Origin of the sequence: Catellatospora methionotrophica (assembly GCF_011297335.1) — a bacterium.
Lineage (GTDB): Bacteria > Actinomycetota > Actinomycetes > Mycobacteriales > Micromonosporaceae > Catellatospora > Catellatospora methionotrophica.
On record NZ_JAAOTJ010000011.1, the window covers coordinates 165,959 to 216,325 of the forward strand.

A 50,367-nucleotide genomic window follows, 5' to 3' on the forward strand; every position below is an offset into this window, starting at 1 on the left:
GTGCGCCGGGTCCGACAGCGTGTCACCGGTCGTGGTCTGCTTGAGACCCTGCACGGCGATGATGTCGCCCGCGAACGCCTGGGGGCGCTCCTCGCGCTTGTTGGCGTGCATCTGGTAGATCTTCCCGACCCGCTCCTTGCGGTCCTTGGTCGAGTTGATCACCGCGGTGCCCGAGTCGAGCGTGCCCGAGTAGACGCGCACGTAGGTCAGCTTGCCCAGGTGCTTGTCCGTCTGGATCTTGAAGGCCAGGCCGGAGAACGGCTCGGTCGAGTCGGCGTGCCGGGCGACCGGGGTCTCCCCGTCCATCAGCGTGCCGTCGATCGCCGGCACGTCCAGCGGCGACGGCAGGAAGTCGATGACCGCGTCCAGCATCGGCTGCACGCCCTTGTTCTTGAAGGCGGAACCGCAGACGACCGGGTTCAGCTTGTCGGCGATCGTGGCGCGACGGATCGCGGCCTTCAGCACGTCGACGCTGAACTCGGCACCCTCGAGGTAGCCCTCCATGATCGAGTCGTCGGCCTCGGCGAGGGTCTCGAGCAGCTTGACGCGCCACTCGTTGGCCTGCTCGACGAGGTTCTCCGGGATCTCCTCGATCGCGTAGTCCTCACCCTTCTGGGTCTCGCCGCGCCAGGTCAGCGCGCGCATGCCCAGCAGGTCCACGACACCGATGTGGTCGCCCTCGAGACCGATCGGGATCTGCAGCACCAGCGGGGTGGCGTTGAGACGGGTGATCATCATGTCTACGCAGCGGAAGAAGTCCGCACCGGTCCGGTCCAGCTTGTTGACGAAGCACATACGCGGCACGTTGTACTTGTCAGCCTGGCGCCAGACGTTCTCGGTCTGCGGCTCCACACCGGCGACACCGTCGTACACGGCGACGGCGCCGTCGAGCACGCGCAGCGAACGCTCCACCTCGACGGTGAAGTCGACGTGGCCGGGCGTGTCGATGATCTGGATCGTGTGGCCCTTCCACTCACACTTGGTAGCAGCGGAGGTGATGGTGATACCACGCTCCTGCTCCTGCTCCATCCAGTCCATGACGGCAGCGCCCTCGTGAACCTCACCGATCTTGTGCGTGATACCGGTGTAGAACAGGATCCGCTCGGTGGTGGTGGTCTTACCGGCGTCGATGTGCGCCATGATGCCGATGTTGCGAGTTGTGGCGAGGGCGGCGTCTACGGCGGCCACTTCACGATCCTTTCGGAGTGGGACTCGGTCCCGGAAAGTCAAGGTTGTGGAGCCGGAACCGACGGATCGGCCCGGCTCCACGTTGTTCACCAGCGGTAGTGCGCGAAGGCCTTGTTGGACTCGGCCATCTTGTGCGTGTCCTCGCGACGCTTGACAGCGGCGCCCAGACCGTTGCTGGCGTCGAGCAGCTCGTTCATGAGGCGCTCGATCATCGTCTTCTCGCGGCGGGCGCGGGAGTACGTCACCAGCCAGCGCAGGCCCAGCGTGGTCGCGCGGACCGGGCGGACCTCCACCGGCACCTGGTAGGTCGCGCCACCGACACGGCGGCTGCGGACCTCGAGGGTCGGCTTGACGTTGTCCATGGCGCGCTTGAGCGTCACGACGGGGTCGGTGCCGGTCTTCTCCCGGCAGCCCTCGAGCGCGCCGTACACGACACGCTCGGCCAGCTGGCGCTTGCCGGCCAGCAGGATCTTGTTGACCAGCTGGGTGACCAGCGGCGAGTTGTACACCGGGTCTGCGGCCAGCGGCCGACGCGGAGCGGGGCCCTTACGAGGCATTACTTCTTCCCTTCCTTGACCAGCTTCGCGCCGTAGCGGCTACGTGCCTGCTTGCGGTTACGCACACCCTGGGTGTCGAGCGAACCGCGAATGATCTTGTAGCGCACGCCGGGCAGGTCCTTAACACGGCCGCCGCGGACGAGCACGATCGAGTGCTCCTGCAGGTTGTGACCGACACCCGGGATGTACGCGGTGACCTCGATCTGGCTGCTCAGCTTGACGCGAGCGACCTTCCGCAGTGCCGAGTTCGGCTTCTTGGGCGTCGTGGTGTACACACGCGTGCACACACCGCGCCGCTGGGGGCTCCCCTTCAGCGCCGGCGTCTTGGTCTTGCTCGTCTTCGCCTGGCGGCCCTTGCGGACCAGCTGCTGGATTGTGGGCACCGGTGTTCTCCGCTCCCTTTTGCTTTCTCTCCGCGGCTTCCCGCCGCGGAAACTTATGTGTGGCCGTGGCCGCGAATGCGGCCCGAACTGCTGCGATCAGCGCTGTCTCGGAGTGATCCGCGACAAGCGCCGACCCCCGCGGTCGGGCGTGTCGTCCGGCGCACGGGCCCGGCGGCTCGATTTCCCGAGCTGTCGGAGTCTGTCGTTGTCGTGGTGCTACGGGCCGCCCGACCGGTGGTCGGACTCTCCCGCGTCGGCGCACGCACGAGGGGCCCGGGCAAGCCCGGGCACGAGGGGAAAGAGTACCGAACCGATGGCCCACTGGTCAAAACGGGGTGACCCGACCCCTCGTCGATGCGAGGCAACCAGTCGTTCCGAGCGACCAGCCCGCCGTCAGTGCGAACTCCGCCAGCCAGTCTACCTCTTCGATTCCCGAGCCCCGAACGGGATACCGCACCGTGAGGTAGCTCGCACCGCCCAGCCACCCCGGCCACGGCTCGCCGCCAGCCCATGATCGCTGTTTCCGGTCATGATCTGGCGCTGTACCGCAGTTTCTGACCACAAACGGCGATCTCCAACCGGACGACACCGGCCGGGGCGGCTACCACACCGGCCGGGCCAGGGGCTCCGGGCACCGTGACGGGCTGCGGTGCCGGGGTGGGAGCGCGGCGGGCTGGGTTGTACGGCTCAGCCGGCGCTGAGGGCGATGGCGGTGATCAGGCCTCCCACGGCCAGCAGCAGGCCCACCGCGCCGCACACCAGGCCGGTGATGGCGACCCCGCGCCCGGTCAGGTTGCCCGCGGCCAACCGGATCTGGCGCATCCCGAGCCAGCCGAGCAGCACGCCCGCCGCCCCCAGCAGGATCGACAGCACCGCGAACGCCCCGGCGACCAGACCACCCCAGCCCTTCTCCGACCCGACCAGCCCGAAGCACCACACCGCCAGCGACACCAGGATTGAGCCGACGCCCACCACCAGCGCGCTGGCCGCGACGCCGGAAGCCGTCTTCGGCGCACCCAGCACCGCCAGCGCGTACGGCGTCCCCGGCACGATCTCCACGCGCACCGGCGGCGGATAGTTCACCGGTCGCGGCCCGGCGGGCTGCACGAGCTGCGGCTTCGCAGCCACCTGCGGCCACTGCGGCACCGGCGGCTGCTGAGCCGCCTGCGGCAGCGGCTGCTGACCGGACTGCGGCCACTGCGGCACTGCGGGTTGCTGACCTGGCTGCGGCACCGGCGGCTGATGCTGGCCGGGCTGGGCCCACTGCGGCACTGCGGGTTGCTGGCCAGGCTGCGGCACAGGCGGCTGCTGCTGGCCGGGCTGCGGCCACTGCGGCGCGGCAGGCTGCTGGCCGGGCTGTGCCCACTGCGGCGAGCCAGGCTGCTGGCCTGCCTCGGGCCACTGCGGTACGGGCGGCTGCGGCGTCGACGGCTGCGGCGCGGGCGGCTGCTCGCCCGTGGGCGGCACGGACGGCCATTGCGGCGCCGGAGACTGCGGATACGTCACGCCGCCGATCCTGCCACGTCCCGCCCACTGCCCGCCGACCAAGCCGCCCGCGCCCCGTCCCGGCGGCGGTGGACCTCAGTCGACGGTGGGCGGGAAGTCCTGGCTGCCGAAGTGCACGCCGCGCAGGAACAGCCACACGGTCAGCGTGAGCAGGCTCAGCCCGGCCATGCCCAGGGCCAGCCAGGCCAGCCGCTCCGCCCAGCGCACCCGGCCCGCACCGGTGCGCCAGCCTTGGCCGTCGCGCAGCTCCGTACGGGCCGCACGGGCCAGCGCCAGCGCGATGGTGGCGGGCACGATCCCGCCGACCGCCAGCCCCGTCACCGCGGCCAGCAGGCCGAGCCCGAACGCGGCGGTGGCCTTGGTGTCGGCGACCGGCTCGGGATCGGCCGGATCCCGGGTGGCTGCACATACGAAAGCGGCGTCCCCCATGCCGTGTAAACGACAGGGAGGACGCCGCGATCACTTCAAGCGATTACCGGTACGACCCGAAGTCGAAGTCGTCCAGCGGCACCGCGACACCCGACGCCGGGCCGAAGCCGTAGTCGGTCTCGCCGTACGAGGTCATCGAGTAGACCTTGGCCTTCGCCTCCTCGGTCGGCTCCACCCGGACGTTGCGGTACTTGCTGATGCCGGTACCCGCCGGGATGAGCTTGCCGATGATGACGTTCTCCTTGAGACCGATGAGCGAGTCACTGCGCGCGTTGATGGCCGCGTCGGTGAGCACCCGGGTGGTCTCCTGGAAGGAGGCCGCCGAGAGCCACGACTCGGTCGCCAGCGACGCCTTGGTGATACCCATCAGCACCGGACGGCCGGCCGCGGGCTCGCCGCCCTCGGAGACCAGGCGGCGGTTCTCGCCCTCGAACTGCGCACGGTCGACCAGCACACCCGGCAGGAACTCGGTCGCGCCGGAGTCGATGATCGTCACGCGCTTGAGCATCTGGCGGATGATGATCTCGATGTGCTTGTCGTGGATCATCACACCCTGCGAGCGGTAGACCTCCTGGACCTCATTGGTCAGGTGGACCTGGACCGCGCGGGGGCCCATGATGCGCAGCAGCTCGTGCGGGTCGATGGTGCCCTCGGTGAGCTTCTCGCCGACCTCCACGTGCGAGCCGTCGTGCACCCGCAGCTTCACCCGGTTCGAGATCTTGTCGTGGACGATCTCCTCGCTGCCGTCGTCCGGCACGATGATGATCTTCTTCGACCGGTCGCCCGCCTCGATCCGGATGCGTCCCGGAGTGTCCGCGATCGGCGCCTTGCCCTTGGGCACACGCGCCTCGAAGATCTCCTGGACACGGGGCAGACCCTGGGTGATGTCCTCACCCGAGGCCGCACCACCGGTGTGGAAGGTACGCATCGTCAGCTGCGTGCCCGGCTCACCGATCGACTGGGCCGCGATGATGCCGACGGCCTCGCCGACGTCCACCAGCTTGCCCGTCGGCAGCGAACGGCCGTAGCAGGCCGCGCAGACGCCGAGCTTGGACTCGCAGGTGAGCACGGACCGCACCCGTACGCCCTCGATGCCGGCCTTGACCAGCTTGTCGACGACGATCGAGTTGAGGTCGGTGCCGCGCGCCGCGACGAGGTTGCCGGACGGGTCCGACATGTCCTCGGCCAGGGTGCGGGCGTGCGCGCCGGTCTCGGCGTGCTCGTGCACCGACAGCACACCGTCGTGGCGCGCCCCGATCTGCATCGGGATCGCCCGGTCGGTGCCGCAGTCGTCCTCACGGATGATCACGTCCTGCGACACGTCCACCAGACGACGGGTCAGGTAACCCGAGTCGGCGGTACGCAGCGCGGTGTCGGCCAGGCCCTTGCGGGCGCCGTGCGTGGAGATGAAGTACTCCAGCACGCTCAGGCCCTCGCGGTACGAGGACTTGATCGGCCGCGGGATGATCTCACCCTTCGGGTTGGCCACCAGGCCACGGATCGCCGCGATCTGGCGCAGCTGCAGCATGTTGCCTCGAGCGCCCGAGTGGATCATGCGCCACAGCGGGTTCTCCAGCGGCAGAGCGGTCTCGAGTTCCTTGGCCACCTCGTTGGTCGCCTTGGTCCAGAGCTCGATCAGCTCGCCGCGGCGCTCCTCGGCGGTCATCAGACCACGCTGGTACTGCTTGTCGAAGCGCTCGGCCTCCTTCTCGTACCGCTCAAGGATCTGGCCCTTGCGCGGCGGCGAGATGACGTCCTCCATGCCGATGGTGACGCCGGACCAGGTGGCCCAGTGGAAGCCGGCCTCCTTGAGCGCGTCCAGCGTCGCCGCCAGGGCGACCTTCGGGTAACGCTCGGCCAGGTCGTTCACGATGCCCGAGAGCTGGCCCTTGCGGACCTCGTGGTTGACGAAGCGGTAGCCCACCGGGAGGGTCTCGTTGAAGAGGACCCGGCCCAGCGTGGTGTCCAGGATGACCTGCTCGTTCGGCTCCCAGCCCTCGGGCGCCTCCCAGACCGGCCCGGCCGGGCCGTTGTCCACGGAGGTGATGCCCTGCAGGCGGATCCGCACCGGCGCCTGCAGGTGCAGCTCGCCGTTGTCGAAGGCCATCATCGCCTCGGCCTCGGAGCTGAACACGCGACCCTCGCCCAGCATGCCGGGACGGGTGTGGGTCAGGTGGTACAGCCCGATGATCATGTCCTGGGTGGGCATGGTCACCGGCTTGCCGTCGGCCGGCTTGAGGATGTTGTTGCTGGACAGCATCAGGATGCGCGCCTCGGCCTGGGCCTCGGCGGACAGCGGCACGTGCACGGCCATCTGGTCACCGTCGAAGTCCGCGTTGAAGGCGGTGCAGACGAGCGGGTGGATCTGGATGGCCTTGCCCTCGACCAGCTGCGGCTCGAACGCCTGGATGCCCAGACGGTGCAGGGTGGGCGCACGGTTGAGCAGCACCGGGTGTTCGGTGATGACCTCTTCCAGCACGTCCCACACGACCGGGCGCTGACGCTCGACCATGCGCTTGGCCGACTTGATGTTCTGGGCGTGGTTCAGGTCGACCAGCCGCTTCATCACGAACGGCTTGAACAGCTCCAGCGCCATCTGCTTGGGCAGACCGCACTGGTGCAGCTTCAGCCGCGGACCGACGACGATGACCGAACGGCCCGAGTAGTCCACGCGCTTGCCGAGCAGGTTCTGGCGGAACCGGCCCTGCTTGCCCTTGAGCATGTCGGACAGCGACTTGAGCGGGCGGTTGCCCGGACCCGTCACCGGCCGGCCACGGCGGCCGTTGTCGAACAGCGCGTCGACGGCCTCCTGCAGCATCCGCTTCTCGTTGTTCACGATGATCTCGGGCGCGCCGAGGTCGATCAGACGCTTGAGGCGGTTGTTGCGGTTGATGACGCGGCGGTACAGGTCGTTCAGGTCGGACGTGGCGAAGCGGCCACCGTCGAGCTGCACCATCGGGCGCAGGTCCGGCGGGATGACCGGGACGCAGTCCAGCACCATGCCCAGCGGCGAGTTGCCGGTGGCCAGGAACGCGGCCACGACCTTGAGCCGCTTGAGCGCGCGCAGCTTGCGCTGGCCCTTGCCCGAGCGGATCGTCTCGCGCAGGAACTCGGCCTCGGCCTCGAGGTCCATGTTCTGCACGAGGGCCTTGATGGCCTCGGCGCCCATGCCGCCGGTGAAGTACTCACCGAAACGGTCACGCAGCTCGCGGTAGAGCAGCTCGTCGGTGACCAGCTGCTTGGAGTCGAGCTTGCGGAACGTGTCCAGCACCTCGTCCAGGCGGTCGATCTCGCGCTGCGCCTTGTCGCGGATCTGGCGCATCTCGCGCTCGCCAGCCTCCTTGACCTTGCGGCGCACGTCGGCCTTGGCGCCCTCGGCCTCCAGCTCGGCCAGGTCGGACTCGAGCTTGACGGCCCGCTTCTCGATCTCGGCGTCACGGGCGTTCTCGGCCTGGCGCTTCTCGGCGAAGATCTCGTTCTCGATGGTGGTCATGTCGCGGTGACGCGCCTCGGCGTCCACGCTCGTGATCACGTACGAGGCGAAGTAAATGATCTTCTCAAGGTCCTTCGGGGCGAGGTCCAGCAGGTAACCCAGCCGGCTCGGCACACCCTTGAAGTACCAGATGTGGGTGACCGCGGCGGCGAGCTCGATGTGGCCCATCCGCTCACGGCGCACCTTGGAACGGGTCACCTCGACGCCGCAGCGCTCACAGACGATGCCCTTGAACCGGACCCGCTTGTACTTGCCGCAGTAGCACTCCCAGTCCCGCTGCGGGCCGAAGATCTTCTCGCAGAAGAGTCCGTCCTTCTCGGGCTTCAGAGTGCGGTAGTTGATCGTCTCGGGCTTCTTGACCTCGCCGTGCGACCAGCGCCGGATGTCTTCAGCACCTGCCAGGCCGATCCGAAGCTCATCGAAGAAGTTAACGTCGAGCACGTTGTATGTCCCTCTTTGCTCGTGTCTTCATCAGTGTCAGTTGATGGCGGAGGCGTCCTCCACACGCCGGAGCGCGCGGAGGACGCCTTTTACATCAGACTTCCTCGACGCTGCTCGGCTCCCGCCGGGACAGATCGATACCGAGCTCCTCCGCCGCCCGGAACACCTCGTCGTCGGTCTCGCGCATCTCCAGGGCCACACCGTCGCTGGACAGCACCTCGACGTTCAGGCACAGCGACTGCAGTTCCTTGAGCAGCACCTTGAACGACTCGGGAATGCCCGGCTCGGGGATGTTCTCGCCCTTGACGATGGCCTCGTAGACCTTCACACGACCCAGCACGTCGTCGGACTTGATGGTGAGCAGCTCCTGCAGCGCGTAAGCCGCGCCGTAGGCCTGCATCGCCCAGCACTCCATCTCGCCGAACCGCTGGCCACCGAACTGCGCCTTACCACCCAGCGGCTGCTGCGTGATCATCGAGTACGGGCCGGTCGACCGAGCGTGGATCTTGTCGTCGACCAGGTGGTTCAGTTTCAGGATGTACATGTAGCCGACCGAGATCGGGTCCGGCAGCGGCTCACCCGAGCGGCCATCGAACAGCCTCGCCTTGCCCGACTCGCCGATCAGCTGGGTGCCGTCGCGGTTGGGCAGGGTGCTGCCGAGTAGACCGGCGATCTCGTCGTCGTGCGCGCCGTCGAAGACCGGGGTGGCCACGTTGGTGTTGGCCTCGGCCTCGTGCGCGCCGATCGAGCGCAGTGCCTTCTTCCACTCGGCGTCGTCGCCCGAGACCTTCCAGCCGGTCTTGGCGACCCAGCCCAGGTGGACCTCGAGAACCTGGCCGATGTTCATTCGACCGGGCACGCCCAGCGGGTTGAGCACGATGTCGACCGGGGTGCCGTCCTCGAGGAACGGCATGTCCTCGACCGGAAGGATCTTGGAGATGACACCCTTGTTGCCGTGGCGGCCGGCGAGCTTGTCGCCGTCCTGGATCTTGCGCTTCTGGGCGACGTACACCCGGACCAGCTCGTTGACGCCCGGGGGCAGCTCGTCGCCGTCCTCGCGGGAGAACGTGCGCACACCGATGACCGTGCCGGTCTCGCCGTGCGGCACCTTCAGCGAGGTGTCGCGGACCTCGCGCGCCTTCTCACCGAAGATCGCGCGGAGCAGCCGCTCCTCCGGGGTCAGCTCGGTCTCGCCCTTGGGCGTGACCTTGCCGACCAGGATGTCGCCCGGCACGACCTCGGCGCCGATCCGGATGATGCCCCGCTCGTCCAGGTCCGCCAGCATCTCTTCGCTGACGTTCGGGATGTCGCGGGTGATCTCCTCCGGGCCCAGCTTGGTGTCGCGGGCGTCGACCTCGTGCTCCTCGATGTGAATCGAGGTGAGCACGTCCTCCTGCACCAGACGCTGGGACAGGATGATCGCGTCCTCGTAGTTGTGGCCCTCCCACGGCATGAAGGCGACCAGCAGGTTGCGGCCGAGCGCCATCTCACCGTTGTCGGTACACGGGCCGTCGGCGATGACCTGACCGGCCTCGACGCGGGCACCCTCCGGGACCACCGGCTTCTGGTTCACACACGAGCCCGAGTTGGACCGGCGGAACTTGTGCAGCAGGTAGGTCCGGCGGAAGCCGTCGTCCTGGTGCACGGTGATGTAGTCCGCGCACAGGTCCTCGACCACGCCGCCGACCTCGGCCACGACCACGTCGCCGGCGTCGGTCGCGGCACGGTACTCCATACCCGTGCCGACCAGCGGGGCCTCGGCCTTGACCAGCGGCACCGCCTGACGCTGCATGTTCGCGCCCATCAGCGCTCGGTTGGCGTCGTCGTGCTCGAGGAACGGGATCATCGCGGTGGCGACGGACACCATCTGCCGCGGCGACACGTCCATGTAGTCGACCTGTGCCGGCGGCACGTAGTCGACCTCACCGCCCTTACGGCGGACCAGGACGCGGTCCTCGGCGAAGGAGCCGTCACCCATCAGCACGGCGTTCGCCTGCGCCTTGATGTAACGGTCTTCCTCGTCCGCGGTCAGGTAGTCGATCTGGTCGGTGACCCGGCCCTCGACGACCTTGCGGTACGGCGTCTCGACGAAACCGAACGGGTTGACCCGCGCGAACGTCGACAGCGCGCCGATCAGGCCGATGTTCGGGCCTTCCGGCGTCTCGATCGGGCACATCCGGCCGTAGTGCGACGGGTGCACGTCACGGACCTCGAAGCCGGCGCGGTCACGCGACAGACCACCCGGGCCGAGCGCCGACAGGCGGCGACGGTGGGTCAGACCCGCGAGCGGGTTGGTCTGGTCCATGAACTGCGACAGCTGCGACGTGCCGAAGAACTCCTTGATCGCGGCCACCACGGGGCGGATGTTGATCAGGGTCTGCGGCGTGATCGCCTCGACGTCCTGCGTCGTCATGCGCTCGCGCACGACGCGCTCCATGCGGGAGAGACCGACCCGAACCTGGTTCTGGATCAGCTCGCCGACGGTGCGCAGACGACGGTTGCCGAAGTGGTCGATGTCGTCGGCCTCGTAGCCGTCCTCACCCGCGTGCAGGCGGGCCAGGTACTCCACGGTGGCGACGATGTCGTCCTCGGTCAGCGTTCCCGTCGTGATCGGGATCTCGAGCTCGAGCTTCTTGTTGAACTTGTAACGACCGACCTTGGCGACGTCGTACCGCTTCGGGTTGAAGAAGAGGTTGTCGAGCAGGGTCTGGGCGTTCTCGCGCGTCGGCGGCTCGCCAGGGCGCAGCTTGCGGTAGATGTCGAGAAGGGCCTCGTCCTGACCGGCGATGTGGTCCTTCTCGAGGGTGGTCATCAGCAACTCGGACCACGCGAAACGCTCGCGGATCTGGTCGTTGGTCCAACCGATCGCCTTCAGCAGGACCGTGACGGCCTGCCGGCGCTTGCGGTCGATACGCACGCCGACCGTGTCGCGCTTGTCGATGTCGAACTCCAGCCAGGCACCCCGGCTGGGGATGACCTTGACGCTGGACAGATCGCGGTCGGAGGTCTTGTCCGGCTCCTTGGAGAAGTACACGCCAGGAGAGCGGACGAGCTGACTGACGACGATGCGCTCGGTGCCGTTGATGATGAAGGTGCCCTTCGGCGTCATCATCGGGAAGTCACCCATGAACACGGTCTGGCTCTTGATCTCGCCAGTCGAGTTGTTGGTGAACTCCGCGGTCACGAACAGCGGCGCGCAGTAGGTGAGGTCCTTCTCCTTGCACTCCTCGATGGAGGCCTTGACCTCGTCGAAGCGCGGGTCGGAGAAGCTGAGCGACATGGTGCCGGAGAAGTCCTCGATCGGGCTGATCTCTTCGAGGATCTCCGCGAGTCCCGAGCGGGCGTCTGCGAGAGCCGACGAACGGGACTGCCAGGACTCATTGCCGACAAGCCAGTCAAAAGACTCGGTTTGGATAGCGAGCAGATTGGGTACTTCGAGGTGTTCGGTGATCCTGCCGAAGGAGATCCGGCGGGGAGCGAACGCGCTCGACGATCGACTGGTCTTCGCAGGGCGGGAGGCTGCCAAGATACGTCCTTCCGAGGACCGGTGGTGCAACGGCCGTTACGCGAGCAACCCGACAACCCCTGGTCCAGAGCCGACGTCAAAAGACATCCGGCATTCCGGGCAGGGGGAAAGTCGAAGGGCAGCGCAAACTAGCACTGTAGCAGAAGCACGGACCGCTGTCGAGTCCCCACGGCAGGCTTCCGCAGAACGTGCCCTGGACCACCTTCAGATCGGTGTCCACCACGCTCTGTACCCCGCCCGCTACGCACTCGGAAGGTCGTACTGAAGAAAGACTGCCTGGCGTCGTCGTTCACGTCAAGACCCGGCGACGTCTTCCAGTGTCCAACACTGCGTCAAGTTCGTATCACTGCGCGTTTGCGCAGTACAAACAAGGGGCGGACATCACGTGGATGCCCGCCCCTCGATGCGGTCACGCTCTTGGCGTAAAGCCCGGCGTGACCTCAGATCACTTGAGGGTGACCTTGGCGCCCTCGGCCTCGAGCTTGGCCTTGGCCTTCTCCGCGGTCTCCTTGTTGGCCTTCTCGATGATGGCCTTCGGCGCGGCCTCGACCACGTCCTTGGCCTCCTTCAGGCCCAGGCCGGTCAGCTCACGCACGACCTTGATGACCTGGATCTTCTTGCCACCGTCGGACTCGAGGACGACGTCGAACTCGTCCTGCTCCTCGACCTCGACCGCGGCGGCACCCGGGCCGGCCGGGCCGGCGACGGCGACCGGCGCGGCGGCCTTCACGTCGAAGGTGGTCTCGAACTCCTTCACGAACTCGGAGAGCTCGATCAGGGTCATCTCCTTGAAGGCCTCGAGGAGCTCGGTGCTGCTCAGCTTCGCCATGTCAGGCGTCCTTTCGTAACGGGTCTACATGCCGCGGCAGGGCGCCGCGAGCTGGATGGTTCGGATGACGTCGACGCCGTCAGGCGTCGGCGCCCTCCTTCTCGCGCTTGTCCTGCAGAGCGGCGACCGTGCGAACGGCCTGCGCCAGCGGGGCCTGGAAGAGCGCCGCGGCGTTGCTCATGCTTGCCTTCATGGCGCCGGCCAGCTTGGCCAGCAGCACCTCGCGGGACTCGAGGTCGGCGAGCTTGGCGACCTCGGCCGCCGTGATCGCCTTGCCCTCGAAGACGCCGCCCTTGATGACGAGCAGCGGGTTCGCCTTCGCGAACTCCTTGAGGCCCTTCGCGGCTTCGACGACATCGCCGGAGACGAAGGCGAGCGCGGTAGGACCGGTGAACAGAGCGTCGAGACCGGTCAGACCGGCGTCGGTCGCGGCGCGCTTGGCAAGCGTGTTCTTGGCAACGGTGTACTCGGCACCGCCCAGCGAACGACGCAGCTCGGTCAGCTGCTTCACGGTCAGGCCGCGGTACTCGGTGAGCACCGTGGCGTTCGACTCGCGGAAGCGCTCGGTGAGCTCCGCAACACTGCCGGCCTTGTCGGCACGGATCTTGTCCGCCATGTCCCCTCCTCTCTCGTACTCCAGGCTGGTCTCGCGGGACCCGGCGTTCGAAAGGAGCGGACAAACAAAACGCCCCGGCGCAGGGCGCACGGGGCTTTGCACGGCACGAGGCCGGTCAGGCTCACCGTTCTTCCCTGCGCGGGCCGCCCGTGGTCCGCTCGTTGCCGAGCGACGGGGCCTTCGATCCTGCTCCGGGAGTGATCCGGATCAGATGACCAGCGGTCTTTGGGTGGAACTGTTGACAGGAACGATACGTGACCTGGTGGACGCCCGCCAAATCGGGGGTGGTGTGACCTGTCTTGTATCAATCGATTGACACAAGACACAGCGATGTCGTTCACTTGTATCAGTTGCTTGATACAACGGGGAGGTAAATCATGAACGGAGCCGCCTACCTGCGGTCGGCAGGTGTCGTACTGGGCACCTCGGTCGCCTTCACCGCCGCCAACAGCACGCTGGTCCCCCTCGCCACACCCCTGTTCGCCGCCTTCGTGCTGGCCGGGGTGGCCGTCAGCGAGCTGATGTCGCCCCGGCCCTCCCGCTCCGGCCGGCCGACGGCACAGCTCACCGCCCGCGACATCGACACCTACCTGCCGCCCGGCGCGCGCCGGCAGCTGCGCTGGCTGAGCCTCGCGGTGCTGGTAGCACTGCCCGCCGTCGCGGTGCTGATCGCCGACAGCCCGATCGACCCCATCGGGCAGTTCGACGCCGCCGGAGGGCTGCTGCGCCTGGCGCCCACGGCGGTGGTGCTCGCCTGCTGGGGCCTGCTCGCCCGGCACCTGCAGCGCAGGATCACCGACGCCGGGCACGCCGGGCTGGATCCGCAGCATCTCGCCGCGGACGAGGCCTGGCGGCGGCGCGCGGCACGCCTGGTGCACGGCACCACCGGGGTCCTGCTCGCCGGAACCCTCAGCGGCGCGATGTTCTTCTACGGTCAGCGGCACTGGATGGTGTTCCTCGGCGGCTGGGGCTGGTGGATGCTCGGCGTCGTCGCGCTGGCCATGGCCTCGTTCCTGGTCTTCGCGCACTACCTGCACCTGCTGATCCACCCCGGTCCATCCGGTGAGGTGACCGCCGCCGCGCCGCGCGAACCCGCCGAGGCTCTGGCGTGAACCCCACGATCACCATCCGGCCGGGCCCCGTGCCGCCCTACGAACAGATCCGGGCCCAGATCGAGATTCTGATCAACGGCGGGCTGCTGGAGGCGGGACACCGCCTGCCGCCGATCCGGCAGCTCGCTGCGGATCTCGGCTTGGCCCCCGGCACGGTGGCTCGGGCGTACCAGGAACTGGAGGCGGCCGGGCTGGTGACGACTCGGCGCGCGGCAGGCACGGTGGTGGCCGCGCGAACCTCTGATGTGGCGACGGACCGACGGGGGCCGTTGGCACAGGCGGCGAACGGCTTCACCACCACCGCTCTCACGCTCGGCGCCGACCTCGACGAGGCATTGGCCGCAATCCGCGCCGCCTGGCCTCGCCCCTGACAAGGCTCGGAGCTATGGGCCCCCGGTACTCAGGTCCGGGTCCGGGTCCAGGTCCGGGTCCAGGTCCGGGTCCAGGTCCGGGTCCAGGTCCGGGTGGGGGTCCGGGTCAGGCGCTCGTCCGGCGCTCGGGATGATCGCTGTTTGAGGTCAGAAAGTGAGGTCGGACCACAGTTTCTGACCGTAAACAGCGATCATCGCCAACCGCGAGGTTAAGAAGGGCCCCTTCATCCACCTATGGCGATGGGAAGGTGCCCTCCCTTCGGCAAGGGCGGAGCGGCGCGAGAGGAACGGCAGACGCGGGACGCCCGGGCGGGTGGAAGGCGGGGAAGGCGGAAGGCCCCGCTCGCGGTGCGAGGCGGGGCCTTCCGGGTGGAGTACGGGGCGGATCAGGCCTCGTTGTTCTCCTGGATGTTGCGGGTCACGTTGGGGTCGACCGGGATGCCCGGGCCCATCGTGGTGGTCACGAAGACCTTCTTCAGGTACTTGCCCTTGGACGCCGACGGCTTGGACCGCAGCACCTCCTCCAGCACCGCGGCGTAGTTGTCCACCAGCTGCTCAGCGGTGAACGACGACTTGCCGATGATCAGGTGCAGGTTCGAGTGCTTGTCCACGCGGAAGGTGATCTTTCCGCCCTTGATGTCGGAGACCGCCTTGGCGATGTCCATGGTGACCGTGCCGGTCTTCGGGTTCGGCATGAGGCCGCGCGGGCCCAGGATCCGCGCGATCCGACCGATCTTGGCCATCTGGTCCGGCGTCGCGATCGCGGCGTCGAAGTCCAGCCAGCCTTCCTGAATGCGAGCCACCAGCTCGTCGGTCCCGACGGCGTCGGCGCCGGCGGCGGTCGCCTCGGCGGCCTTCTCGCCGGAGGCGAAGACGATGACGCGGGCGGTCTTACCGGTGCCGTGCGGCAGGTTGACCACGCCGCGAACCATCTGGTCCGCCTTGCGCGGGTCGACGCCGAGGCGCATCGCGACCTCGACCGTGGCGTCGAACTTGACCTTGGTGGTGTCCTTCGCCAGTTTGATGGCCTCGACGGGGGTGTACAGCTTGTCCCGGTCGACCTTCTCAGCGGCAGTGTTGTAGCTCTTGCCGTGCTTCATTTCTCAGATCTCCTGTGGTTGTGTCGAGCCCTTCCGGGCCCTCCCACGAAACATCGAACCGTCAGGCGGCGGACGCCGCGTACGGCGTTCAGTCCTTGACGACGATGCCCATCGACCGGGCGGTGCCGGCGATGATGCGCTCGGCCATGTCCAGGTCGTTGGCGTTCAGGTCGGACATCTTCTTCTCGGCGATCTCGCGCACCTGGGCGCGGGTAACCGAACCGACCTTGGTGGTGTGCGGCACGCCGGAGCCCTTGGGCACACCGGCAGCCTTGATCAGGAGTCGGGCGGCCGGCGGCGTCTTCAGCAGGAACGTGAACGAGCGGTCCTCGTACACGCTGATCTGCGCCGGGACGATGTCACCGCGCTGCGACTCGGTCTGGGCGTTGTACTGCTTGCAGAACTCCATGATGTTCACGCCGTGCTGACCCAGCGCGGGACCCACCGGCGGAGCCGGGGTGGCCTGGCCGGCCTTCAGCTGCAGCGTGAACGTCTTGACGAGTTTCTTCTTCGGAGGCATGTCTACTTCCTGGGACTTGTCGACCCGCCGTCTCGGCGGATCAGGGTGGTTTACACCGGACCGGCCGGTGCTTTCGCGCGCACGGTCAGCGCGCGGCACAGGCCGGACGTTCTAGGTTAGCGCATACTCGTACGCGCCTATTCAGCGAGGTGGGACCTTCACACCCGAGGTGAGCTGCGACGCGGCGAAAACGCCGCGCGGCGGGGCCCCGAGGGGCGCCCGCCGCGTGATCGCGTACACAACTAGATCTTGGCGACCTGGTTGAAGTTCAGCTCGACCGGGGTCTCCCGGCCGAAGATCGACACCAGCACCTTGAGCTTCTGCTGGTCGGCGTTGATCTCGGAGATCGTGGCCGGCAGCGAGGCGAACGCGCCGTCGGTGACGGTGACCGAGTCGCCGACCTCGAAGTCCAGCACCCGGATCTCGGCCTTGGCCTTGGACTTGCCGGTGCCGGGCGCCTCCACGGCGGGCAGCAGCCACTTGAGCACCTCGTCGAGGCTCAGCGGCGCCGGGCGGTCGGCCCGGTCCGTCGCGCCGACGAAGCCGGTCACCCCCGGGGTGTTGCGCACGCACGAGTATGACTCGGGCGTGAGGTCCATGCGGACCAGCAGGTAACCGGGGAAGACCTTGCTCTGCACCTGGGTGCGCTTGCCGTTCTTGACCTCGACCTCTTCACGGGTCGGCACCTCGACCTGGAAGATGAACTCCTCCATGTCGAGGCTCGTGATCCGGGTCTCGAGGTTGGTCTTGACCTTGTTCTCGTAACCGGCGTAGGAGTGCACGACGTACCAGTCGCCGGGCGCGAACCGCAGCTTCTGGCGCAGCTCCGCGGCCGGGTCGAACTCGTCGTCAGCGGGTGCCGTCTCAAGCTCCGGCTCGTCCGTCACCGCGACCGCGGAGGTCACCTCGGTGTCTTCCGTCTGGGCCGTCTCGTCGTACTCAGGCACGTAGCCGCTCACTTCCGTAGTTTGTGTTACTTCGCTTCGCCGAAGACGAACAGCACGCCCCGGGCGTAGGCGAGATCCAGCAGCGTCACGATGGCCATCATGAACGTCACGAAGATCAGGACCACCGCGGTGTACGTCAGCAGTTCGTTGCGCGTCGGCCAGATGACCTTACGCAGCTCGGCGACGATCTCACGGACAAACCGTCCGATACGCCCGAAGAAGCCGACCTTCTCGGCCTTCTCCGTGCTCTTGACCGCGCGGGAGCCCTTGCCGTCAGTCACCTTGCGGGACTTGGTCGCGGTGCCACCGCCGGAGACGCCGGACTCGTCGTCGTCCTGGGTGTCGTCGTCGACAGCGTCGTCGAACACGTCGTCAACGTGCTCGGGCGCGGCGTCCTCGCCACGTCGGTTGCTCTCGGCCACTTCGCCCTACTTCCATCTCGCGGGGTGGTGTCAGAACCGTGCAGGGACACGATCCCGTGTGCCCGACGCAGTCGCACGAAGAGCACCTGTCCAACGGGCCCGCCCCCACGCTGTGGGGCCGATACGGGCCATACGACCATGGTCCACCAGCCGAGGTCGTCCCGGAAGACAACCGGTGGGCCGATTCCATGATCGCCCACCGCGGGCCGGTAGGCCAGAGCCAGCAGGGGCGACAGGACTCGAACCTGCAACCTGCGGTTTTGGAGACCGCTGCGCTGCCAATTGCGCCACACCCCTGTGCGGGAAGAGCACCCCGACGTAGGCCGAAAGCCACCGTCGGAGTTCACTACCCCACGGCCGACCAGTGTACGGGTAGACAGGCGAGTGGGCCAACTGGCACTCCCTATTTTCTCTCGCCACCGGCCGACCGCCCAGCCGAACAGTCCTCAGATCTGCTTGACCACGACCCTGGCCTGGGCCAACACCTTCTCGCCCGCGCAGGTCGCGGTGAGGTCGAAGGTCACCAGATCGTCCTCGGACACGCTCTTGATCACCGCGGTGAACGCGACCTCGGTGCCCTCGTCGGTGTCGGGCACCGGCACCGGGCGGGTGAACCGGACCCCGATGTCGAGCACCGCGTCGGCGGAGCCGACCCAGCCGGTGACCGCCCGGCCCGCCAGCGCCATGGTGTACATGCCGTGCGCGATCACGCCCGGCAGGCCCACGCCGACGGCGGTGCGCTCGCTCCAGTGGATCGGATTGAGGTCGCCCGACGCGCCCGCGTAGCGAACCAGGTCGGCCCGGGTCACCCGGAACGTCTGCACGGGCAGCTGCTGCCCCTTGGCGAACGCCATCTCACTCACCATGCCCTCGGACGACGAGTTTGCACACCACGGTCACCACGGGCTCGCCGGCCGGTGTGGCCAGCTCCGCGCGGGTGGTCAGGAAGTCGTGGCCGCCACGGTGCGTGATGTCGTCGATGCTGCTGACGACGACCAGCTCGTCCCCGGCGACGATCGGGCGCCGGTACGAGAACCGCTGGTCGCCGTGGACCACGCGGGTGTAGTCCATGCCCAGTTCCGGGTCGGTGACGATCTGCTCCATGGCGGCGAAGCTCAGGATGATCGGAAAGGTGGGCGGGGCCACCACGTCGCGGTAGCCGGCCTTCTGCGCGGCCTGCACGTCGTGGTACAGGGCGTCGTCGGCGCCGATCGCGGTGGCGAACTCCCTGATCTTCTCGCGGCCCACCTGGTAGGGCTCGGTCGGCGGATAGGTCCGACCGGTGAATGACTGGTCCAGCGGCATACCCGTGAACCTATGCCAACAGGGGGCGGCCCTGATGGGCCGCCCCCTGCCGGGAACGTCTACGCGACCTTGAAAAGGTCAGCGGGTCTCGCGGTGCGCGGTGTGCTTGCCGCAGCGCGGGCAGAACTTCTTCAGCTCGATCCGATCCGGGTCGTTACGCCGGTTCTTCTTGGTGATGTAGTTCCGCTCCTTGCAGTCCACGCACGCCATGGTGATCTTTGGACGTACGTCAGTCGCCTTGGCCACGGGAGTGCCTTTCTAGAACAAGCTGCTTTGAGTTACCGGCATACCAAGATAGACGACGTCCATCCAGACATGCAAAAAGGGCCGCCGTGGCGATCCTTACACCGCGACCAGGGAATACCTCGCCGGTCTGCGATCTCGCGTTGACTGGCGATACGCACCAGCGATTCAACACAACGTAGCGGTGGCCGGAATTGAACCGGCGACACAGCGATTATGAGCCGCTTGCTCTGCCATCTGAGCTACACCGCCGTGGCGGGCACTCCCGGTGGAAGCACCGGGAGTCCGGTCGAGCCCCCTTACGGAATCGAACCGTAGACCTTCTCCTTACCATGGAGACGCTCTGCCGACTGAGCTAAGGGGGCGTGCTCGTAACCAGGTGGTTTCCCACCCCGTCGCGCGCCTTGGTAAGAGTACACAACAACCAGCCGCACCGGAAATCGGGTTACCCCGACGCGCCGAGGCTGATTTCAGCCGACCGCCCGCAGCCGCCGGACCTCGCCCAGCGGGGTCGGTTCGGCGTCGGTCTGCGCGCCCAGCCAGGCCTCCAGCCGCTCGTACGGCAGCGGGCGGCTGAACAGGAAGCCCTGGCCGATGTCGCAGCCGATCTCCTCCAGCAGCTCCAGCGTCAGCTCGCTCTCCACGCCCTCGGCGACCACGCTCAGCCCGAAGTGCCGCGAGATGTCCACCACGGCCCGCACGATGGCCAGGTCGCCCGGATCGGTCGCCATGCCCTGCACGAACGAGCGGTCCACCTTCACCTCGTGCACCGGCAGCCGCCGCAGGTACGACAGCGACGAGTAGCCGGTGCCGAAGTCGTCCACGCTCAGGTGCACCCCGAGGTCGTAGAGCCGGCGCAGGGTCGGCAGGAGCCGGTCCACGCCGTCCACCACGCCGTCTTCGGTAATCTCCAGGGTCAGCCGGTCAGGTGACACGCCGTACTCCTGGAGCAGGTCGTCCACCCGGTCCGGGAAGGCCGGGTCGACCAGCGTGCGGGGCGAGAGGTTCACCGCCACCGACAGGGGCCGCCCGGCGTCCACCCACTGGCGCGCCCGGCGCAGGCCCTCGCGCATGACGACCTCGGTGAGCCGGGAGAGCTGCCCGGTGTGTTCGGCGACGGCCACGAAGTCCTCGGGCTGCACGGCGCCGTGGGTCGGGTGCTCCCAGCGGGCCAGGCACTCCACGCCGACCAGGCGGCGGTCGCGCAGTGTCACCTTGGGCTGGAAGTAGACCTCCAGCTCGTCGTTGTCCAGCGCGCGGCGCAGGTCACCGGCCAGCCCGAGGCGGCGCACCGACCGCGACTCCAGCGCCAGGTCGAACAGCTGCACCCCGCCCGCCAGCGACTTCGCGGCATGCGTCGCCACATCGGCGCGCTGCAGCAGGGTGGCCGGGTCGGAGCCGTGCTCCGGGTGCAGGCTCACCCCGACCGCGGTGTCCACGTCCAGGGTCAGCGAGCCGAACGTCATCCGGTCCTGCATCCGCCCGCGCAGGTCGACGGCCAGTTCCAGGGCGGCCTCGGCGTTGGGCAGGCGCAGGGTCACCACGAACTCGTCGCCGCCGACGCGGCCCACCAGCGCCGCGGGCGGCGACAGGGTGCGCAGCCGGCTGGCTACCTCGGCCAGCAGCTGGTCACCGGCGGCGTGGCCGAGCGAGTCGTTGACGTCGCGCAACCCGTCGACGTCGAACATCAGCACCGCGACGACCTCGCCGGGCGCGCGGACCCGCACCGCCTCCTCCAGCGCCTGGCTGATCCGGCGGCGGTTGGGCAACGCGGTGAGCGTGTCGTGGTAGGCGTCGAAGCGCAGCCGGTCCACGAGGCGGTTGTTCTCCACCGCCACCGCGGCGTGCGCGGCGACCGCCTCCAGCAGCCGTACGTCATTGGGCCCGAAGTGCCGGGTGTCGCCGAGCCGGCCGGACACCTCCAGCGTGCCGATGACCGCCGAACTGGCCCGCAGCGGCACCACGATCGCGTCCTTGGCGCCGAAGTCACGCAGCTGGGCACGCACCTGGTCGTCGCCGAGCTTGGGGCTGGCCGCGACGGTCTGCCCGGTCTCCACCGCCTGGCGGCGCAGACTCTCCGGGGCTCCCGCGACGTCGAGCAGGCCCTTGTCGTCGGTGCGCGCACTGAGCAGCACCTCCGGGTGCCTGCCCTGCGCGGGCAGCCAGAGCGTCGCGTACTCGGCCTGCAGCAGCTTGCGGACCCTGCCGAGCAGCACGTCGGGCAGCGTGCCGTCCTGCGGGGTGTCGGAGATGGCCGCGGTCAGGTCGTAGATCTCGGTCAGTGTGCGGTGCTGGTTCATCGCCCCGGAATAGGCCCGGTATGCCACGAAGAAGAACGCCACCAGAACCGCCAGCAGCGCGTACGCCGCCGGACCCTGGCGCAGGATCAGCAGCACCGCCAGGCCGATCGCGGTGTTCAGGCCGGCCACGATGAGGCTGGGCACCGCCGACAGCGCGAGTTCCTGCGGCGCGAACCGGCCCTGCACCAGCGTGATGACGCCGACCACACCCGCCACGGCGACGACCACGCTGGTCAGCACCGCCACGACGAGCACGACCCAGCTCGACGGCTCGTCGAGCAGCACCGGTCCGCCCTCGACGATGACCAGGTTGGCGCAGGCCGTGCTCGCGCCCATCAGCGCGATGTTGAAGGCCGCCTTGACCGGCACCGTCCCGCGCCGCCACTGCGCGATGGCGCACACGGCCAGCCGCACCAGCAGCAGCGTCATGGGTGGTACGTAGGCGAGCGCCAGCAGCAGCGGCACGTCCGCGAGGGTGAGCAGCAGGCCCTGCCGGCGGATCTCGAACTGCAGCCCGGTCAGCTCGGTCACCAGGAACAGGCCGAAGAAGAGCAGGCCGAGCAGCCACGCGCCGGTGGGAGCGGGTGATCGAACGTAGGTCAGGGCGCTCAGGCCCAACGTCAGCAGGGCCAGCGGACCAGTGATCAGCCAAGCCAGCTCAGGAGAACGTTGGACGCGCCGGTCATGCCGTACCAATGCCGTTCGTCCGCTCCGCTCGCGCCGACTCGCCTAGACGGCGACGGTCAGTTCCATTCGACGGACTTCTCCTCCAGGCCCGTCGTGGGCGCCTGGCCGTCGTCTTCGGTGTCCTGCGCGTGCCGCAGGGGGATCGCGTTCCACTCGACCGAGGAGATCGAGTTCCACTCGATCGAGGCGAGGCTGATCGCGGTCGGGTCGGCGGCAGCCGGTTCCGCGGCCGCGGCCGAACTCGCCACACCCATGGAGGCCACGCCGAGGGCTGCAAGGACCGCACCACGGCTCATCAAACGAATGAGTCTGTTCGTACGCATCATCGACTCCACGGAACAGCGTTAGGTCAGGGGCTGTCATGGATCGTGCCACAGCGGCGGGCACGGGAGGAAGCCCACAGGGCGTGCCACGCCGCGGACACGCGGATTTCTAGCCGTTCGGTGGTGATTCGCGTGTACGCCCGAACCAGCCCAGCCGACGCCAGGAACACGAAGCAACACTTTACGTCTCCGACCCGCCCCCGGATAGCCTTCTACGTCTGTTCGTACATGTGTACGATACGCGCCATGATGCGACTGGTAGAGCACCGATGGAACGGCACCACCGCCAGCTACCGCCGCCAGGACGTGTTCCTGCGCGCCAATCCGGCCGGGCCGTGGGAGGTCGAACACCGACAGCATGGCAGGTCGGTGATGCGGGAGTACGCCACCGAGCGCGAGGCGCGGCGCGTCGCCGACGGCCTGTGCGCGCAGGGCGAGTGGCGCAACCTGGAGCACCTGCACCGTTGACCGGGCGCCGGGGACGCCACCGCGAGGCGTCCCACGATCACCCGGACGGGTGAGGCCGCGACGGCGCGGCCGGCTCCGTCCGCGGTGGACGGTCAGCGCCCCAGCAGCGCCACGAAACCGTCGACGAGAGCGGCCTGCCGCCGCGGGGGGAAGCGGGCCGGATCGAACAGGGCTTGGACCACCAGCCCGTGCCCGAACCCGGCTGCGGTGGCCACGACGTCCTCGGGGTCGGCGTCGGCGGGCAGCTGGCCAAGCCGCAGCGCCGCCTCGACGTGCGGGCGCAGCATCCCCCGCCACCGCTCGTACCGTCGCAGCTCCGCGGCGGCCAGCTCGTCGTCGCCCAGCGCGGCGTCCCAGAAGCTGACCCACACCCGGCTCATCGCGACGGCCTCCGGCGTCAGCGGCATGACGTCCAGCAGCGCCGCGCGCAGTCCGGGCAATCCTTCGCCCTCGGCCGGGAAGCGGTCGCGCCCCTGCGTGTGCTCCTGCGCGACCTCCAGCGCATGCCGCACCAGTGCCTTCTTACTGGGGAAGTAGTGCGTCAGCAGCCCGGTCGAGGCGCCCATGTGCGCGGCGACGGCGCGCAGGGTCAGCCCGCCGAAGCCGTGTGCCGCGAGCACCTCCCACACCGCCTGCGACACGTCGCGGCGCCTGGCGTCATGATCACCCCGTGCGGGCATCCGCTTCCCACCTCCGTCGGTTAGGCTGTCACGAAGATACATAACAAACGTTTGGTACGCGACCAGGGAGCGCCCGTGTTCACCTTCCCCCTCACCGACACCGCCGAGCTGTGCCCTCTGGAGCCCCACCACGCCCCGGAGTTCGCCGCCTTCATCGAACGGCATCGCACCCACCTCTCCCCCTGGCTGCCCTGGGCCGCCAGACTCACCGACGAGCCACTGACACGCGCCTGGCTGCAGCGCTACGCCGACGACACCGCCCACGACGGCCCTCGCATCTACGCCATCCGGCTCGACGGCGAACTGGTCGGCGGCACCCTGTTCCGCACCTTCGACGTCCGCTTCGGCACCGCCGAGATCGGGGTCTGGCTCGCCCCGGACGCCCAGGGACACGGCCTGATCACCCGGGCCGCCCAACGCATGATCACCTGGGCGGTCGAGGAGCGCGGCATCAACCGCGTCGAGTGGCGCACCGTGCCTGCCAACGCCCGCAGCATCGCCTGCGCCAAGCGGCTGGGCATGACCCTCGACGGCGTACTGCGCGAGGCCTTCCCCTATCGCGGCGAGAACCACGACGTCCAGGTCTACTCGCTGCTCGCGAGCGAGTGGCGGGAGACGAACGCCGGTACGCCACGCCGGTGACCACACCCCGCGACGGCCGCGAGCACCGTCGCCCGAACGTGCCGCGACATTCCCAAGCAGCCGACGACCAGCGATACTCCATCCATGATAGTGGTTGGCATCTATCTATTGATCTCGCTGCTGATCGCGCTCCTGGCATTGCTTCCCGCATGGCTCCTCGATCGCGGAGCCCGGCTGGACCACGTGGAGACACGCGACGCCTCGGCGTCAGCCGCAGGCACGGTCACAGGCCCCGAGCTTGCCCTGCTACACGCCATGAAATGGCCGTGGGGCGCGCGGAGCCTCCACCCCGTGAGCGTGGCCCTCGACCATCTGGTCGTGGCCGGAAACCTGCGGGTCGACGGCTCACGGCTGATCGTCTCCGCCACACCGGCCGTCGATGGTGACGGCATCGTGCGTGCGGTACACGCCGCCCTGCGGGAACTGGACGACCAGATCATCGAAGACCAGCCCGAGCGATCCGTCCTCCATCGCGTCGACACCGATCCGGGCGTCGAGGCAGCCCTGCAGGAGACGCGCGAACGGCTCACGGCCGAGGGCCACATCCTCACCGAGCGGCAGCGGAACGCATGGTGGCGGAACATCGCCGGAGCCCTGTTCGTGTCCGCGGCGGCCGGGCCGATCCTCGCCGTGATCACATGGTCCTGGCTGAGCTGGCTGTACCTGCTGGTCGCAGCGCTGGCGTTCGTGGCCGCCTGGGCGCTGCTGGACCACATCCACTCGCGATACACGACGCGAGCCGCCGAAAAGCTGACCGGCAAGCTGCGCAAGCGCTACGCGCACCTCGACCCGATCCACGTTCCCGCCTACGCCACCTACGGCCCGGCCCAGACCGCGCTGGCCGACGTCATCTTCAGACTCGAACGGGACCGCATCGACCCCCACCTTTATGAGGTTCTCCACCGGAGGCCGCCCCTGCCCACACCGCCACATACCGGCCCTTGCTGAGTCTGCGCACGGAACAGCACCGGCGCGACGAGGGGTCCGGTGGAGTGGGGCTGGGGGCGTGCGGCGGCGGCTGCGGTGGAGGTTGCGGCGGAGGCCTGTGACTCGGCACTCGACACCGGTACGGACGAGCCCCTGACCGGTTTTCCGGTCAGGGGCTCGGGTGCTGTTGGTGGCAGGTAGAGGATTCGAACCTCTGAAGCTTTCGCGACGGATTTACAGTCCGTGCGCCAGATATCGCGTGAACTGCCCATACTTGCCGGAGTCGGTCCCATCCCCCACGTATTCCCCGGATCTTGGACAGAACGAGGGCGTGCAGAGCTGGGTCCCTAGGATCTGGTCACCGATGCCACGCCTAGCTGCCCCGCGACGCAACTGGGTTGAGCGGGGAGGCCGATGTATCAAGGCATCCAATCCGGGTCATTGTGGTGGGCGATGTACGACGAGCCCAAGTGATTGAGCTGGAGCTTGAACCTCAGCAGCGGCTGCCAGGTCTTGCGGTGGGCGAGTTTTGCCTCAACCTCAACTTCCTGAGGCTCGGAAGCTGGCAAGAATGGCGGCTTGTCGCGGCCGAACTCGATGAACTTCTGGCCGTGCAGCCCGAGCCTGCTACTGCTGAGGTCGCCAAGTGGCTTGGTGTGCCGGAAGGAGCTGCCGTGCTAGCCCGGCGGCGTCTCATGTTGGTCGATGAGGAGCCGTATCAGCTGGGAGACAGCTACTACCCGCATGACCTCGTGGCGGATACCCCGATCGCGGTTGCCGAGCCCGTCGAGGAGGGTGTGCTAGCCGTCCTGGAGCGAGTTCACGGCCAGCCCATCTCCTACTTCATTGATGAGCTGAGCTTCCGTATGCCGACGCCGGACGAGGCGTCAATACTGCGGCTTGATCCCGGTGTGAGCGTGGTACGCGTCGTGCGCATCGCCTACGACCGCGACGACAAGCCGCTGGAGGCCTTCGATCAGCTTCTCGCGGGGGACAAGCACGTCCTGGTGTACGAGGTGTCGGCTGAATGAGTCCGATGGAGATCACAGCATCGGTCCTCGAAGGTCAGCTAATTAGGCTGGAACCGCTTGCCCTTGAGCACCTTGACGCCTTAGCCGCGGCCGCAGCTTCGGCAGAGGTCTGGACCTACCTTGACGAGGCCACGCCCGACGTCGACGGGGTCGCATCGCTCATCGCGGAAGCGCTAGAGGAGCAGGACCAGGGCATGCGCATGCCCTACGCCATCGTTGAGCGCCAGACCGGTGCAGTAATCGGGAGCATCAGTTTCATCGACATCCAGCGTAAGCACCGAGGCGTCGAGATCGGCTGGGCATGGGTAACGCCCAGCAGGTGGCGCACTGGTGCTGCGCGTGAGGCTTCTTACCTGCTGATGCGCTACGCCTTCGAGGTGGCCGGCGCGATCCGCGTGGTCTTCAAGACAGACAGCCGGAACGAACGCTCTCAGCGCGCCATCGAGGCTCTGGGCGCGACGCGTGAGGGAATCTTCAGAAGCCATCGCATCCTGCGTGACGGATACGTTCGCGACTCCGTGTACTACAGCGTCATAGCCGAGGAGTGGCCCGGCGTTCGCCGCGCTCTGGACCCACGCAGCCCAGAAATCAGAGCTGCGTAACACCCGCCCTAACGTCCCCCAGCAGAGCTGCTCGCGATCAGAACAGCTGGTTCGGCCGCACGTGGCTAACGTATATGAGCTTCGACTTGGTCTGTATGCCTAGGGAGTTGACCTCGTGGACTTCCTCGGCCAGGACGGTCACGGGTTCCCCGAAGGGCAGGTTAAGCCTCAGCACACCTTCGTCCCCTTCAACCGTGATGTCGACCTTGCGCGCGGAGCCGGGTTTGATCGTGAAAGTGTTCAACGACATCCCAACAATGCGCCCTGAAAACTCTTTCGGGCTGACAACCTCATGCGTGTCCCACAGTCGGCGCACGTAGGCACGACCGCGCTCTGTCAGCTGCGACCTGCGATTCCGTCCGTCGCCTGCACGCCAACGCAGATCGAGCGAGAGATTGTGTTTGTCTAGCACCTTCACTAGTCCATGCAGAGCCTTTAGAACCGGTTCCGAAGGATTCTCCTGGTTCTTCCCCCGTCGACCTGCGTCCCTCCCTGAGGCTACGAACCTTTGTAGCTCGTTCTGTTCGGCATACTGGTGCAGCGAGTTTAGGCACTCAAGCAGTCCGTCAACGGGGTCCGCCACGAGGTCTGGCAGTGCTCCATCCTCCGCATCGTCCAGCTCTGGGAGGCTGGGAGCGAGATGAAGAACGACGCTTCCCGGCGAGACCCCTACCAGCGCAAAAGTCGGAGCGACCGGCATGCCCAAGAACACGGCTGCGCTGGAGACCTCAGCGCCGAACTCCTCGTACACCTCATTGGTGATGGTGAAGTCGAGCGTTCCGAGTTCAGCGCTCTGACCAGACAGGCGTAGGTCGAGCGTTCGGTCTAGCCGTTGGCCAGGGTGATACTCCTGGAGAGCTTCGAAGAGGTGCCGGTCGAAGACCTCCGTCAGATCAACTTGATCCTCAGGTGTCGCGTCAGCTCCGAGGTCCGCCCACAGGGCATCGAGCGACTGCACATCATGACCGAAATACCGGCCTGCGTCGTCGCACGTGCTCACGGGATCACCTCCAGATAGCCGCGTCTCCACGAACCAGTCTCCATCGTCGGCTCAGACTTCGCTTCCCCGTCCCGTCTCGCTCGTAACCACCAGTCGTCCATAGAACCTCGGAACGCAGCGTAAGCGCGCTGGTCAAGCGTGTAGTTCGCGCTACGCATCATGTCCCAGGGGCTGCGGAACCATCGATACTTAAGGATGGTAGGCGTTACTCCGAGCCTGCGGGTCATCGATTCCCGTTTCGCAAGCTCGCTCAGCTGTGACTTGATGCCGCACTTGTCGCATTCATCCAACGTGTCGCCGTTTGCGATGATAGTTAGGTCAACGTTCGAAGGGCTGTCTTTGGCGCTGATGAAGCTACCGCCGAGCCACACCGACATAAGAATGGTGCGACCGTCTAGCACAGCAGCCGCTTTGTCCTCCACTCGTCGCCAGAGCGCGAGGTAGCTCGTAAGCCCCTGCCACAGAGCCTCACGAGTGGACGAGTTCGCGAACACATCATCATCAACGAAGCGGCGGCGCACATCGTCCAGAGTCACCGTGTACCGACCGATGGGCAGATGCCCCCGCTCGTCTAGGGGTGGGATGGGCGACATTTACAGCACGATACCGAGCGATAACGCATCGCGGTGTCCCTCGTCTGTCGGACGCCAGACAGTCCCATCGGCCCCGCACCTCGATCGATCCACCAACACGCCTGACCGTCTCGCTCTACCTTCGACGCCTCTCAGCCATCGGCATGTGTCGAAACTTTCCCTACGAGGTCAAGGCGGCGCTGAAGCGCCGCGCCGGGTCCGGGCACTGGGCCTCGGCGCTCTGCCTCCGGCCGCGCCAGGCCCGCGCCCGACCCGGCAGCCAGCAGCTACGCCATTTCTCGACTGAGCAGATCGACTTTGCCGAAGGCGAAGAGTTGCCGCAGGTCAGCTAGGCGATCAATGCATCTGGTGATCACCTGTCGGCGCGTTGGCGACACTGGCTAGCATCTGCGAAGGCCGCCGAAAGCCGATCGCGGCCTACCAACTTCAGCCGAAGGCACAAAATGAGACCATCCGGCAGGACCAAGGCGATCTTGTATTTCGTCGGCGGACTTGTAGCGATCGCCTTGCTCATGTTCAGCACGGTGACGAAGATCGAATTTGGGAACTGGTTCGGGGCGGCGGTGAACGCGTTATGGGCGCTGCTACTCCTTGCCGGCTATGTGTTCATAGCGGTGAAGTCTCGGAAGCGCCAGCGAAGCTCGGGCCAGCAAGAACCTTGAGTTCGAGGGCCGCTGGACTATCTGACCGCTGCTCCCGCCGCCGTCACCTCCGAACACCTGATGTCTCCAAGGTCAAAGTCAACCTCTCAACCTCGGGCTCCGGGGAGTCGCACCCCGCCCACCATCGACCCGGGCGAAGCCTTCATGATCTCCGGCCGTGGTCAAGGTCGTTCAGTCGTGGAGTGCTCCACCTTGACCACGGCCGGAGATCATGACCACGGGGTGCGGGCCGACGGCAGACGGGGAACTAGGTGCCACCTGATCTTTAAAACCACGGACACGCGCGGCTAGCGTGTTCCCCCTATGTTCCCCAGCACCGCCGTAGACGGCCGGACTCAGCCGGACACACCTGGCCCCCAAACGAAACGCGGCCCCGACCGGTCTTGCTGGTCAGAGCCGCGTTTTTGCTGCTGGTGGCGGGTAGAGGATTCGAACCTCTGAAGCTTTCGCGACGGATTTACAGTCCGCTCCCATTGGCCGCTCGGGCAACCCGCCTGGTACAGCGTTGCCAGCACCGCAGAGCGATGTTGGCTCGCTAAGGATAGCGGTACGTCCGGGGCGATGTGCAACGGGGTTGGACCATGAGCGCGGCGCGCGGCCGGATCTGCTAAAACGGTACGCATGGCAGCTAACCCGTCGTTCGACATCGTCAGCAAGGTTGATCGGCAGGAGGTGGACAACGCGCTTCACCAGGCCGAGAAGGAACTGGGGACGCGGTTCGACTTCCGTGACACGGGAGCATCCATCGCCTGGGCAGGTGAGGAGGGCGTGACCGTCCAGGCCAGCACCGAGGACCGGGCGAAGGCCGCCCTCGACGTCTTCAAGGAGAAGCTGGTCAAGCGCAACATCTCGCTGAAGTCGCTGGACGCGGGCGAGCCGAAGTCCTCCGGCAAGATCTACAAGATCGACTGCAAGATCATCCAGGGTATCGACCAGGAGAAGGCCAAGGCCATCTCGAAGAAGATCCGCGACGAGGGCCCCAAGGGCGTGCAGGCGCAGATCCAGGGCGACCAGCTCCGGGTGACCGGCAAGAAGAAGGACGACCTGCAGGAGGTCATCGCCCTGCTCAAGGGAGGCGACTTCGACGTCGCCCTCCAGTTCACGAATTACCGCTGACGCTCACCCGAGCAGAGCCCGGCCCCGCACGGTCGCCCTCCGGCGACGGTACGGGGCCAAAACACTGTTGAGGGCCTCACTCGCAGCCGACGCCGTCGCCGTTGCCGTCGAGCCCATAGGGGTCACTGCCCTTGATATAAACAGGCCCCTCGACATAGGCCGGACCATCTCCGCTACCACCAGCACAGTCGACGTCAGAAGCGATCGGCACGCAGGCTCCGGTGTAGCTCGGATGGCAAGACGGCTTCTTCGTGCCGACCAGGATGACCTCGGTGACGGGCTGCTTGGTGATCTCCTCGCGGACCTGCACGCGGGAGGTCTCCACCCCGTCGGTCACGGTCACCTCGTAGGTGACCTTCTTGGTCCCGTTCACGCCCTGGGTCCGTACCTTGTTCTTGCCCTTGGCCAGGGTGGAGTCGTTGACCCGCTTCACGCCGTGCGCGATGGTCTTGGTCTCGGTCACGGTGCGCTTCTCGACGACGGGCCCGGTCAGGGTGGGCTCGACGACGGGCTCAGCGGACGGCGAGACGGTGAGGCCCTCCGCCGCCGCACCTTTGGTCGGCAGCGCGCTGGGCCGCGCTGCGGCAGCCGCGGCGGGACTCGCCTTAGGGTCCGGCGAGCCGCCGAGCGCCCCGATCAGGGTGGAGCCTCCGCAGCAGGCCAGAACTATGCTCATGAGACCGCCGCCGACAAAGAGGGCGGCTTTCTGCGCGGGACCGAGACTTGCCAGGAAGCCGGTCTTGGGGGCGGGCTGCCAGGGGACGGTGTGGGGGTTTCCCGGCGTGTGGTTCGTCATCGGAGGAATCATTCCGGGCAGCACTCATCGCCGTAAGCGCTCGACTGGTCACGCTTCGCCACTGCCGAGCAGGCCTTCGCCGCCACCTGTCGGACGGCCATGGCCTGCCTGAAACGTTCCCGTAATCGTCCGGAGCGAAGTTACGACCGCGTGAACCGCCTCCATGCGTGTTCGCCCGATTCCCCGGTCGGACGAAGCGGTACGAAAAAGGGCCCCGCCGGTTGGCGGGGCCCTTCGTATGGAGCGTCAGCGCATGTGCTGGACGGGGCCGGAGCTGGCGGCCATGGCCTCCAGCCGCCGGACCCGCTCCTCCATCGGCGGGTGCGTGGAGAACAGCGACGCGATGCCGCCGCCCTTCAGCGGGTTGTCGATCATCAGGTGGGCGGAGCTGGCGAGCTGGCCCTCGGCGGGCAGCGGCATCTGCTGTACACCCATGTGGATCTTCTTGAGGGCGCTGGCCAGGGCCAGCGGATCGTTGGTGAGCTTCGCGCCCGAGGCGTCGGCCTGGAACTCGCGGCTGCGGCTGATGGCGAGCTGGATGATCGTGGCGGCCAGCGGGCCGAGGATCAGCATCATCATCAGGGCCAGCGGGTTGGGGCCGTCCTCGTCGTCGCCGCCCAGCGGGATGAACCAGGCGAGGTTGGCCAGCATCGTGATGATGCCCGCCAGCGCACCGGCGACGCTGGAGATGAGGATGTCGCGGTTGTAGACGTGCGACAGCTCGTGGCCGATGACGGCGCGCAGCTCGCGGTAGTCGAGGATGCGGGTGATGCCCTCGGTCACGGCGACCGCGGCGTGCTGCGGGTTGCGGCCGGTGGCGAAGGCGTTGGGCTGCATGGTGGGGCTGACGTACAGGCGGGGCATGGGCTGTCCGGCCTGCTGGGCGAGCTCCCGCACCATCTGGTAGAGCTGGGGGAATTCGGACTCGCTGACCGGTTGGGCGCGCATAGAGCGCAGTGCGAGTTTGTCCGAGAAGAAGTAGCTCACACCGTTCATGAGCAGCGCCACGATGACGGCGATGAACAGGCCCGCGCTGCCGCCGAACCAGTAGCCGATGCCGAGGATGAGCGCTGAGAGCAGGCCCAGCAGGGCCGCCGTCTTCAAGCCGTTGTGGCTGTGCATGCCTTCCCTCCACGAGTGGCGCGAGTGATCCACCCGCGCATCAACTGCAACCACTACTCCTGCCACCCACGTTCCCCCGCAGCCCTGTGAACATGCTGAAATTCGCCTGACCTGCGGCACGCAGCAGCGCAAGATCGCCGTTTGGTGTCAGAAAGTGCGGTCTGACCAGAGGTTTTGACCCCAAACGGCGATCTTGGTCTTGAAGCGGGTCAGCGCCAGGCGGAGACGGCGGTGTAGACGAGTTGGGGGTCCACGGTGAGCAGCAGGCCGGCGGCGATGGCCAGGCCGAGCGCTGCGGCCGGGGCCCATGGGACGCGGGTGGCCGGGGCGAGGTCGGGGGCCGCGCGGTAGAGGGCGGCGATCGGGCGCCAGTACACGGCGAGGCCGACGACCGAGATGAGGGCGACGAGCACGGCAAGGCGGTAGGAGTCGACCCGCAGGAGGGCCTGGATCACTGTGATCTTGGCGAACAGGCCCGCCAGCATCGGGGGTAGTCCGGCGAGGCCGACGAGGGCGAAGGTCAGCGCGGCGGCACGCCACGGCGCGGTCCGGCCCAGGCCGCGCAGGTCCTCCAGGGTGCCGCCGTCGGGCGCCTCGGGGCGCAGGGCCACCACGGCGCTGAACGCGGCCAACTCCAGGACCAGGAAGAAGACGGTGTACTCAAGCGCCGCGTCGAGCAGCCCGTCGGCCTGCCCGGCCAGGGCCAGTCCGGTGAGCCCGCCCAGCGGCGCGAGGATGAACCCGGCCTGCGCGATCGACGACCAGGCGAGCAGGCGTACGGTGCGGCGCTGGCGTAGCGCGACCAGGGTGCCGACGAGCATCGACAGGGCGGCCAGGACGGCAAGGGTGATACCCGCGGTGATGAACATGCTGCGGTCGTCGCCTGCCGCGCCGGTGGCCAGCACGCCGTCGACGACGATCAGGATCGCCACGACGCCGCCGAGCTTGGAGGCGGTGGACAGGAACGCGGCGACGGGCACCGGCGCGCCCTCGTACGTCGCCGGGGCCCAGGCGTGCAGGGGTGCGGCGGCGACCTTGAAGCCCAGGCCGACCAGGATCAGCGCCAGGCCGGTGAGCGCCACGGGGCGCCACTCGCCGGTGGCGAACAGCGGGGCGGAGACCAGCCCGCGCAGTTGCACGGTGCCCGAGGCGAGGTAGAGCAGCGCCGCGCCGAGCAGGGAGACGGCGGTGGCGGCGACGCTGTTGACGAAGAACGTCACCGCGGCCGCCGCGGCCTCCCCGGCGCGCCGCCGGTGCAGCGCCACCAGGGCGTACAGCGGGATGGTCAGCGTCTCCAGGGCCACGATCAGGGTGATCAGGTCTCCGGCGGCGGCCAGGGCCACGCCGCCGGTCATCGCGCACGCGAACAGGAACACAGTCTCGCCCGCAGGGGCGTCGCCGCGGCGCAGGGCCGGGGCGTAGAGCAGTAGGGCCCCGACGGTCAGTGCCGCGATCAGCACCGATACGAGGCGGGCTCGGGAGTCGAAGACCAGCGCGCAGTCCACCGGCATGATCGCGTCGCTGCCGGGGGCCGCGAGCCCGGCGCAGAAGGTGCCGATCTGGCGCGGCTCGGTCAGCGCCGCGGTGACCGCGGTGGCAACCGCGCCGAGCAGGCCGACGCCGAGCGGCCAGCGCCAGCGCGGTTGCGTGACCAGGTCGACGACCAGCACCGCGAGCGCGGTTCCGGCGGCGACCAGCAGGGGCAGCATCAGGGCGAGGTTCACGGCGTCATCGGTCCCGTCGTCAGGGCGGCCACCGCTCCGGCCGACAGGCCCAGCACCAGCATCGGCAGGACGCCGAGCAGCAGCGCGAGGGCCACCAGCGGCGACCAGGCGACCAGTTCGGGGAGTCTGGCCTCGGGCGCGCCCACCAGCGTCGCGGCCTGCGGGCCGTGGCTGACCCGGCGCAGCAGCCGCAGCAGGTAGGCCGCGGTCAGCGCGCCGCCGATCGCGGCCAGCACCGCCAGCACCGTCCACAGCGTGCCGTCGCGGCGTACGGCGGCGACGACGGCGAACGCCTCGCCCCAGAACCCGGCGAGGCCGGGCAGGCCGAGGCTGCCCAGCGCGGCGAAACCGAGCACCCCGGCCAGCCACGGCTGGCGCTCGCGCAGCCCGCCGAGGTCGGCGAGCAGGCCGGTGTGGGCGCGGTCCTTGATGGCTCCGGCGAGGAAGAACAGCAGGCCGGTGAGCAGGCCGTGGGCGATGTTGCCGATGAGCGCGGCCTGCAGCCCGATCTCGTTGAGGGTGGCGATGCCGAGCAGCACGAAGCCCATGTGGCCGACGGAGGAGTACGCGATGAGGCGTTTGACCTCGACCTGGGACAGGCAGACCAGCGACCCGATGATGATCGCCGCGACGGCGAGCACGCCCAGCGCGGGCGCGAACGCCGCGGCGCCCTCGGGCGTGATCCCGACCCCGACCCGGATCAGCCCGTACGTGCCCATCTTCAGCAGCACCCCGGCCAGGATGACACTGCCGACCGTGGGCGCTTCGGTGTGCGCGTCGGGCAGCCAGGTGTGCAGCGGCCACAGCGGGCTCTTGATCGCGAACGCGACCGCGAACAGCCCGAAGATCCACAGCTGGGCGTCGTGGGACAGCCGCCCGGAGTCGGCGGTCAGCACGCCGATGTCGGCGGTGCCAGTCTGCGTCACCACCGCGACGACGCCGATCAGCAGCAGGACCGACCCGGCCAGGGTGTACAGCGCGAACTTCAGCGCCGCCGCCCGCCGGGCGGGCCCGCCCCAGCCCGCGATGACCGCCGCCATCGGCAGCAGCACCACCTCGAAGGCGAGGAAGAACAGCACCAGGTTCTGGGCGAGGAAGGTGCCCAGGATGCCCACCTCGATGACCAGCAGCAGCGCGGCGAGCTGGTGGGCCCGCTCGGGCCGCTGCCACACCAGGTAGCCGCAGCACAGCACGGTCAGCAGCGCGGTGAGCACGACCAGGGGGTACGAGATGCCGTCGACGCCTAGGTGCAGGTTCAGGTGCAGATCTGGCACCCAGGCCCAGTCGACCTCGTGCCACAGCGCGGAGGAGCGCCCGACCGGTCTTGCGATCCCCCGGTCGAGGATCAGCGGCACCGTCAGCAGCAGGGTAAGCACGGCGGCGGTGCTCGCCACGACGGTGCCCGCCCGGCCGCGCACCAGCAGCGCGGCGATCGCGCCGAGCAGCGGCACGGCCAGCGACCCGGCCAGCAGCAATGCGGAAGTGTTCATGCCGCCACCTCAAGCCGTACGAAGTCCCGGTTCATGCGAACACCACCGCGGTCACCGTCACCAGCACCGCTCCGATCAGCACCCCGGCCAGCGCCCGGGGCAGGGTCGCGCGGTGCCAGGCGGCGAGCCCGGCCCCGGCTCCGGTGGTCGCCCGGCCGAGGCCGTTGACCGCGCCGTCCACACCGGACACGTCGACGAAGGTGACCGCGCGCGACAGCGCGCGGACGGGGCGTACGACCAGGCGGTCCTGCACCGTGTCCAGGCCGAGGCCGCTCGCCAGGAACGGCCCGGCCTTGCCGAGCACCGCGGCCGGGTCGCCGCTGTCCGCCCGCCGCCAGCCCCACCACGCGGCTGCCACGCCGAGCACGGCGAGCGCCAGCGGCAGCACCAGTTCGACGCCCAGGTGGGCCAGTTCGTAGTCGGCGACCAGCGCGCCGATGCCCAGCCCGGCCGCGGGCACGGCGAGCAGCAGCAGCGGGGCCAGCATGGTCCAGCCGGGCTCGTGGCCGTGCACCGAGGCGTCGCGGGCGGGGCCGAAGAAGGTGAGCAGCCACAGGCGGGTGGAGTACCAGGCGGTCAGCGCGACGCCGAGCAGCGCGACCAGCCACAGCGCGGGCTGGGTGTGCAGCGCGCCGACGACGGCCTCCTTGCTGAAGAAGCCGGTGAACGGCGGCAGGCCGATCAGCGCGCCGAGGCCGATCGTCATGGTCCAGAAGGTGACCGGCATGTCCTTGCGCAGGCCGCCCATGCGCGACATCAGGTTGCTGCCCACCGCGTGGATCACCGATCCGGCGCACAGGAACAGCAGCGCCTTGAACGCGGCGTGGGCCAGCAGGTGGAACAGCGCCGCGTCGACGGCCTTCGCGGACAGCGCGGCCATCATGTAGCCGAGCTGCGAGACGGTCGACCAGGCGAGCACCCGTTTGATGTCGTCGGCGGCGGTCGCGGCGAGCGCGCCGAGCAGCAGGGTGACTCCGGCCATCGCCGCCATCACGGCCAGCGCGGTCGGGGAGGCCGCGAAAACAGGGAAAAGCCGGGCCACCACGTACACGCCGGCGGCGACCATGGTGGCGGCGTGGATGAGCGCGGAGATCGGCGTCGGGCCGGCCATCGCGTCGGGCAGCCAGGTGTGCAGCGGGAACTGGGCGCTCTTGCCGGCGACCCCGGCCAGCAGTAGCAGCGCCGCCGCCGTCACCGTCGCGCCGCTCATCGACGGCACCGCGGCCAGCACGTCGGTGATCCGGAAGCTGCCCGCGGTGACGCCCAGCAGCACGATGCCCAGCAGGAAGCCGACGTCACCGACGCGGGTGACCAGGAACGCCTTGACCGCCGCGGCGGGCGCTTCGGGCAGCGTGCGGTCGTGCGCGATGAGCAGGTACGAGCAGGCGCCCATCACCTCCCAGCCGATCAGCAGGGAGATCAGGTCGCCGGAGAACACCACGGTCAGCATCGCGCCGGTGAAGATCGAGATCTGCGCGGCGTACGGCCCGTAGCGCCCGTCCCCCGCCAGGTAACCGACGGAGTAGACCTGCACGCACAGCGCGACCACCGTGACGGCCAGGGACATCAGCAGTGCCCGGGTGTCCACCAGCGCCGTCAGCGTCACGCCGAGGTCGCCGAAGCGGGCCCAGGTCGACGAGAACTGCCCGCGCGTGCCGACGGCCAGCAGCAGCACCGTCAGCACCAGGCTGACCGCCGCCCCGGCGATGCCCAGGCCCGCGCCGAGCGGCCGGTTGCGCATCGGCAGCAGCAGCCCGGCCAGCCCGCACACCAGGGGGGCCAGCACCAGTGTCGCGATCATGCCTGCTCCCCGTCGGACGCTCCGGCGAGCGCGGGTTCACCGGCCGGTGTGGCGGCGCGCGGTTCGTCGTCGAGCGCCACCTGATCGGTGTTGATGTCCTGGCGCAGCCGGAACAGCCGCAGCACCAGCGCCAGGCCGACGCCGACCTCGGCCGCCGCGATCACGATCACGAACAGCGCGAACACCTGGCCGGTCACCCGCTCGCGCATGGTGTCGCCGGTGACCAGGATCAGGTTCACCGCGTTGAGCATCAGCTCGACCGACATCAGCACCAGCACCGCGTTGCGCCGCCGCAGCACGCCGTACGCGCCGAGGCCGAACAGCAGCGCCGCGGTCACCAGCGGGATCACCGGCCGGATCATCGGCTGCTCCCCTGCGCGACGGGGGTCTCCTGGGGCGCGGACGGGCGCGACAGCACGATCGCGCCGACCAGGGCGGCCAGCAGCAGGATCGACAGCACCTCGAACGGCAGCACCCAGTCGCCGAAGACGGCGTCGCCGATGCGCTCGGCCGTGCCGACCGCCGGGGACGGGACCTGGAACTGCCCGAACACGCCGACGAACAGGGCCGCCAGGCCGAGTCCGGCCGCCGCGCCGACCAGCACGGCGGGCAGCGCGGGGCGATCCAGGTCGGTGCTGGGGCCGATCGGCGCGCGGGTCAGCATGACCGCGAACAGCAGCAGCACGACCACCGCGCCGACGTAGATGAGCACCTGCACCCAGGCCGCGAACTCGGCACCCAGCAGCAGGAACTCCACCGCGACGGCGCCCAGCGCGACGACCAGCCACAGTCCGGCCCGTACCAGCTGCCTGGTGCTCACGACCGCGACCCCGCCCGCGACCGCGACCAGGCCGACGACCGCGAGCAGCACGTCCTGCAGGGTCACGAGGCGCTCGCGCGCTTGGCCACGGCGGTCTCCTCCTTCGACGGCTCGCCGAGCGGATCGTGCGGGGGCGGCGGCGGCACGGTGGCCATCCACTCGCCCAGCCGGTCCTTGTCGTGCATCAGGTCCCGGATGTCGTACTCGGCGTACTCGAACTCCGGCGACCAGTACAGGGCGTCGAACGGGCACACCTCGATGCAGATGCCGCAGTACATGCACAGCGAGAAGTCGATGTCGAACCGGTCGAGGACGTTGCGCTGCCGCGGGCGCGCCGCGCCGGGCACCACGACCTCCTCCTTGTGCGAGTCGATGTAGATGCACCAGTCCGGGCACTCCCGCGAGCACAGCATGCACACCGTGCAGTTCTCCTCGCGCAGGGCGATCACGCCCCGGGAGCGCGGCGGCAGCTCGGGTGCCACGTCCGGATACTGCTGCGTCGTCGACGGGGTCACCAGGGTCTTCAGCGTGACCGCGAGGCCCTTGCCCAGTCCCGCGCCGGGAATGCTCATGGCTTCCATCCTGCCGTGTAGGGGGTCGGCACGCGAGCGCCGTCAGCTCAGCGCCACGCGCACGCCGGCGGTCAGCACCAGCTGGGCCAGCGCCAGGGGCACCAGGACCAGCCAGCACAGGCGCTGGAGCTGGTCCTCGCGCAGCCGGGGCCAGGCGACCCGCAGCCAGATCACGACGAACGCCACCGCGCCGGTCTTGAGCAGCATCCACAGCCAGCCCACCGACTCGGCCCACGGGCCGTGCCAGCCGCCGAGGAACAGCGCCGCGGTCAGCGACGAGATCACCACGATGCCGACGTACTCGGCGAGCAGGAAGAACGCGAAGCGCAGGCCGGTGTACTCGGTCATGTAGCCGAAGACCAGTTCGGAGTCGGCGATCGGCATGTCGAACGGGGGGCGGCGGATCTCAGCCAGCCCCGACACGAAGAAGACGATCGTCGCGGGCAGCTGCCACAGCAGCCACCAGGGCTGCCAGGCGGCCACGATGCCGGGCAGGCTGAGGGTGCCCGCGGCCATCGCGACGCTGGCCGCCGACAGCACGAACGGCAGCTCGTACCCGAGCAGCTGCGCCGCCGCCCGCAGGCCGCCGAGCAGCGAGTACTTGTTCGCCGAGGCCCACGCCGCCATCAGCACCGCGACCACGCCGACGCCGACCACGGCCAGCACGAAGAACAGCCCCACGTCGAGCTGCTGCCCGACCAGGTCACCCGGCCCGAGCGGGATGACCAGCAGCACCAGCAGGTACGGCAGTAGCGCCACGGCGGGCGCGAGCCGGAACACGGGACCGTCCGCGGCACGCGGGGTCACGTCCTCCTTCTGCGCGAACTTGACGCCGTCGGCGATCAGCTGCGCCCAGCCGTGGAACGCGCCCGCGTACATCGGACCCAGCCGGGCCTGCATGTGCGCCATCACCTTGTGCTCGGTCTGCCCGACGATCAGCGGCAGCGTCAGGAACGCCACCGCCACCAGCCCGACCCTCAACACCACTTCCCAGGTCATGCCGTCGCTCCGCTCCGCTGCGCGCCGACATGGCCCAGAGAACGCCTGATTCGCTCGCCTCGCTCGCTCATGCCGTCGGCCCCCACTCCCCCGGCGCGGGCACGCCCGGCGGGCGGATGGCCTGGCGCTTGGAGCCGGTCTCGGACTCGCCCGGTTCCTTGGCTCCCGGCCACGGCTTGGCGACCCGGCTGGCCAGCACGAAGCTCTTGCGCAGCGGGTGGCCCTCGAACTCGGGCGGCAGCAGCAGCGGTTCCAGCGGGCCGGGGAAGCCGATGCCGAACATCTCGTACGTCTCCCGCTCGTGCCAGGCCGCGCCCGGGTACACGCCGACGGCGGACTCCAGCGTGGCCCCGTCCACCGGCACCCGGGTGCGCAGCAGCACCCCGTGCCGCTCGGCCGTCGACCACACGTGCGCGACGACGTCGTAGCCCGCTGCCAGCTCGTCCACGGCCGACAGCCAGTCGAAGAAGTCGCAGCCCAGCTCGTCGCGCGCGGCGGTCAGCGCGGGCAGCCAGGATCCGGTGGGCACGTCGACGACCGCGCGCGCGTACGGGCCGCCGCCCGACACGCCCGCCTCCGCGCCTGCCACGGACCCGGCCAGGCGCGCTCCGATCTCCTCCGGCGTCATGCCCGGCATCCTATGCCCGCGACGGCCCGCCACGCCCCACCTCACCGGCCACGGCTGCCCCGATGGCACTACAGCAGTGTTGATCGCACCCGCTATGCTGCGGCGGATTTCCGACACCTCTGGAGCTGCCCGTGAACGAACACCGCGAATTCGCGGAGTTCTACAGCGCGTCGTTCCAGAAGCTCGCCGCCGCGCTGTACGTGTACACCGGGGATCTGCCCGAGGCCCAGGACGTGGTGCAGGAAGCCATGATCCGGGCACTGTCGCGATGGTCGACGGTGTCCACGTACGACGAGCCCGCCGCGTGGGTGCGCCGGGTCGCCTGGAACATCGCGACCAGCCGCTGGCGGCGGGTGCGGCGCGGCTTCGAGCTGGCCTCCCGGGGGCACCGCGAGGAGCTCTCGCCGGGTCCGGAACCTGACCGGGTGGCCATCGTCACGGCACTTTCCGACCTGCCCACCCGCCAACGGCAGGCGGTGATCCTGCACTATCTGGAGGATCTGCCGATCGCGGAGATCGCTGCGATGATCGGCGTGGCCGAGGGAACGGTCAAGTCCTGGCTGCACCGAGCCCGGACCACCCTCGCCGACCGGCTGTCCGAGCTGGCCCCGGAGGAGGTCGACCGTGTCTGACGACCTGCGCCGCCTGCTCGCCGACGCCAGCCGGGCCGCGTCGCCGTACGTGCGCCCGCCGGGCCACGAAGCCGCCCGGCGCACCCTGCGACGCCGCCGGGTCACCCGGGTGTCCGGGCTGGCCGTGGTGCTCACGCTGGCCCTCGTGCTCGGCACGAACCTCATCCCGCAGTCCACGTCGCCGGTGCCGCCGCTGCTGCCGACCCCGTCCACGGGACCCACCGCCGACCCGTCCGCCTCGCCGTCCTGGCCCGCACCGACGCCGACGACCACGCCGTCGCCGGTGCTCACGCCCTCGACGGGCGCAGGCGCCACGCCGTCACCCGGGGCGCTGCCCAGCGGCACGCCACGGCCGACCGGGCAGCCGGTGGCGAACCCGGATCCCAGCCCGAGCCCGAGTCCGTCCCCGTCGCCCTCACCGCCGCCGGAGCCCGCCTGCGTGGACCTCGTGATCCCGCAGATCACCAACGCGACGACGCCCGCACCCGCCACGATGACGTTCAGCATCGCCCCGGCCGACCTGGACCGGCTCTGCGAGGGCTGGCAGATCCACGTGAGCTGGGCGGCCTACCGCACGTATGACGCGGAGACCCAGATGTACACCAGCGGTGGCGACTTCGTGCTCACCGCCGCGTCGCCGACCCGGACCGGCCGGCTGTGGAGTGAGTACGGCTGCACCGGCGACCGCTACTTCTCCTTCGGCAGCCTCCCCACCCTGCCCGACACGTTCCCCCGAGGCGAGCACCTGGACCTGCCGTCGTGGGCGCCGGGCCGCACCACCGGCGTCTTCCTGCGCCACTACCTGGTGCCGCAGCCGGGCTGCTGAGCCCGCGCCGTCATACGCCCGGGATCGCGCCGTTGCGGAACAGGTCGACGAAGAGCTGGTGGTCGCCGCGGGCCTGGGCGCCGTACGCGTGCGCGAACGCGACCAGGCCGCCGACGAACCCGGTCTCGTCGCGGTCGAGTTCGGCCACGATCGCCTCCTCGGTGGAGAAGTCGACCAGGTCGTGGCTGGACTCGTCGTCGGCGACCGAGTGCATGCGGGCCACCGCCCGGCCCAGCTCACGCACCACGCTGACCAGTTCGTCGGGTTCGTTGACGTCGGACCAGTCCAGGTCGGCGGCGTACGGCGACACTTCGGCGACCAGCTGACCGACCCCGTCCAGCGCGGTGTAGCCCAGCCACGCGTCGGCGGCTGCCTGCAGGGCCCGCTGCGACTCGGCGGTGCGGTGGCCCTGGTGCACGAAGTAGCCGCGCACCCGGGCGTCGTCGATGTGCCGGGCGACCGCCGGGGTCTGCGCCTGCTTCATGTAGACGACGACGTCGTTCTCCAGCGCCTGGGTGTGCCCCTCCAGTAGCAGGCTGTACGACGGCAGCCCGGCCGAGCCGATGCCCACGCCCTTGCGCAGCACCACGTCCTTGATGGTGCGCTCGATCCCGGTGTGGCCGTTGTGCGCGTGGTACGGGTTCAGCGTGCCGAGGTAGCCGCGGAACGCCTCCTCGACGGCGGCCCTGGTCGGCGCGTCGATCTGGTAGACGCCGTCGCGTTCGGCGAAGCGGCGCTCGTACCGGTCGATGACGGTCATGCCCTGCAGCAGGTCGACCCGCGTGTTGAGGCGGGCCTGCTGGAGCACCCGGTGCAGCGGGCCGGTGGTGGTGGACAGGGTCAGCGAGCCGATGGCGTCGTCGCCGCCGAGCGCGATGGCCCGCAGCTCGGCCAGGTACGACGCGGCGAAGTCCTGGATCAGGTAGCCGATGGTCTCGTCCGACAGCGCCTTGGCGTAGCCGAGCAGCGCGATGCTGGCGCACAGCCGCCGCAGGTCCCACAGGAACGGGCCGACGTACGCCTCGTCGAAGTCGTTGACGTTGAAGACCAGCACGCCCTCGGCGTTCATGTAGGTGCCGAAGTTCTCCGCGTGCAGGTCGCCGTGGATCCACACCCGGCTGGTCTGCGGGGTCAGGAAGGTGTCGTCGGCGTACTGCCCGTTCATGTCGGCGTAGAACAGCGCGGCGCTGCCGCGGTAGAACGCGAACGCGCTGGACGCCATCTTGCGGAACTTTCGCCGGAACGCGGCGGGCTCGGCCCTCATCAGCGGGCCGAACTCGGTGACCAGCACGTCCAGGATCTGTTCGGAACGCGTCATGGTGTGGACGCTAACCCGTGATCGCAACCGGGCGCGGCACAAACCTGACAGGTCAGGCCGGTGGTGCCACGATCGGGGCGGTCAGCGCGGCCGGGTCCGGGCGGTGTACGCCGCCGAAGCCGGACTGCTCCGCGGCGATCTTCTCCTGCAGGCGCAGGATGCCGTGCAGCAGTGCTTCGGGCCGCGGCGGGCAGCCGGGCACGTACACGTCCACCGGGATGATCTGGTCCACGCCCTTGGTCACCGAGTACGAGTCCCAGTAGGGCCCGCCGCAGTTGCTGCACGCGCCGAAGGAGATGACGTACTTGGGCTCGGGCATCTGGTCGTACAGCCGCTTGATGGCCGGGGCCATCTTGTCGGTGACCGTGCCCGACACGACCATCAGGTCGGCCTGGCGGGGGCCGTGCGCGAACGGGATGACGCCCAGCCGCATGAAGTCGTGCCGCCCCATGCTGCTGGCGATGAACTCGATCGCGCAGCAGGCCAGCCCGAAGTTGAACACCCACAGCGAGTAGCGCCGACCCCAGTTCAGCACGAACTTGATCGGATCTCCGAGCACCGAGGGCAGGGCCATACGCGTCAGCCTAGACCGCCGCGGTGGGCGGGACGTAGCCCAACCACGCCTCGACCTCTTCCTGGGTCAGGATGCGGTCGACGCGCACCTGCGCGGTGATCGGGAAACGCCGTCCCGGCCGCCAGTGCCGGCTGTAGCGGGCGTCGTCGAGCACCAGGATGCGCGAGCCGCTGACCACCGCGATGTCGGCCGGACCGGCCTCGTTGCGCATGGTCGCGCCGGTCGCGTCGGTGAGGTGGAAGCTGTCGTCCACGTGCTCCAGCACGGTGCCGTCGGGCCCGTGCTGGAACGCGCTGACCCAGCGTGCGTCGGGCCGCTTGCCCTGCACCAGGCCCGCCCCGATCAGCGCGTCGGCCAGCAGGGTCTGCAGCTGGAAGTTGTCGGCGACGCCGCTGATGTACACCATCGCCCCGCGCCGGGTCGGCCGGTGCAGCACCAGCAGGTGCTCGTCGACGATGCGCAGCGCCAGGATGAGCCGCATGAACGCGGGGGCGGCCGAGTGCAGCGGGTCGACCTGCGCGGTCCACGCGGCCCGGTCGCCGAGCTGCGCCCGCGCCTCGGCGTGGTGCAGGCATGCCACCGCGGCCAGCGCCCAGTGCGGCGCGTCGCGCCACGCCGCGACCAGCGGCATCGCCCGGTCCGGACCGAGCTGTGCGGCCAGCAGGCCGGTCGCCATGGTGATGTCCAGCTGGGTGCGCTCGGGCAGCGACCGTCCGCCGCCGTACGCCATCCAGGCGTCGATGAACGCGTGGGTGCCGGTCAGCGCACTGCCCAGGCGCTCCAGCACGATCCTGGTCAGCGGGCCGGGTGACCCGCCGAGCTCGACCAGCGCACCGGCGGCCGTGGCCGCGGTGGCCGCGACGAACGGGATCGGCGCCGCCCCGATGGCCGGGGCCAGATGGGTCACCGCCGGGGTCAGCTCGTGCGCCGGGGCCAGGCGGGCCGCCTGCACCAGCGGTGCCACCGCGGCCAGCGCGGAGTTCACGTCCTGGCCGAGGATGAGCTGGTGGAACCGCTGAACCTGCTGCACGAACATGTGGCGTGCACCCTCCCCTGAGGTCATGACACAACGTGGAGCTACCTGGCCGGAGCCACCTCGGGCAGCGGGTCGGCGAGGTCGTTGACCGCCGGGTCGCCACCGAGGTCGTACCCCCGCAGCAGCACCAGCGCGATGCCCACGATAAGACCCGGCACCACGGTGAACCCGAGCAGTACTCCCGTCTTCGCCAGATCGCTCTGCGCGACCGTCTCACCTGCGGTGGTGGAGATGTAGCCGAACAGCTGGAGCACGACGCCGAAGATGAACGGCCCGAGCGCCAGACCCAGGGTCTCCCCCGCCGTCCACACGCCGGTGAACACGCCCGCCTGCCGCTTGCCGGTGCGCGCGGTGTCGTACGCGATGCAGTCGGGCAGCATCGACAGGCCGAACAGCTGCTGCCCGGCGTAGCCGAAGCCCATCAGCGCGATGATCGAGTAGATCGCCCAGTGCGGCAGCAGCGGGGCGGCCGACAGCCCGAGCGTCGCCACGGTGAGCGTGATCGAGGCGACCACGTAGCCCTTGAGCTTGCCCAGGCGCTCGCCGACGCGCCGCCACAGCGGCATCACGAACAGGGCCGGGCTGACCACGACCACGAACAGCGCGGTGGTGGTGCCCGCGTCGCCGAGCACGTGCTTGGCGAAGTACTCGACGCCGCCGAGCATGCAGGCCACTCCGGTCGACTGGGCCACGAAGCAGGCCACCAGCACCCGGAACGGCCGGTTGGCGGCGACGACCTTGAGCTGGGCGCGCAGCGACGGCTCGCTCGCGGTGATCGCGCCGGTCGGGGCGGAGCGGGTGCTCACGAACACGATCAGCGTGCCCGCCACCATGATCGTCGCGACGAACAGCGCCATCCAGCGGTAGCCGGGCAGGCCGCCGCCCATCGCGTCGCGGATGATCGGAGCCATCGCGCCGGACACCAGGATCGAGGTGGCCAGCAGCGCGACCCGCCAGGTCATCAGCCGGGTGCGCTCGGAGTAGGAGCTGGTCATCTCGGCGGGCATGGCCACGTAGGGCACCTGGAAGAACGCGAACGCGGTGGCCGTCAGCAGGAACATCACCGCGACGTACAGGCCCGCCTGGCCGCCGTCGCCGAACGGCGCCATGAACAGCAGCGCGAACAGCACGGCCATGCCGAGGCCGGCGAAGAGCAGGTAGGGGCGGCGGGCACCCCAGCGCGTCTGGGTGCGGTCCGAGATGCGGCCCACCACGGGGTTGAGCATGACGTCCCAGGCCTTGGGCAGCAGCACCAGCAGGCCCGCCAGGCCAGCCGCGACACCTAGGGTGTCGGTCAGGTACGGCAGCAGCAACAGGCCAGGGACGGTGCCGAAAGCACCGGTCACCAGGGAGCCGAGCGAATATCCGACTCGCACACGAGTGGGAAGCGCTTCGTCCGGGGCCTCCATCACCTCCACACTGGATGTCATGAGCGCGGATGGTACGGGAGGCGAGTGAATGCTGGTACCTGCCGGTGTGGCAGCGGGCCATCCGGCCACCGCTGATGTAGGCCTTCGGGTACTGCGGATGGGCGGAACGGCCGCCGACGCGGCGGTCGCCGCGACGCTGGCCGCCTGCGTGGCTGAGACGATCTTCACGGGCCTGGGCGGCGGCGGATACGCCACGTACTTCGAAGCTTCGACGGGGCGGGTCACCTGCCTTGATTTCTTCGTCGCGATGCCCGGCCTGGATGGGGATCGTAAGGCTGAGCCCATGAGACCGATCGCCGTCCGGTTCGGTGAGGTGCCGCTGCCCTACGAGATCGGCGGCGCGTCGGTCGCGGTGCCCGGCCTACCCGCCGGATGTGGCGAGATTCACTCACGTTGGGGTGCCCTGTCCTGGGCCGATGTCGTCGCACCCGCCGCCGAGCTGGCCCGCGCCGGAGTGGCCATGCCGGTGGCGCACGCGGTCACGCTGCCCTCCCTGATCGAGGCCATGCTGCCCGGCCAGGGCGGCTCCGCGTACGCCCCCGGCGGCCGCCTGCTGCAGGGCGGGGACCGGCTGTTCCATGCCGGGCTGGCCGACGCGCTCGACATCCTCGCCGCCGACGGCCCCGGCACCTGCTACACGGGCAAGCTCGGCGCGGCGGTCGTGGAGTCGGTACGCGCCGACGGCGGGGCGCTCGGGCCACTCGACCTGTCCGCGTACCAGGTGCTCGAACGAGCCGTGAACAGCGCCGAGCTGGGCGGGAGCACCGTGCTCGGCCGGGCCGACCTCAACCGCACCGTGCAGACCCTGCGCGCGCTGCCCCCCGACCTCGCGGACCTGCCCCACCCCGAACGCGCCGTGGTGCTGGCCGACGCGCTCGACGTACGCGGCCCCGACGACCGGCTCGGCGACACCACCAACGTCACCGCCGTCGACGACGCGGGCAACGCCTGCGTCATCACCACCACGCTCGGCCTGGGCTCCGGTGTCTGGCTGCCCGGCCTGGGCGTGCACCTCAACTCGATGCTCGGTGAGGGCGAGCTGTACTCCGGCGAGCTGGCCCCCGGCGAGCGCCTGGCCTCGATGATGTGCCCGCTCGTGGTGCTCGGCCCCGGCGGCGCGCTCCGGCTGGCCATCGGCTCCGCCGGAGCCTCCCGGATCCGCTCGGCCCTGCTGCGCACCCTGGTCGGCGTGCTGATCGACGACCTGCCCACCCGCGACGCCGTACGCGCCCCCCGCCTGCATCCCGTAGACGACGTCGTCCACGTCGAGCCCCACTTCCCCGTCCCCGAGGAGATGGCCCTCGCCGACTCCGGCTATACCGTCAACCGCTGGGCCGCCCGCAGCCACTACTTCGGAGGCGTCTCCGCCATCGGCACCACCGGCGCCTCCGGCGACCCCCGCCGCGGCGGCACCGCCCGCCTCCTGGGTTGACCTTGCCGCGGGTGGGCCGCGGTCAGTTGATCGCGGTGGGGGCGACGCGGTCGCCGCGGAAGGGGACGCCCTCGGCGGTCAGGCGGCGGCGGGCCTCGTTCTCGTGGCCGGGGGGCAGGCGGCCGCCCGCGCCGACGACCCGGTGCCAGGGCACCCCGCCGCCGTGCCGGGCCATGATCGTGCCGACGCGGCGGGCCGAGTTGCGCCCCGACTCGTCCGCCAGGGCGTCGGCGATCGCACCGTAGGTCATCACCCGGCCGGAGGGAATCCGCTCGACCATCCGCAGCACCGCTTCGGTGTACTCCTCCGGCGTCATGCGGGTCAGGCTAGTTGACCACGGCCCCGGGGCGGTGACACGCCGTCGAGCACGTCCACCCGTTCATGATCAACGCGGTAGGGCGCGCCAGCAGGTGAGATGGGTGCGCGAGCAGGAGCGGTGCGGGTGGTGGAATGGGCGGATGCGTGGTGTGGTCACCCGGGCTCGGCGGGTCGTGGTGAAGGTGGGGTCGTCGTCGTTGACGACCGCCACCGGTGGGCTGGATCCGGAGCGGCTGGCGGGGCTCGTCGGGGCCCTGTGCAGCGTGGACGGGGAGCGGCGACGGGAGGTGGTGCTGGTGTCGTCGGGGGCGATCGCGGCGGGGCTGGCGCCGCTGGGGTTGACGCGGCGGCCACGCGACCTGGCCACCCAGCAGGCGGCGGCGAGCGTGGGCCAGGGGCGGCTGATGCACGCGTACACCGAGGAGTTCGGGCGGCACGGGCGGACCGTGGGGCAGGTGCTGCTGACCGTCGATGACGTGACGCGGCGGGCGCACTACCGCAACGCGCACCGTACGCTGCGCAAACTGCTCGACATGCAGGCTGTGCCGATCATCAACGAGAACGACACCGTGGCCACCGAGGAGATCCGGTTCGGCGACAACGACCGGCTCGCCGCGCTGGTCGCCGCGCTCGTCCAGGCCGACCTGCTGGTGCTGCTGTCGGACGTCGACGCGCTCTACACCGGCCACCCGTCGGCTCCCGGATCGCGGAAGGTCGACGAGGTCACCGACTTCGCGCAGCTCGCCGAGGTGTCGGTCGGCGGCGTCGGCAGCGGGCTGGGCACCGGCGGCATGGTCACCAAGGTCGAGGCGGCCCGCATCGCGACCGACGCGGGCATCCCGGTGGTGCTGACCGCTGCCCCGCTGGCCGCCGCCGCCCTGTCCGGCGAGGCGGTGGGCACGCTGTTCCACGCCGCGGGCGTACGCGCGACCGCCCGACTGCACTGGCTCGCCCACGCCACCACGGCCCGCGGCCGCCTGCACCTGGACGCGGGCGCGGTCACCGCCGTCGTGGACCGCCGCGCCTCCCTGCTCCCGGCCGGCATCACCCGCGTCGACGGCGCCTTCACCGCCGGCGACCCCGTCGACCTCGTCGACGTCACCGGTCACCCGGTAGCCCGCGGCCTGGTCAACTACGACGCCCTCGAACTCCCCGGCCTCCTCGGCCGCTCCACCGGCGAACTGGCCGCCACCCTCGGCCCCGCCTACGAACGCGAGGTCATCCACCGCGACGACCTCGTCCTCCTCTAAGGAAGGGCACCTTCCTAACGCTGTGCGTGGTGGAAGGGCACCTTCTTAACACTGCCTGCTGGCTGAGCTGTGGTCATGCGAAGCCGGGCACTCACTGGAAGGCTGGAAACGACATGAGCGTCATCGAGCAGGCGACACGAGCCCGCGAGGCGGCACAGGTGCTGGCCACGGCCTCGCGCAGGGCCAAGGACGCCGGGCTGGTGGCGATGGCCGACGCGCTCACGGCGCGTACCCCCGAGATCCTGGAGGCCAACGGCCTGGACGTCGCGACGGCGCGCGAGCAGGGCACCCCCGAGTCGACCGTGGACCGGCTCGCGCTCGACGCGTCCCGGCTGGCCGGGATGGCCGACGGCCTGCGCCAGATCGCGGGCCTGCCGGACCCGGTCGGCGAGGTCGTCCGCGGCGGCACGCTGCCCAACGGCCTGCAGGTGCGCCAGCTACGGGTGCCGTTCGGCGTGGTCGGCATCATCTACGAGGCCCGTCCCAACGTCACCGCCGACGCCGCCGGGCTGACCCTCAAGTCGGGCAACGCGGTGCTGCTGCGCGGCTCCGGCTCGGCGGCCCGCTCCAACGCTGCGATCGTCGCCGTACTGCGCGACGCGCTGCTCGCGGCCGGACTGCCCGCCGACGCGGTGCAGCTGGTCGACGCGACCACCCGCGACACGGTCAAGGAGCTGATGCGCGCCCGCGGCCTGGTCGACGTGCTGATCCCGCGCGGCGGGGCATCGCTGATCCGCACCGTCGTCGAGGAGTCCTCGGTGCCGGTGATCGAGACCGGCGTCGGCAACTGCCACCTCTACGTCGACGAGTCCGCCGACCTGGACATGGCGCTGACCATCCTGCTCAACGCGAAGGTGCAGCGGCCCTCGGTGTGTAACGCGGCCGAATCGCTGCTGGTGCACGCGGCGGTCGCGGACGCGTTCCTGCCCGTGGCCCTGGCCGCGCTGCGCGAGCACGGCGTGACGGTGCACGGCTCCCCCGAGGTCGCCGCGTACGCCGACGACGTCGTGCCCGCCACCGAGGCCGACTGGGACACCGAGTACCTGGCCCTGGAGCTGTCCGCGCGCGTGGTGCCGTCGCTGGACGAGGCGGTCGCGCACATCCGGCGGCACGGCTCCGGCCACTCCGAGGCGATCATCACGTCCTCACTGCCCGCCGCGAACCGCTTCGCCGCCCAGGTCGACGCCGCCGCAGTCCTGGTCAACGCCTCGACCCGCTTCGTCGACGGCGGCGAACTCGGCTTCGGCGCGGAGATCGGCATCTCCACCCAGAAACTCCACGCCCGCGGCCCCATGGGCCTACCCGAACTGACCAGCACCAAATACGTCATCACCGGCGAAGGCCACATCCGCCCCTAACCCCACCCCACCCCTGCGCCGCCCAAGCCCCCCTCACCTGGCGCAACTCTTAAAGACTTGCGGCCTCAGAGCGCATCTGAGGCCGCAAGTCTTTAAGAGGGTGACTGGTTCAGATCGGTGAGGTTGTATCCGTTTTGGGTGCGGGATCGCGCCAAGACGGGACAGCTTCACCGGTCAACCGCCTGCTCATGGTGCCGATCATCGCCCAGTGGATCAGCGAAG

General features: G+C 69.3%; 49 protein-coding genes and 5 tRNA genes (1 of these 54 running past the window's edge). 13 read left to right on the plus strand and 41 right to left on the minus strand.

The genetic code is table 11. The annotated features are described in order from the left end of the window. From fusA to rplJ, 9 genes are all read right to left on the minus strand, one after another. On the minus strand, window positions 1–1,188 hold the 5' portion of the coding sequence (gene fusA, locus HAV40_RS23880; protein WP_166384881.1) for an elongation factor G. 909 nt of this gene lie to the left of the window's left edge; the window shows 1,188 of its 2,097 coding nt (coding positions 1–1,188); it begins with the start codon at window positions 1,186–1,188; its stop codon lies beyond the left edge, outside the window. A gap of 86 nt (window positions 1,189–1,274) precedes the next feature. Next, on the minus strand, window positions 1,275–1,745 hold the full coding sequence (gene rpsG / locus HAV40_RS23885) for a 30S ribosomal protein S7 (RefSeq protein ID WP_120317146.1): 471 nt from the start codon (window positions 1,743–1,745) through the stop codon (window positions 1,275–1,277). Next, window positions 1,745–2,128, minus strand: coding sequence for a 30S ribosomal protein S12 (rpsL, locus tag HAV40_RS23890; protein ID WP_120317147.1), 384 nt, complete (start codon window positions 2,126–2,128; stop codon window positions 1,745–1,747). The genes rpsG and rpsL overlap by 1 nt, the downstream gene beginning before the upstream one ends. A gap of 687 nt (window positions 2,129–2,815) precedes the next feature. Continuing rightward, complete coding sequence (locus HAV40_RS38575; protein ID WP_239085915.1) at window positions 2,816–3,634, minus strand: DUF4190 domain-containing protein; 819 nt, start codon at window positions 3,632–3,634, stop codon at window positions 2,816–2,818. A gap of 75 nt (window positions 3,635–3,709) precedes the next feature. Further along, window positions 3,710–4,063, minus strand: coding sequence for a hypothetical protein (locus HAV40_RS23905; RefSeq protein ID WP_166384883.1), 354 nt, complete (start codon window positions 4,061–4,063; stop codon window positions 3,710–3,712). Between the two features lie 43 nt (window positions 4,064–4,106). Then, on the minus strand, window positions 4,107–7,997 hold the full coding sequence (locus HAV40_RS23910; protein WP_166384885.1) for a DNA-directed RNA polymerase subunit beta': 3,891 nt from the start codon (window positions 7,995–7,997) through the stop codon (window positions 4,107–4,109). A 94-nt stretch (window positions 7,998–8,091) separates the two neighbouring features. Further along, complete coding sequence (gene rpoB, locus HAV40_RS23915) at window positions 8,092–11,523, minus strand: DNA-directed RNA polymerase subunit beta (protein WP_166384887.1); 3,432 nt, start codon at window positions 11,521–11,523, stop codon at window positions 8,092–8,094. Between the two features lie 445 nt (window positions 11,524–11,968). Then, window positions 11,969–12,352 carry a 50S ribosomal protein L7/L12 gene (gene rplL, locus HAV40_RS23920; protein ID WP_166384889.1) on the minus strand — a complete coding sequence of 128 codons (384 nt, stop codon included), beginning with the start codon at window positions 12,350–12,352 and terminating at the stop codon, window positions 11,969–11,971. A 79-nt stretch (window positions 12,353–12,431) separates the two neighbouring features. Next, window positions 12,432–12,968, minus strand: a complete 537-nt coding sequence (gene rplJ, locus HAV40_RS23925) for a 50S ribosomal protein L10 (protein ID WP_155389847.1) — start codon at window positions 12,966–12,968, stop codon at window positions 12,432–12,434. Window positions 12,969–13,345: 377 nt separating this feature from the next. On the opposite strand from rplJ, the gene HAV40_RS23930 reads away from it, so the two are divergent. Together HAV40_RS23930 and HAV40_RS23935 are read left to right on the plus strand one after the other, a co-directional pair. Continuing rightward, window positions 13,346–14,080, plus strand: coding sequence for a hypothetical protein (locus HAV40_RS23930; RefSeq protein WP_166384891.1), 735 nt, complete (start codon window positions 13,346–13,348; stop codon window positions 14,078–14,080). After that, window positions 14,077–14,451: a GntR family transcriptional regulator gene (locus HAV40_RS23935; RefSeq protein WP_166384893.1), complete on the plus strand. Its 375-nt coding sequence runs from the start codon at window positions 14,077–14,079 to the stop codon at window positions 14,449–14,451. The genes HAV40_RS23930 and HAV40_RS23935 overlap by 4 nt, the downstream gene beginning before the upstream one ends. A gap of 386 nt (window positions 14,452–14,837) precedes the next feature. Here the strand turns inward: HAV40_RS23935 and rplA are convergent, their stop codons facing one another. From rplA to HAV40_RS24000, 12 genes are all read right to left on the minus strand, one after another. Next, window positions 14,838–15,551 (minus strand): 50S ribosomal protein L1, encoded by a 714-nt coding sequence (gene rplA, locus HAV40_RS23945; RefSeq protein ID WP_166384895.1) that lies wholly within the window; start codon window positions 15,549–15,551, stop codon window positions 14,838–14,840. 88 nt (window positions 15,552–15,639) lie between these two features. Next, window positions 15,640–16,071: a 50S ribosomal protein L11 gene (rplK, locus tag HAV40_RS23950; protein ID WP_166384897.1), complete on the minus strand. Its 432-nt coding sequence runs from the start codon at window positions 16,069–16,071 to the stop codon at window positions 15,640–15,642. A gap of 242 nt (window positions 16,072–16,313) precedes the next feature. Beyond that, window positions 16,314–17,018: a transcription termination/antitermination protein NusG gene (gene nusG, locus HAV40_RS23955; protein ID WP_166384976.1), complete on the minus strand. Its 705-nt coding sequence runs from the start codon at window positions 17,016–17,018 to the stop codon at window positions 16,314–16,316. 26 nt (window positions 17,019–17,044) lie between these two features. Continuing rightward, window positions 17,045–17,440, minus strand: a complete 396-nt coding sequence (secE, locus tag HAV40_RS23960) for a preprotein translocase subunit SecE (RefSeq protein WP_166384899.1) — start codon at window positions 17,438–17,440, stop codon at window positions 17,045–17,047. A 224-nt stretch (window positions 17,441–17,664) separates the two neighbouring features. Beyond that, window positions 17,665–17,737, minus strand: a tRNA-Trp gene (locus tag HAV40_RS23965). A 149-nt stretch (window positions 17,738–17,886) separates the two neighbouring features. Next, on the minus strand, window positions 17,887–18,294 hold the full coding sequence (locus HAV40_RS23970; RefSeq protein WP_166384901.1) for a MaoC family dehydratase: 408 nt from the start codon (window positions 18,292–18,294) through the stop codon (window positions 17,887–17,889). A gap of 1 nt (window position 18,295) precedes the next feature. Further along, window positions 18,296–18,745: a MaoC family dehydratase N-terminal domain-containing protein gene (locus tag HAV40_RS23975; protein ID WP_166384903.1), complete on the minus strand. Its 450-nt coding sequence runs from the start codon at window positions 18,743–18,745 to the stop codon at window positions 18,296–18,298. Between the two features lie 78 nt (window positions 18,746–18,823). After that, window positions 18,824–18,991 (minus strand): 50S ribosomal protein L33, encoded by a 168-nt coding sequence (gene rpmG / locus HAV40_RS23980; RefSeq protein ID WP_018347744.1) that lies wholly within the window; start codon window positions 18,989–18,991, stop codon window positions 18,824–18,826. A gap of 176 nt (window positions 18,992–19,167) precedes the next feature. After that, window positions 19,168–19,240 (minus strand) — tRNA-Met (locus tag HAV40_RS23985). A 40-nt stretch (window positions 19,241–19,280) separates the two neighbouring features. Beyond that, window positions 19,281–19,353 (minus strand) — tRNA-Thr (locus HAV40_RS23990). Window positions 19,354–19,458: 105 nt separating this feature from the next. Next, on the minus strand, window positions 19,459–21,984 hold the full coding sequence (locus HAV40_RS23995) for a putative bifunctional diguanylate cyclase/phosphodiesterase (RefSeq protein WP_166384905.1): 2,526 nt from the start codon (window positions 21,982–21,984) through the stop codon (window positions 19,459–19,461). A 47-nt stretch (window positions 21,985–22,031) separates the two neighbouring features. Next, window positions 22,032–22,229, minus strand: coding sequence for a hypothetical protein (locus HAV40_RS24000; protein ID WP_166384907.1), 198 nt, complete (start codon window positions 22,227–22,229; stop codon window positions 22,032–22,034). A 315-nt stretch (window positions 22,230–22,544) separates the two neighbouring features. Between HAV40_RS24000 and HAV40_RS24005 the strand changes: the two genes are divergently transcribed. Next, entirely contained in the window at window positions 22,545–22,766 is a 222-nt protein-coding gene (locus HAV40_RS24005) for a hypothetical protein (protein ID WP_155374065.1), read from the plus strand. 92 nt (window positions 22,767–22,858) lie between these two features. Here HAV40_RS24005 and HAV40_RS24010 read toward each other — a convergent pair whose 3' ends face one another. Beyond that, window positions 22,859–23,446 (minus strand): TetR/AcrR family transcriptional regulator, encoded by a 588-nt coding sequence (locus tag HAV40_RS24010; protein ID WP_166384909.1) that lies wholly within the window; start codon window positions 23,444–23,446, stop codon window positions 22,859–22,861. Window positions 23,447–23,521: 75 nt separating this feature from the next. On the opposite strand from HAV40_RS24010, the gene HAV40_RS24015 reads away from it, so the two are divergent. Further along, complete coding sequence (locus HAV40_RS24015) at window positions 23,522–24,088, plus strand: GNAT family N-acetyltransferase (RefSeq protein WP_166384911.1); 567 nt, start codon at window positions 23,522–23,524, stop codon at window positions 24,086–24,088. Window positions 24,089–24,172: 84 nt separating this feature from the next. Continuing rightward, a complete protein-coding gene (locus HAV40_RS24020) occupies window positions 24,173–25,036 on the plus strand; it encodes a hypothetical protein (protein ID WP_166384913.1) in 864 nt (287 codons plus the stop codon). 167 nt (window positions 25,037–25,203) lie between these two features. Here HAV40_RS24020 and HAV40_RS24025 read toward each other — a convergent pair. Further along, window positions 25,204–25,294, minus strand: a tRNA-OTHER gene (locus tag HAV40_RS24025). Window positions 25,295–25,485: 191 nt separating this feature from the next. Here HAV40_RS24025 and HAV40_RS24030 point away from each other — a divergent pair. Both HAV40_RS24030 and HAV40_RS24035 read left to right on the plus strand, forming a co-directional pair. Further along, entirely contained in the window at window positions 25,486–26,046 is a 561-nt protein-coding gene (locus tag HAV40_RS24030; protein WP_166384915.1) for a GntR family transcriptional regulator, read from the plus strand. A 5-nt stretch (window positions 26,047–26,051) separates the two neighbouring features. Next, on the plus strand, window positions 26,052–26,648 hold the full coding sequence (locus HAV40_RS24035; RefSeq protein ID WP_203671100.1) for a GNAT family N-acetyltransferase: 597 nt from the start codon (window positions 26,052–26,054) through the stop codon (window positions 26,646–26,648). Between the two features lie 37 nt (window positions 26,649–26,685). Here the strand turns inward: HAV40_RS24035 and HAV40_RS24040 are convergent, their stop codons facing one another. From HAV40_RS24040 to HAV40_RS24050, 3 genes are all read right to left on the minus strand, one after another. Then, window positions 26,686–27,648 carry a hypothetical protein gene (locus HAV40_RS24040; protein ID WP_166384919.1) on the minus strand — a complete coding sequence of 321 codons (963 nt, stop codon included), beginning with the start codon at window positions 27,646–27,648 and terminating at the stop codon, window positions 26,686–26,688. After that, window positions 27,645–28,241, minus strand: a complete 597-nt coding sequence (locus HAV40_RS24045; RefSeq protein WP_166384921.1) for a DUF6932 family protein — start codon at window positions 28,239–28,241, stop codon at window positions 27,645–27,647. The genes HAV40_RS24040 and HAV40_RS24045 overlap by 4 nt, the downstream gene beginning before the upstream one ends. Before the next feature lie 1,073 nt (window positions 28,242–29,314). Beyond that, window positions 29,315–29,398 (minus strand) — tRNA-Tyr (locus tag HAV40_RS24050). A gap of 126 nt (window positions 29,399–29,524) precedes the next feature. On the opposite strand from HAV40_RS24050, the gene HAV40_RS24055 reads away from it, so the two are divergent. Next, the gene (locus HAV40_RS24055; RefSeq protein WP_166384923.1) at window positions 29,525–30,019 is read left to right on the plus strand and encodes a YajQ family cyclic di-GMP-binding protein; all 495 of its coding nucleotides are present in this window, start codon (window positions 29,525–29,527) and stop codon (window positions 30,017–30,019) included. A gap of 76 nt (window positions 30,020–30,095) precedes the next feature. Here the strand turns inward: HAV40_RS24055 and HAV40_RS24060 are convergent, their stop codons facing one another. The 10 genes from HAV40_RS24060 to HAV40_RS24105 form a co-directional block, all read right to left on the minus strand. Further along, on the minus strand, window positions 30,096–30,815 hold the full coding sequence (locus tag HAV40_RS24060; protein ID WP_239085913.1) for a G5 domain-containing protein: 720 nt from the start codon (window positions 30,813–30,815) through the stop codon (window positions 30,096–30,098). Window positions 30,816–31,061: 246 nt separating this feature from the next. Beyond that, on the minus strand, window positions 31,062–31,937 hold the full coding sequence (gene htpX / locus HAV40_RS24065) for a zinc metalloprotease HtpX (protein ID WP_166384925.1): 876 nt from the start codon (window positions 31,935–31,937) through the stop codon (window positions 31,062–31,064). A 209-nt stretch (window positions 31,938–32,146) separates the two neighbouring features. After that, window positions 32,147–33,646: an NADH-quinone oxidoreductase subunit N gene (locus HAV40_RS24070; RefSeq protein WP_166384980.1), complete on the minus strand. Its 1,500-nt coding sequence runs from the start codon at window positions 33,644–33,646 to the stop codon at window positions 32,147–32,149. 11 nt (window positions 33,647–33,657) lie between these two features. Beyond that, window positions 33,658–35,151: a complex I subunit 4 family protein gene (locus HAV40_RS24075; RefSeq protein WP_166384927.1), complete on the minus strand. Its 1,494-nt coding sequence runs from the start codon at window positions 35,149–35,151 to the stop codon at window positions 33,658–33,660. 31 nt (window positions 35,152–35,182) lie between these two features. Next, window positions 35,183–36,952: an NADH-quinone oxidoreductase subunit 5 family protein gene (locus tag HAV40_RS24080; RefSeq protein WP_166384929.1), complete on the minus strand. Its 1,770-nt coding sequence runs from the start codon at window positions 36,950–36,952 to the stop codon at window positions 35,183–35,185. Then, complete coding sequence (gene nuoK, locus HAV40_RS24085; RefSeq protein WP_166384982.1) at window positions 36,949–37,311, minus strand: NADH-quinone oxidoreductase subunit NuoK; 363 nt, start codon at window positions 37,309–37,311, stop codon at window positions 36,949–36,951. Before nuoK ends, HAV40_RS24080 begins: the two co-directional genes overlap by 4 nt. Then, entirely contained in the window at window positions 37,311–37,838 is a 528-nt protein-coding gene (locus HAV40_RS24090) for an NADH-quinone oxidoreductase subunit J family protein (protein WP_166384931.1), read from the minus strand. Before HAV40_RS24090 ends, nuoK begins: the two co-directional genes overlap by 1 nt. After that, entirely contained in the window at window positions 37,835–38,344 is a 510-nt protein-coding gene (locus HAV40_RS24095) for a NuoI/complex I 23 kDa subunit family protein (RefSeq protein WP_120317202.1), read from the minus strand. Before HAV40_RS24095 ends, HAV40_RS24090 begins: the two co-directional genes overlap by 4 nt. Before the next feature lie 42 nt (window positions 38,345–38,386). Continuing rightward, window positions 38,387–39,343: a complex I subunit 1/NuoH family protein gene (locus HAV40_RS24100; RefSeq protein WP_166384935.1), complete on the minus strand. Its 957-nt coding sequence runs from the start codon at window positions 39,341–39,343 to the stop codon at window positions 38,387–38,389. Between the two features lie 67 nt (window positions 39,344–39,410). Continuing rightward, on the minus strand, window positions 39,411–39,971 hold the full coding sequence (locus HAV40_RS24105) for an NADH-quinone oxidoreductase subunit C (protein ID WP_166384937.1): 561 nt from the start codon (window positions 39,969–39,971) through the stop codon (window positions 39,411–39,413). A 131-nt stretch (window positions 39,972–40,102) separates the two neighbouring features. Between HAV40_RS24105 and HAV40_RS24110 the strand changes: the two genes are divergently transcribed. Together HAV40_RS24110 and HAV40_RS24115 are read left to right on the plus strand one after the other, a co-directional pair. Next, window positions 40,103–40,603 carry a SigE family RNA polymerase sigma factor gene (locus HAV40_RS24110; protein WP_239085911.1) on the plus strand — a complete coding sequence of 167 codons (501 nt, stop codon included), beginning with the start codon at window positions 40,103–40,105 and terminating at the stop codon, window positions 40,601–40,603. Then, a complete protein-coding gene (locus HAV40_RS24115) occupies window positions 40,596–41,429 on the plus strand; it encodes a hypothetical protein (protein WP_166384939.1) in 834 nt (277 codons plus the stop codon). Before HAV40_RS24110 ends, HAV40_RS24115 begins: the two co-directional genes overlap by 8 nt. A 10-nt stretch (window positions 41,430–41,439) precedes the next feature. On the opposite strand, the gene HAV40_RS24120 is transcribed toward HAV40_RS24115, so the two are convergent. The 4 genes from HAV40_RS24120 to HAV40_RS24135 are packed head-to-tail and all read right to left on the minus strand — an operon-like array spanning window position 41,440 to window position 45,787. Next, on the minus strand, window positions 41,440–42,747 hold the full coding sequence (locus tag HAV40_RS24120; protein WP_166384941.1) for a DUF2252 domain-containing protein: 1,308 nt from the start codon (window positions 42,745–42,747) through the stop codon (window positions 41,440–41,442). A 52-nt stretch (window positions 42,748–42,799) separates the two neighbouring features. Further along, the gene (locus tag HAV40_RS24125; protein WP_166384942.1) at window positions 42,800–43,321 is read right to left on the minus strand and encodes an NADH-quinone oxidoreductase subunit B; all 522 of its coding nucleotides are present in this window, start codon (window positions 43,319–43,321) and stop codon (window positions 42,800–42,802) included. Window positions 43,322–43,331: 10 nt separating this feature from the next. Further along, window positions 43,332–44,357 (minus strand): hypothetical protein, encoded by a 1,026-nt coding sequence (locus HAV40_RS24130; protein ID WP_166384943.1) that lies wholly within the window; start codon window positions 44,355–44,357, stop codon window positions 43,332–43,334. A gap of 41 nt (window positions 44,358–44,398) precedes the next feature. Further along, window positions 44,399–45,787, minus strand: a complete 1,389-nt coding sequence (locus HAV40_RS24135; RefSeq protein WP_166384944.1) for an MFS transporter — start codon at window positions 45,785–45,787, stop codon at window positions 44,399–44,401. Window positions 45,788–45,884: 97 nt separating this feature from the next. Between HAV40_RS24135 and HAV40_RS24140 the strand changes: the two genes are divergently transcribed. After that, complete coding sequence (locus HAV40_RS24140) at window positions 45,885–47,219, plus strand: gamma-glutamyltransferase (RefSeq protein WP_308441001.1); 1,335 nt, start codon at window positions 45,885–45,887, stop codon at window positions 47,217–47,219. 22 nt (window positions 47,220–47,241) lie between these two features. Here HAV40_RS24140 and HAV40_RS24145 read toward each other — a convergent pair whose 3' ends face one another. Beyond that, complete coding sequence (locus HAV40_RS24145) at window positions 47,242–47,535, minus strand: MGMT family protein (RefSeq protein ID WP_166384946.1); 294 nt, start codon at window positions 47,533–47,535, stop codon at window positions 47,242–47,244. A 142-nt stretch (window positions 47,536–47,677) separates the two neighbouring features. Between HAV40_RS24145 and proB the strand changes: the two genes are divergently transcribed. Together proB and HAV40_RS24155 are read left to right on the plus strand one after the other, a co-directional pair. Continuing rightward, entirely contained in the window at window positions 47,678–48,787 is a 1,110-nt protein-coding gene (proB, locus tag HAV40_RS24150) for a glutamate 5-kinase (protein ID WP_166384947.1), read from the plus strand. 62 nt (window positions 48,788–48,849) lie between these two features. Then, window positions 48,850–50,145, plus strand: a complete 1,296-nt coding sequence (locus HAV40_RS24155; protein WP_275413450.1) for a glutamate-5-semialdehyde dehydrogenase — start codon at window positions 48,850–48,852, stop codon at window positions 50,143–50,145. Window positions 50,146–50,367: the final 222 nt, after the last annotated feature.

What these genes read in the sequence shown, in the direction of transcription:
- HAV40_RS23975 (WP_166384903.1), bottom strand. Translation starts at nt 18,745, where the DNA reads ATGCCGCTGGACCAGTCATTCACCGGTCGGACCTATCCGCCGACCGAG.
- HAV40_RS24000 (WP_166384907.1), bottom strand. Translation starts at nt 22,229, where the DNA reads ATGGGTGTGGCGAGTTCGGCCGCGGCCGCGGAACCGGCTGCCGCCGAC.
- HAV40_RS24005 (WP_155374065.1), top strand. Translation starts at nt 22,545, where the DNA reads ATGATGCGACTGGTAGAGCACCGATGGAACGGCACCACCGCCAGCTAC.
- HAV40_RS23930 (WP_166384891.1), top strand. Translation starts at nt 13,346, where the DNA reads ATGAACGGAGCCGCCTACCTGCGGTCGGCAGGTGTCGTACTGGGCACC.
- HAV40_RS23905 (WP_166384883.1), bottom strand. Translation starts at nt 4,063, where the DNA reads ATGGGGGACGCCGCTTTCGTATGTGCAGCCACCCGGGATCCGGCCGAT.
- HAV40_RS24060 (WP_239085913.1), bottom strand. Translation starts at nt 30,815, where the DNA reads ATGACGAACCACACGCCGGGAAACCCCCACACCGTCCCCTGGCAGCCC.
- HAV40_RS24055 (WP_166384923.1), top strand. Translation starts at nt 29,525, where the DNA reads ATGGCAGCTAACCCGTCGTTCGACATCGTCAGCAAGGTTGATCGGCAG.
- rplJ (WP_155389847.1), bottom strand. Translation starts at nt 12,968, where the DNA reads ATGGCGGACAAGATCCGTGCCGACAAGGCCGGCAGTGTTGCGGAGCTC.
- rpsG (WP_120317146.1), bottom strand. Translation starts at nt 1,745, where the DNA reads ATGCCTCGTAAGGGCCCCGCTCCGCGTCGGCCGCTGGCCGCAGACCCG.
- HAV40_RS24045 (WP_166384921.1), bottom strand. Translation starts at nt 28,241, where the DNA reads ATGTCGCCCATCCCACCCCTAGACGAGCGGGGGCATCTGCCCATCGGT.
- rplK (WP_166384897.1), bottom strand. Translation starts at nt 16,071, where the DNA reads ATGCCTCCGAAGAAGAAACTCGTCAAGACGTTCACGCTGCAGCTGAAG.
- HAV40_RS24080 (WP_166384929.1), bottom strand. Translation starts at nt 36,952, where the DNA reads ATGATCGCGACACTGGTGCTGGCCCCCCTGGTGTGCGGGCTGGCCGGG.
- HAV40_RS24145 (WP_166384946.1), bottom strand. Translation starts at nt 47,535, where the DNA reads ATGACGCCGGAGGAGTACACCGAAGCGGTGCTGCGGATGGTCGAGCGG.
- HAV40_RS24075 (WP_166384927.1), bottom strand. Translation starts at nt 35,151, where the DNA reads ATGAACACTTCCGCATTGCTGCTGGCCGGGTCGCTGGCCGTGCCGCTG.
- HAV40_RS24140 (WP_308441001.1), top strand. Translation starts at nt 45,885, where the DNA reads ATGGGCGGAACGGCCGCCGACGCGGCGGTCGCCGCGACGCTGGCCGCC.
- HAV40_RS24020 (WP_166384913.1), top strand. Translation starts at nt 24,173, where the DNA reads ATGATAGTGGTTGGCATCTATCTATTGATCTCGCTGCTGATCGCGCTC.
- rplL (WP_166384889.1), bottom strand. Translation starts at nt 12,352, where the DNA reads ATGGCGAAGCTGAGCAGCACCGAGCTCCTCGAGGCCTTCAAGGAGATG.
- HAV40_RS24010 (WP_166384909.1), bottom strand. Translation starts at nt 23,446, where the DNA reads ATGCCCGCACGGGGTGATCATGACGCCAGGCGCCGCGACGTGTCGCAG.
- HAV40_RS24095 (WP_120317202.1), bottom strand. Translation starts at nt 38,344, where the DNA reads ATGAGCATTCCCGGCGCGGGACTGGGCAAGGGCCTCGCGGTCACGCTG.
- HAV40_RS24100 (WP_166384935.1), bottom strand. Translation starts at nt 39,343, where the DNA reads ATGACCTGGGAAGTGGTGTTGAGGGTCGGGCTGGTGGCGGTGGCGTTC.
- HAV40_RS23970 (WP_166384901.1), bottom strand. Translation starts at nt 18,294, where the DNA reads ATGGCGTTCGCCAAGGGGCAGCAGCTGCCCGTGCAGACGTTCCGGGTG.
- HAV40_RS24135 (WP_166384944.1), bottom strand. Translation starts at nt 45,787, where the DNA reads ATGACATCCAGTGTGGAGGTGATGGAGGCCCCGGACGAAGCGCTTCCC.
- rplA (WP_166384895.1), bottom strand. Translation starts at nt 15,551, where the DNA reads ATGAAGCACGGCAAGAGCTACAACACTGCCGCTGAGAAGGTCGACCGG.
- HAV40_RS24120 (WP_166384941.1), bottom strand. Translation starts at nt 42,747, where the DNA reads ATGACGCGTTCCGAACAGATCCTGGACGTGCTGGTCACCGAGTTCGGC.
- proB (WP_166384947.1), top strand. Translation starts at nt 47,678, where the DNA reads ATGCGTGGTGTGGTCACCCGGGCTCGGCGGGTCGTGGTGAAGGTGGGG.
- HAV40_RS24130 (WP_166384943.1), bottom strand. Translation starts at nt 44,357, where the DNA reads ATGTTCGTGCAGCAGGTTCAGCGGTTCCACCAGCTCATCCTCGGCCAG.
- htpX (WP_166384925.1), bottom strand. Translation starts at nt 31,937, where the DNA reads ATGCACAGCCACAACGGCTTGAAGACGGCGGCCCTGCTGGGCCTGCTC.
- HAV40_RS24035 (WP_203671100.1), top strand. Translation starts at nt 26,052, where the DNA reads ATGGAGATCACAGCATCGGTCCTCGAAGGTCAGCTAATTAGGCTGGAA.
- HAV40_RS24070 (WP_166384980.1), bottom strand. Translation starts at nt 33,646, where the DNA reads ATGCTGCCCCTGCTGGTCGCCGCCGGAACCGCGCTCGCGGTGCTGGTC.
- HAV40_RS24105 (WP_166384937.1), bottom strand. Translation starts at nt 39,971, where the DNA reads ATGACGCCGGAGGAGATCGGAGCGCGCCTGGCCGGGTCCGTGGCAGGC.
- HAV40_RS24125 (WP_166384942.1), bottom strand. Translation starts at nt 43,321, where the DNA reads ATGGCCCTGCCCTCGGTGCTCGGAGATCCGATCAAGTTCGTGCTGAAC.